This window comes from Promicromonospora sp. NPDC023987, from assembly GCF_040639055.1.
Lineage (GTDB): Bacteria > Actinomycetota > Actinomycetes > Actinomycetales > Cellulomonadaceae > Promicromonospora.
Genome location: NZ_JBEZZF010000003.1, coordinates 114464 through 172134, shown reverse-complemented (window position 1 = coordinate 172134; position 57671 = coordinate 114464). Strand labels below are relative to the sequence as shown.

The 57671-nt window shown below is 69.8% G+C and carries 49 protein-coding genes (2 of these 49 running past the window's edge); 26 read left to right on the top strand and 23 right to left on the bottom strand.

Features of this window, described 5'->3' with window-relative positions:
- A protein-coding gene (locus tag AB0F40_RS03150; protein ID WP_253872463.1) for an HAD-IIA family hydrolase crosses the window boundary here: on the top strand, positions 1–176 show its 3' portion. Its footprint begins 601 nt before the window's first position; 176 of the gene's 777 nt are visible here — the last part of the coding sequence; its start codon lies beyond the left edge, outside the window; the stop codon is at positions 174–176.
- Positions 177–219: 43 nt separating this feature from the next.
- Here the strand turns inward: AB0F40_RS03150 and AB0F40_RS03145 are convergent, their stop codons facing one another.
- The 6 genes from AB0F40_RS03145 to AB0F40_RS03120 form a co-directional block, all read right to left on the bottom strand.
- Positions 220–948, bottom strand: coding sequence for a hypothetical protein (locus tag AB0F40_RS03145; RefSeq protein ID WP_357464032.1), 729 nt, complete (start codon positions 946–948; stop codon positions 220–222).
- Positions 949–1043: 95 nt separating this feature from the next.
- Positions 1044–1619, bottom strand: a complete 576-nt coding sequence (gene pyrE / locus AB0F40_RS03140) for an orotate phosphoribosyltransferase (protein WP_357464029.1) — start codon at positions 1617–1619, stop codon at positions 1044–1046.
- Positions 1620–1684: 65 nt separating this feature from the next.
- Positions 1685–2461 (bottom strand): SDR family oxidoreductase, encoded by a 777-nt coding sequence (locus tag AB0F40_RS03135; RefSeq protein ID WP_357464026.1) that lies wholly within the window; start codon positions 2459–2461, stop codon positions 1685–1687.
- A gap of 10 nt (positions 2462–2471) precedes the next feature.
- The gene (locus AB0F40_RS03130) at positions 2472–3974 is read right to left on the bottom strand and encodes a tripartite tricarboxylate transporter permease (protein ID WP_357464023.1); all 1503 of its coding nucleotides are present in this window, start codon (positions 3972–3974) and stop codon (positions 2472–2474) included.
- The gene (locus AB0F40_RS03125) at positions 3967–4572 is read right to left on the bottom strand and encodes a tripartite tricarboxylate transporter TctB family protein (protein ID WP_357464020.1); all 606 of its coding nucleotides are present in this window, start codon (positions 4570–4572) and stop codon (positions 3967–3969) included. The genes AB0F40_RS03130 and AB0F40_RS03125 overlap by 8 nt, the downstream gene beginning before the upstream one ends.
- Positions 4569–5570, bottom strand: coding sequence for a tripartite tricarboxylate transporter substrate-binding protein (locus AB0F40_RS03120; RefSeq protein ID WP_357464017.1), 1002 nt, complete (start codon positions 5568–5570; stop codon positions 4569–4571). Before AB0F40_RS03120 ends, AB0F40_RS03125 begins: the two co-directional genes overlap by 4 nt.
- Positions 5571–5766: 196 nt before the next feature.
- On the opposite strand from AB0F40_RS03120, the gene AB0F40_RS03115 reads away from it, so the two are divergent.
- Both AB0F40_RS03115 and AB0F40_RS03110 read left to right on the top strand, forming a co-directional pair.
- Positions 5767–7101 (top strand): ATP-binding protein, encoded by a 1335-nt coding sequence (locus tag AB0F40_RS03115; RefSeq protein ID WP_357464014.1) that lies wholly within the window; start codon positions 5767–5769, stop codon positions 7099–7101.
- The gene (locus AB0F40_RS03110; protein ID WP_357464011.1) at positions 7098–7796 is read left to right on the top strand and encodes a response regulator; all 699 of its coding nucleotides are present in this window, start codon (positions 7098–7100) and stop codon (positions 7794–7796) included. Before AB0F40_RS03115 ends, AB0F40_RS03110 begins: the two co-directional genes overlap by 4 nt.
- Before the next feature lie 91 nt (positions 7797–7887).
- On the opposite strand, the gene AB0F40_RS03105 is transcribed toward AB0F40_RS03110, so the two are convergent.
- Genes AB0F40_RS03105 through AB0F40_RS03095 form a run of 3 tightly spaced genes read right to left on the bottom strand, consistent with a single transcriptional unit; the run spans position 7888 to position 11812 of the window.
- Positions 7888–9264 carry an NAD-dependent succinate-semialdehyde dehydrogenase gene (locus AB0F40_RS03105; RefSeq protein ID WP_357464008.1) on the bottom strand — a complete coding sequence of 459 codons (1377 nt, stop codon included), beginning with the start codon at positions 9262–9264 and terminating at the stop codon, positions 7888–7890.
- Positions 9261–10553 (bottom strand): ectoine hydrolase, encoded by a 1293-nt coding sequence (gene doeA / locus AB0F40_RS03100; RefSeq protein ID WP_357464005.1) that lies wholly within the window; start codon positions 10551–10553, stop codon positions 9261–9263. The genes AB0F40_RS03105 and doeA overlap by 4 nt, the downstream gene beginning before the upstream one ends.
- Complete coding sequence (locus tag AB0F40_RS03095; protein WP_357464002.1) at positions 10553–11812, bottom strand: aspartate aminotransferase family protein; 1260 nt, start codon at positions 11810–11812, stop codon at positions 10553–10555. The genes doeA and AB0F40_RS03095 overlap by 1 nt, the downstream gene beginning before the upstream one ends.
- 317 nt (positions 11813–12129) lie before the next feature.
- Here AB0F40_RS03095 and AB0F40_RS03090 point away from each other — a divergent pair, with 317 nt between their 5' ends.
- The 3 genes from AB0F40_RS03090 to AB0F40_RS03080 all read left to right on the top strand — a co-directional run bounded on the left by AB0F40_RS03090 (position 12130) and on the right by AB0F40_RS03080 (position 16997).
- Positions 12130–15111, top strand: a complete 2982-nt coding sequence (locus tag AB0F40_RS03090) for a glycoside hydrolase family 2 TIM barrel-domain containing protein (protein ID WP_357463999.1) — start codon at positions 12130–12132, stop codon at positions 15109–15111.
- Between the two features lie 4 nt (positions 15112–15115).
- Positions 15116–16327, top strand: coding sequence for a mannonate dehydratase (locus AB0F40_RS03085; RefSeq protein WP_357463997.1), 1212 nt, complete (start codon positions 15116–15118; stop codon positions 16325–16327).
- A 61-nt stretch (positions 16328–16388) separates the two neighbouring features.
- A complete protein-coding gene (locus tag AB0F40_RS03080; RefSeq protein ID WP_357463994.1) occupies positions 16389–16997 on the top strand; it encodes a DinB family protein in 609 nt (202 codons plus the stop codon).
- Between the two features lie 159 nt (positions 16998–17156).
- Here the strand turns inward: AB0F40_RS03080 and AB0F40_RS03075 are convergent, their stop codons facing one another.
- On the bottom strand, positions 17157–17636 hold the full coding sequence (locus AB0F40_RS03075; protein ID WP_357463991.1) for a nuclear transport factor 2 family protein: 480 nt from the start codon (positions 17634–17636) through the stop codon (positions 17157–17159).
- 43 nt (positions 17637–17679) lie between these two features.
- Entirely contained in the window at positions 17680–18228 is a 549-nt protein-coding gene (locus AB0F40_RS03070; RefSeq protein ID WP_357463988.1) for a carboxymuconolactone decarboxylase family protein, read from the bottom strand.
- 125 nt (positions 18229–18353) lie between these two features.
- Between AB0F40_RS03070 and AB0F40_RS03065 the strand changes: the two genes are divergently transcribed.
- Together AB0F40_RS03065 and AB0F40_RS03060 are read left to right on the top strand one after the other, a co-directional pair.
- Positions 18354–18998 (top strand): CGNR zinc finger domain-containing protein, encoded by a 645-nt coding sequence (locus AB0F40_RS03065; RefSeq protein WP_357463986.1) that lies wholly within the window; start codon positions 18354–18356, stop codon positions 18996–18998.
- 30 nt (positions 18999–19028) lie between these two features.
- Positions 19029–19883 carry an alpha/beta fold hydrolase gene (locus AB0F40_RS03060; RefSeq protein WP_357463983.1) on the top strand — a complete coding sequence of 285 codons (855 nt, stop codon included), beginning with the start codon at positions 19029–19031 and terminating at the stop codon, positions 19881–19883.
- Here AB0F40_RS03060 and dhaL (AB0F40_RS03055) read toward each other — a convergent pair.
- From dhaL (AB0F40_RS03055) to dhaL (AB0F40_RS03045), 3 genes are all read right to left on the bottom strand, one after another.
- Entirely contained in the window at positions 19873–20505 is a 633-nt protein-coding gene (gene dhaL / locus AB0F40_RS03055; RefSeq protein WP_357463980.1) for a dihydroxyacetone kinase subunit DhaL, read from the bottom strand. The genes AB0F40_RS03060 and dhaL (AB0F40_RS03055) overlap by 11 nt on opposite strands.
- Before the next feature lie 52 nt (positions 20506–20557).
- On the bottom strand, positions 20558–21562 hold the full coding sequence (locus AB0F40_RS03050; RefSeq protein WP_357463977.1) for a dihydroxyacetone kinase subunit DhaK: 1005 nt from the start codon (positions 21560–21562) through the stop codon (positions 20558–20560).
- Positions 21563–21716: 154 nt separating this feature from the next.
- Positions 21717–22367 (bottom strand): dihydroxyacetone kinase subunit DhaL, encoded by a 651-nt coding sequence (gene dhaL, locus AB0F40_RS03045; protein WP_357463974.1) that lies wholly within the window; start codon positions 22365–22367, stop codon positions 21717–21719.
- Positions 22368–22628: 261 nt separating this feature from the next.
- On the opposite strand from dhaL (AB0F40_RS03045), the gene AB0F40_RS03040 reads away from it, so the two are divergent.
- The 3 genes from AB0F40_RS03040 (at position 22629) to AB0F40_RS03030 (ending at position 25367) form a co-directional block, all read left to right on the top strand.
- Entirely contained in the window at positions 22629–23387 is a 759-nt protein-coding gene (locus AB0F40_RS03040) for an IclR family transcriptional regulator (protein ID WP_357463971.1), read from the top strand.
- Positions 23384–24433, top strand: a complete 1050-nt coding sequence (locus AB0F40_RS03035; RefSeq protein ID WP_357463968.1) for an RDD family protein — start codon at positions 23384–23386, stop codon at positions 24431–24433. The genes AB0F40_RS03040 and AB0F40_RS03035 overlap by 4 nt, the downstream gene beginning before the upstream one ends.
- Positions 24434–24551: 118 nt before the next feature.
- Positions 24552–25367, top strand: a complete 816-nt coding sequence (locus AB0F40_RS03030) for a DUF1206 domain-containing protein (RefSeq protein WP_357463965.1) — start codon at positions 24552–24554, stop codon at positions 25365–25367.
- Here AB0F40_RS03030 and AB0F40_RS03025 read toward each other — a convergent pair.
- From AB0F40_RS03025 to dnaB, 3 genes are all read right to left on the bottom strand, one after another.
- Complete coding sequence (locus AB0F40_RS03025) at positions 25331–26233, bottom strand: fructosamine kinase family protein (protein WP_357463963.1); 903 nt, start codon at positions 26231–26233, stop codon at positions 25331–25333. The two genes, AB0F40_RS03030 and AB0F40_RS03025, sit on opposite strands and share 37 nt — an antisense overlap.
- A 5-nt stretch (positions 26234–26238) precedes the next feature.
- On the bottom strand, positions 26239–27432 hold the full coding sequence (locus AB0F40_RS03020) for an AI-2E family transporter (RefSeq protein WP_357463961.1): 1194 nt from the start codon (positions 27430–27432) through the stop codon (positions 26239–26241).
- A gap of 98 nt (positions 27433–27530) precedes the next feature.
- Positions 27531–29321, bottom strand: a complete 1791-nt coding sequence (gene dnaB, locus AB0F40_RS03015; RefSeq protein ID WP_357463958.1) for a replicative DNA helicase — start codon at positions 29319–29321, stop codon at positions 27531–27533.
- Positions 29322–29691: 370 nt separating this feature from the next.
- Between dnaB and AB0F40_RS03010 the strand changes: the two genes are divergently transcribed.
- Positions 29692–31035 carry an MATE family efflux transporter gene (locus AB0F40_RS03010; protein ID WP_357463955.1) on the top strand — a complete coding sequence of 448 codons (1344 nt, stop codon included), beginning with the start codon at positions 29692–29694 and terminating at the stop codon, positions 31033–31035.
- A 31-nt stretch (positions 31036–31066) separates the two neighbouring features.
- On the opposite strand, the gene AB0F40_RS03005 is transcribed toward AB0F40_RS03010, so the two are convergent.
- Positions 31067–32020, bottom strand: coding sequence for a winged helix-turn-helix domain-containing protein (locus tag AB0F40_RS03005; protein WP_357463952.1), 954 nt, complete (start codon positions 32018–32020; stop codon positions 31067–31069).
- A 584-nt stretch (positions 32021–32604) separates the two neighbouring features.
- Between AB0F40_RS03005 and AB0F40_RS03000 the strand changes: the two genes are divergently transcribed.
- Positions 32605–36528, top strand: coding sequence for a carboxypeptidase regulatory-like domain-containing protein (locus tag AB0F40_RS03000; RefSeq protein WP_357463949.1), 3924 nt, complete (start codon positions 32605–32607; stop codon positions 36526–36528).
- A 120-nt stretch (positions 36529–36648) separates the two neighbouring features.
- Here AB0F40_RS03000 and AB0F40_RS02995 read toward each other — a convergent pair whose 3' ends face one another.
- Both AB0F40_RS02995 and AB0F40_RS02990 read right to left on the bottom strand, forming a co-directional pair.
- Positions 36649–37740 carry an inositol-3-phosphate synthase gene (locus AB0F40_RS02995; RefSeq protein WP_357463945.1) on the bottom strand — a complete coding sequence of 364 codons (1092 nt, stop codon included), beginning with the start codon at positions 37738–37740 and terminating at the stop codon, positions 36649–36651.
- Entirely contained in the window at positions 37737–38384 is a 648-nt protein-coding gene (locus AB0F40_RS02990; RefSeq protein WP_357463942.1) for a PadR family transcriptional regulator, read from the bottom strand. The genes AB0F40_RS02995 and AB0F40_RS02990 overlap by 4 nt, the downstream gene beginning before the upstream one ends.
- 329 nt (positions 38385–38713) lie before the next feature.
- Here AB0F40_RS02990 and AB0F40_RS02985 point away from each other — a divergent pair, with 329 nt between their 5' ends.
- The 10 genes from AB0F40_RS02985 (at position 38714) to AB0F40_RS02940 (ending at position 51427) form a co-directional block, all read left to right on the top strand.
- On the top strand, positions 38714–41236 hold the full coding sequence (locus AB0F40_RS02985) for a transglycosylase domain-containing protein (protein ID WP_357463939.1): 2523 nt from the start codon (positions 38714–38716) through the stop codon (positions 41234–41236).
- Between the two features lie 144 nt (positions 41237–41380).
- Positions 41381–43945 (top strand): transglycosylase domain-containing protein, encoded by a 2565-nt coding sequence (locus tag AB0F40_RS02980; protein WP_357463935.1) that lies wholly within the window; start codon positions 41381–41383, stop codon positions 43943–43945.
- Positions 43946–44073: 128 nt separating this feature from the next.
- A complete protein-coding gene (gene rpsF, locus AB0F40_RS02975; protein ID WP_357463932.1) occupies positions 44074–44364 on the top strand; it encodes a 30S ribosomal protein S6 in 291 nt (96 codons plus the stop codon).
- Positions 44365–44474: 110 nt separating this feature from the next.
- Positions 44475–45026, top strand: a complete 552-nt coding sequence (locus tag AB0F40_RS02970) for a single-stranded DNA-binding protein (protein WP_357463929.1) — start codon at positions 44475–44477, stop codon at positions 45024–45026.
- A 104-nt stretch (positions 45027–45130) separates the two neighbouring features.
- Complete coding sequence (rpsR, locus tag AB0F40_RS02965; RefSeq protein WP_116673133.1) at positions 45131–45367, top strand: 30S ribosomal protein S18; 237 nt, start codon at positions 45131–45133, stop codon at positions 45365–45367.
- 17 nt (positions 45368–45384) lie between these two features.
- Positions 45385–45834 carry a 50S ribosomal protein L9 gene (gene rplI / locus AB0F40_RS02960; RefSeq protein WP_357463926.1) on the top strand — a complete coding sequence of 150 codons (450 nt, stop codon included), beginning with the start codon at positions 45385–45387 and terminating at the stop codon, positions 45832–45834.
- A 163-nt stretch (positions 45835–45997) separates the two neighbouring features.
- A complete protein-coding gene (locus AB0F40_RS02955) occupies positions 45998–47401 on the top strand; it encodes an extracellular solute-binding protein (RefSeq protein ID WP_357463923.1) in 1404 nt (467 codons plus the stop codon).
- A 26-nt stretch (positions 47402–47427) separates the two neighbouring features.
- A complete protein-coding gene (locus tag AB0F40_RS02950) occupies positions 47428–48300 on the top strand; it encodes a sugar ABC transporter permease (protein WP_357463920.1) in 873 nt (290 codons plus the stop codon).
- Positions 48300–49166, top strand: a complete 867-nt coding sequence (locus AB0F40_RS02945; RefSeq protein WP_357463917.1) for a carbohydrate ABC transporter permease — start codon at positions 48300–48302, stop codon at positions 49164–49166. Before AB0F40_RS02950 ends, AB0F40_RS02945 begins: the two co-directional genes overlap by 1 nt.
- A 308-nt stretch (positions 49167–49474) precedes the next feature.
- Positions 49475–51427: a hypothetical protein gene (locus tag AB0F40_RS02940; RefSeq protein WP_357463914.1), complete on the top strand. Its 1953-nt coding sequence runs from the start codon at positions 49475–49477 to the stop codon at positions 51425–51427.
- A gap of 52 nt (positions 51428–51479) precedes the next feature.
- On the opposite strand, the gene AB0F40_RS02935 is transcribed toward AB0F40_RS02940, so the two are convergent.
- A complete protein-coding gene (locus AB0F40_RS02935; RefSeq protein WP_357463911.1) occupies positions 51480–52256 on the bottom strand; it encodes a DUF305 domain-containing protein in 777 nt (258 codons plus the stop codon).
- Between the two features lie 117 nt (positions 52257–52373).
- On the opposite strand from AB0F40_RS02935, the gene AB0F40_RS02930 reads away from it, so the two are divergent.
- The 3 genes from AB0F40_RS02930 to AB0F40_RS02920 all read left to right on the top strand — a co-directional run bounded on the left by AB0F40_RS02930 (position 52374) and on the right by AB0F40_RS02920 (position 56461).
- Positions 52374–53834 carry a hypothetical protein gene (locus AB0F40_RS02930; RefSeq protein WP_357463908.1) on the top strand — a complete coding sequence of 487 codons (1461 nt, stop codon included), beginning with the start codon at positions 52374–52376 and terminating at the stop codon, positions 53832–53834.
- 296 nt (positions 53835–54130) lie between these two features.
- Positions 54131–55459 carry a hypothetical protein gene (locus AB0F40_RS02925; protein WP_357463904.1) on the top strand — a complete coding sequence of 443 codons (1329 nt, stop codon included), beginning with the start codon at positions 54131–54133 and terminating at the stop codon, positions 55457–55459.
- 165 nt (positions 55460–55624) lie between these two features.
- Positions 55625–56461 carry a DUF305 domain-containing protein gene (locus tag AB0F40_RS02920; RefSeq protein ID WP_357463901.1) on the top strand — a complete coding sequence of 279 codons (837 nt, stop codon included), beginning with the start codon at positions 55625–55627 and terminating at the stop codon, positions 56459–56461.
- A 19-nt stretch (positions 56462–56480) separates the two neighbouring features.
- On the opposite strand, the gene AB0F40_RS02915 is transcribed toward AB0F40_RS02920, so the two are convergent.
- Both AB0F40_RS02915 and AB0F40_RS02910 read right to left on the bottom strand, forming a co-directional pair.
- Positions 56481–57299: a CPBP family intramembrane glutamic endopeptidase gene (locus AB0F40_RS02915; RefSeq protein WP_357463898.1), complete on the bottom strand. Its 819-nt coding sequence runs from the start codon at positions 57297–57299 to the stop codon at positions 56481–56483.
- 65 nt (positions 57300–57364) lie between these two features.
- Positions 57365–57671, bottom strand: the 3' portion of a protein-coding gene (locus AB0F40_RS02910) for a hydrolase (protein ID WP_357463895.1). It continues 509 nt past the right edge of the window; only the last 307 of its 816 coding nucleotides appear in the window; its start codon lies off the right edge, out of view — the gene reads right to left on this strand; it ends in the stop codon at positions 57365–57367.

Below are 57671 nucleotides of genomic sequence, written 5' to 3'. Positions count from 1 at the left end.
AGTCGACGGCCATGGTGGGCGACCGCATGGACACGGACATCCTGGGGGGCATGGAGGCGGGCCTGGAGACGTTCCTGGTGCTCACGGGTTCGACGTCAGCCGACGAGGTCGAGAAGTACCCGTTCCGCCCCAGCCACGTGGTGAACTCGATAGCGGACATCGCCGACCTCGTCTGATCCGCCGCCCGGGCCGAGCGGGCTCAGGCGGGCTCAGGCGGGCTCAGGTCAGCCCGGGGATCCCGAAGCCGTCGATCGTCCCGCCCGACTCGAAGCGCGGGCCGCCCTTCTCCATGGGCAGCACGATCCGCGCGACGTCCGCGACCCGCTGGGCCCGCTCGGTCAGGGTCGTGACGTCGGTGCGGCCGGGCCGCCACAGCAGGATCGACGGCCCCTCGATCCGGAGCCGGGAACCGTGGAAGTCGGGCAGCATCACGATGTTCGCCAGGCGTGCGTCGAGAGCCCTGCGCGCGAAGAACTCGTCGGAGGTCCGCACGAGCCACTGCCCGTCGAACGCGGGGTTGTCGATCTGGACGTCCTGGGCGCCGAAGAGCTTCTGCCACTTCTCCCGGATGCCCTCTGGCGACAGGTCGACCACCGGTTCGCCGGGCAGCGCGTCGAGCGCGACGACGTGCGCCGTGCGGCGGAAGCCCCGGCGGCGCGATTCCGCACCGGGCGTGCCCGCGCGCCAGGTATAGGTGAACGAGACGATGTCGTGGCCGTCCACGTTGCCGCGCAGGACGTCGCGGGCCACCCGGTCGAGGCCGATGCCGAAGGGCCGCCCGCTCCACCGCTGGGCGAGCGTCGGGTCCTTGCCCACGTACTCCCAGCCGTTCGCCTCTGCCCACTGGGCGACGTCTTGCGAACGGCCGCGCCTCATCACCCGTGCCGCGGCAACGGTGAAGGTCACTACGCCGGCAACGAGCAGGACTAAAGCGACAAATGGCCCCATGAATCTAAAGATACAGTAGGGTCAGGCAAAAGTCTTCACAGGAAGTGATATCGAGACGCCCGGATTACGGTATTGGAGAGGCCTCCAGGCTCAGTTCAGGAGAGTCCGAGGTCCTGCAGGTCGTAGAGGTAGTGGTACGGCACGCCGAGGGCCTCGATCTTCTCGCCCGCGCCGGTCGCCCGGTCCACGATCGTGGCCACGCCCAGCACCTCCGCGCCGGCGGCCCGGACTGCCTCGATCGCCGCGATCGGGGACCCGCCGGTGGTGGTGGTGTCCTCCACGACGACCACCTTGCGACCCGCGATGTCCGGGCCCTCGATCTGGCGCTGCATACCGTGCGTCTTCGCCGCCTTGCGCACCACGAACGCGTCCAGGTCCTGGCCCCGCGAGGCCGCGGCGTGCAGCAGCGCGTCCGCGATCGGGTCCGCGCCCAGCGTGAGGCCGCCGACGGCGTCGATCTCCGCGGTCCCGAGCCCTGCCTCCTCGAGGTGGTCCAGGAGCACGTGGCCCACGAGCGGGGCGGCCCGGTGGTGCAGCGTGATGCGGCGCAGGTCGACGTAGTAGTCGGCCTCCCGCCCGGAGGACAGGGTCACCCTGCCGTGCACCACGGCGAGCTCCTTGATGAGCTCGGCCAGCTGCTCGCGCGGGGTCGGGGAGAAGTCAGAGTTCACGGTGGCAAGAATACGTGGCGCCAGTGTGCGCGCGGACGCCGGCCCGAGGCGCGGACGCCGGCTCGTCAGCGGTACTTGCCGACGGCGCGGACAGCCCAGCGGGGCGCCGACCGCAGCACCGCGGCGGCCAGCTTGTAGCGCACCGACGGCGTGGACAGCACGACGCCGCCGCGCACGTCCGCCAGGGCCGTCCGGACCACGTACTCGGCGTCGAGCCAGCCCCAGCCCGGGATCGCCGACTCGGGGATGCCGGCCCGCTCGTGGAACTCGGTGTGCGTGAACCCGGGGGACAGCAGCGTGGCCGTCACACCCGTGCCCTTGAGCTCGACCGCCAGGGACTCGGTGAAGGTCCGCACGTACGCCTTGGCCGCGGCGTACGTGCCGCCCGCGGTGAGTGCGGCGACCGAACCGACGTTGAGGATCGCCCCCTGGTCGCGTTCGAGCATCTGCCCGACGGCGGCGTGCGTCAGCTCCACGACCGCCCGCACCATGACGTCGATCCCGCGGCGCTCCGTCGTGACCCGGCCCGTCGCGAAGCGCGCCCCGGTGGCGAAGCCCGCGTTGTTGACGAGCAGCCCGACGGGCCGCGCCCCGCCGTCCTCGGGCCGGCCGCCGACGAGGGCGAGCCGCTTGGCGACCCGCGCGACGTCGTCGGGCACCGAGAGGTCCGCCGGGAGCACCTCGACCGCCACACGGTGGGCGGAGCGGAGCTCCTCGGCGACCTCGTTCAGCCGGTCCTCGTTGCGCGCCACCAGCACGAGGTCGTGCTCGCGCGCCGCGAGCTGCCGCGCGAACTCGAGCCCCAGGCCGGCGGAGCCTCCGGTGATCAGTGCTGTACCCATGCGGGTGAGCCTAGGCCTCCGCGCGCTCCCGGCGCTTCAGCCAGATGCCCACGGCCAGCAGCACCACGATCGCCACGTACGCGCTCGCGGCGAAGGGGCTGCTCACGAGGTAGGTCAGGTCGCCCTGGCTGATCGCGAGCGAACGGCGCAGCCGGTCCTCCGCCATCGGGCCGAGGATCATGCCCACCACCAGGGGCGCCACCGGGTATCCGTACCGCCGCATGAAGAACCCCGCGAGGCCGATCAGCACCAGCAGCAGCACGTCGACGGGCGAGAAGTTCAGCGCGTACGAGCCGAGCGCGCCGAACAGGATGATGCCCGCGTAGAGGTAGTGCCGCGGGATGCGCAGCACGCGTACCCACATGCCCACGAGCGGCAGGTTCAGCACCACCAGCATGACGTTGCCGATGTACAGGCTCGCGATCAGCGCCCATACGAGCGTGGACTCGTTCTGCAGCAGGAGCGGGCCGGGCTGGATCCCGTAGGACTGGAACGCGACGATGATGATGGCCGCGGTCGCCGTCGTGGGCAGGCCGAGGGTGAGCAGGGGGACCAGCACACCCGCCGACGCGGCGTTGTTCGCGGCCTCCGGGCCGGCGACGCCCTCGATGGCACCCTTGCCGAACTGCTTGCGCCGTTCCTTGCCGGCGAGCTTGCGCTCGGAGGCATAGGAGAGGAACGTCGCGACGTCGGCACCGCCGGCCGGGATGGTGCCCACCGGGAAACCGATGGCGGCGCCGCGCAGCCACGGCTTCCAGGAGCGCCGCCAGTCGTCGCGCTTCATCCAGGAGCGCCAGCCCTTCTCGATCGGGATCACCTTGATCGGGCCGTGCCGCATCCGGGAACCCACGTACAGGGCCTCACCGACGGCGAACAGGCCGACGGCGACGATCACGACGTCGATCCCGTCCGCCAGGTTGGGCACGCCGAACGTGAAGCGCTGCTGGCCGGTCAAGGTGTCCGTGCCGACCAGCCCGAGGAAGAGGCCGAGGGACAGCGCGGCGAGGCCGCGCGGGACCGACGAGCCGAGCAGGGCGCCCACGGTGATGAACGCGACCACCATGAGGGCGAAGTAGTCCGGCTCGCCGAGCTGGACCGCCCAGCGGGCGATCACGGGCGCAAGGAAGGTGAGCGCCACCGTGGCGAGGGACCCCGCCACGAACGAGCCGATGGCTGCGGTGGCGAGCGCCGCCGCGCCCCTCCCGGCGCGCGCCATCTTGTTGCCCTCGATCGCCGTCACGATCGAGGCGGACTCGCCGGGTGTGTTGAGCAGGATCGACGTCGTCGACCCGCCGTACATGCCGCCGTAGTAGATGCCGGCGAAGACGATGATCGCCGCCGTCGGCTCGAGGGAGTAGGTCAGCGGCAGGAGCAGAGCGATCGTCATGGCCGGGCCGATGCCCGGCAGCACACCGACCGCCGTCCCGATGAACACGCCGAACAGCGCCCACAGCAGGTAGGTGGGGTGCAGGACGGTGGAGAACCCGTCGAGCAGGGCGGAGAAGTTATCCACGGAGGAACGGCACCCCTTCCAGGAGCGGGCCGGCCGGGAGCGAGAGCCCCAGCAGCCCGCCGAAGATCACTTGGATGACCAGGCCCAGCACGAGCCCGGCCACGGCGGCGCGCCACCAGGGACGCGCGCCGAGGACTACCGCGGCGCCCGCGAACAGGATCGCGGCGGCGAACGGCCACCCGATGACGTTGATGGCGAACACGTGGACGACCAGGATGGCCACGATCAGCACCACGGTCAGCCAGTCGGTCCGGACGTTCGGGTCGACATCCTCGCCGCCCTCCTCCTCGCCGGCCCGGCCGCTCAGGACCAGGAAGACCAGCACCACTCCCGCGACGACGAGCATGCCGCCCACCAGGTAGGGAAAGGCGCGCGGTCCCAGCGTGTTGGTCGAACCAGGGACGGTGATGCTCCCGGCGGCCACGAGGACGTACGTGCCGAGCGCCGTCGTGGCGAGGGCCAGCACGAGCTCGCCCCACCGGCGGCGCGGCTTCTGTGCCGCCCCCGGCTCCAGGGCGTCCGACGGCGGAGGTCCCGCCTCGTCCGTCGGTTCACCAGGTGCTATGGGCGCCTCGGGCGCCGCGCCGTCGGGCCTCACCGGATGAGACCGATGTCCTTGAGCACCGTCAAGGACTCCGCGATGTTGCCCTCGAGGTAGGTGTCGAACTCCTCACCGGCGAGGAACGCGTCGTCCCAGTCCTTCTCCTCGAGCGTGGCCTGCCACGCGTCGGACTCGGCGAGCTTCGTGACAGCGGTGGTCAGCGCCTCCCGATCCTCGTCCTCGATGTTTCCGGGCGCGACCACACCGCGCCAGTTCGTCAGGACGACGTCGTACCCGGCCTCGGTGAGGGTCGGCGTGTCCGGGAGAGCGTCGACGCGCTCCTCGCCGGACACCGCGAGCGCCCGCAGCTCGCCGGCCTCGACCTGCTCCGCGTACTCGCTGATGCCCGAGATGCCCGCGTTGACGTTGTTGCCGAGCAGCGCTGCCAGGGACTCGCCGCCACCGGAGTAGGCGATGTAGTTGAGCTTGCTCCCGATGTTCGACGGCGGCATCCCCGCGGCCTTGAGCAGCATCCCGGCGAGGATGTGGTCGGTACCGCCCGCGGACCCGCCGGTGATGGACACGTCCTTGCCGTTCTTCTCGATGTCGGCCACGAGGTCGTCGATGGTCTCGTACGGCGACTCCGCCGGAACCACGATGACCTCCTGCTCCTCGGTGAGGCGCGCGATCGGGGTGGTGTGCTCGATCCGTGCCTGCGACTGGTTGGTCTCCACGGCCCCCACCATGACCAGGCCCATCACGAGGAGGGTGTTCGGGTCGGAGGCGTTGGCGATGTTCGCCAGGCCGACCGTGCCGCCCGCGCCGTCGACGTTGGTCACCGTCGCGGTACCGACCAGGCCCTCGTCCTGCATGTTGGCCTGCATGGCGCGGCCGGTCTGGTCCCAGCCGCCGCCCGGGCCCGCCGGGACCACGATGCTGAGCTCGTCGATGGCGGCGTCGCTGCCGCCACCGCCGGCTTCCAGGGCGGAGCAGCCGGCCAGGGCCAGTGCGAGGACGATTCCGACCGGGGCAGCCCCGGTTCGCATGATGCGCATGTCTTCTCCTTTGAGTGGATGCGGCGGATGCGGGTACCCGGAGCCGGCTGCGTCGACGGCCCTGGGTCCCACCTCGGCGTGAGCGTAGGGAGCGCCCGCCTCGGGGGCCTGGTTGTGGTCGCAACGAAGGTTGTGGTCGTTTCGGTCGCGGCGCTCGGCTACCGCACTTGCCGCCAACCGGTGCACACTGGCGTCCGTGAGAAGAGCGATGACGCTCCGGGCGCAACTGCTGGTGCTGCAGGTCGTGATCGTGCTCGTGCTCGTGTGCACCACCGGGTTCGTGGCCTCGGCCCTGCAGGAGCGCCAGCTCCGCGACGCCTACGTCGACCGGATGGCAGGGGTGGCACAGTCGGTGGCGCGGCTGCCCGCCATCCAGGACGCGTTCGACGACGCCGACCCCTCCGCCACGATCCAGCCGATCGCCGAGGTCATCCGTGAGGCGTCCGAGGTGACCTACGTGGTCGTCACCGACGACGACGGCATCCGATACTCCCATCCCGTACCCGAGCAGATCGGGCGGCGGGTCTCGACCGACCCCTCCGTACCCCTGTCGGGGCGGGTGTGGACGGGCACGCAGACCGGCACGCTCGGCACGTCGTGGCGCGTCAAGGTGCCCGTCTACGGGGACGCGGCCGACGACGCCTCGACCGCGCCCGTCATCGGCACCGCCAGCGTCGGGATCCTCGAGTCCGAGCTGCGCGCCGACCTGACCGACGACCGGGGCTGGCTGCTCGGCTCGCTCGCGGCCGCCGCGGTGGTCGGCGTGCTCTGCGCGGCGTGGGTGACCCGCCTGGTGCGCCGTCGCATCTACCTGCTCGAGCCCGAGGACATCGCCGGTCTGCTGGAGACCCGCGGCCTCACCGACGCCCTGCGCTCCCAGTCGCACGAGTTCGCCAACACGGTGCACGTGATCTCGGGGCTGCTGGAGCTGGGCCGCACCGAGGAGGCCGTCGCGTTCATCGAGCGGTCGGGCTATGGGGGGCTGCTCACCTCGGCGGCGGTCGCGCCGGGCGTGCGGTCCCCAGAGCTCGCGGCGCTGCTCCTGGTCAAGGCAGTCACGGCGCGCGAGCGTGGCGTGCTCCTCGATGTCGACGACGCGTCCGCCCTCGACGCCCCGGCCACGCCGGACGCCTCGTCGCTGCACACGGACGCGCTCATCGTGCTCGGGAACCTGATCGACAACGCGGTCGACGCGACGGCGCCCGACGGGCGGGTCCGGGTGCTGCTGGCCTCCGATGGCACGCACCTGCGCCTGCAGGTCGACGACGACGGCCCCGGTGTGCCCAGCCACCTGCACCACCAGGTCTTCAAGGCCGGGTTCTCCACGAAGGTGCCCGGCGACCGGGAGCACAGCCGCGGCATCGGCCTTGCCCTGGTCAGACGGGTGGTGGACCGGCGCGACGGCGAGGTGGCCATCGGGACCGGTGACCTCGGCGGGGCGCGGATGACCGTCGAGCTGCCGGTCCCGGTGCCGGCGTCGGGCGGGCGCTTCCGGGCGGCCGGGGTCGGAGCCGGGGAGGTGGCACCATGACGGAGCGCGCGCGGACGCTCCTCGTCGAGGACGACCCTGCCGTCGCCGTCGTCCACCGGGGCTTCGTGGAGAGCCATCCCCGGTTCGTCGTGGTGGGCGAGGCCCGGAACGGCGCGGACGCGCTGCGGCTGGCAGCCGCGTTGCGGCCCGACCTGGTGCTGCTCGACCTGCACCTGCCGGACATCGGTGGGCTCGACGTGCTCCGCCGGCTGCGGCTGCTGCCCGGCCCGCCCGTCGACGTCGTCGCCACCACCGCTGCCCGCGAGCTCGACAGCGTGCGCCAGGCCATGGCGGGCGGCGTCGTCGCCTACCTGGTCAAGCCCTTCACAGCCGCCGCCCTGCGCGAACGGCTGGACGAGGTGTGGGAGCGGCGCGAGGACGTGCGGCGGGCCCAGGACACGCTCGGCCAGGACGAGGTGGACCAGCTCCTCGCCGGTCCGCGGTCGGCCACGACCCTGCCCCCGAAGGGACTCTCCGAGCGGAGCCGCACCCTGGTCCACGAGGCACTGGGCCGGCTGTGCGCAGACGCGGGCAGCGTCAGGGACGCGTCGGCGGCCGAGGTCGCCGAGGCGGTCGGGATGTCACGCGTGAGTGCTCGCCGCTACCTGGAGCACCTGGTCGCCGAGGGACACGCTCAGGTCAGCCCGCGCTACGGGGCGACGGGCCGCCCGGAGAACCGCTACCGGCCGACGTGAGAGCGGAGCCAGGAAGGTCCGCCTCGAGAATGCGATCTGGCATGGATCCGGCCTGTGAACCATGCCAGATCGCATTCTCGAAGCGGACTGATCAGCCCGTCTTGGGCCCCACCCACACCTGCTGCGCGTTCACGAACTCGCGGATGCCGTGCGGCCCCAGCTCCCGGCCGTAACCCGAGCGCTTGATGCCTCCGCTGGGCAGCCTGGGGTCCGACTTCACGATCCCGTTCACCGTCACCTGACCGGCGAAGATGTGCCGGGCCATCGCCTCACCCCGCTCGGCGCTGGTCCAGACGCTGGCCGCCAGCCCGTACGGCGTGTCGTTGGCCAGGGCGAGCGCCGACTCGGCGTCGTCGGCCGCCATGACGACGGCGACCGGTCCGAACGTCTCCTCGCGACAGGCTGGCATGTCGGGAGCGACGCCGGTCAGCAGCGTGACCGGGTAGAACCAGCCGTCGCCGTCGGGCAGCTCGCCGCCGAGCACGCACTTGGCGCCCGCCGCGACGCTCTCGGTGACCTGGCGGTGGAGGTTGTCGCGGAGGTCGGACCTGGCGATCGGCCCGACCTGGGTGGCGTCGTCGCGCGGATCGCCGACGACCAGGGCGCCCAGTCGTGCGGCGAGCAGCTCGACGAGCTCGTCGTGCACCGGACGTTCGACGATGATGCGCTTGGCGGCGATGCAGGACTGTCCCGCGTTGATGATGCGGGACAGCGCGATGACGTCGGCGGCCTGGACCAGGTCGGCGTCGGCCAGGACTATGCAGGGGTCCGACCCACCGAGCTCCAGCACGGTGGGCTTGATCTCGCTCGCCGCGATCGAGGCGACTACCGACCCGCCGCGTTCGGAGCCGGTGAACGACACCGCCTGGATCCGGGGGTCGCGGATCGCCTGCTCCACGTCGGGCGTCTCGGCCAGCACCGCCTGGAAGATGCCGGGTGGCGCACCGACAGCGTCGAAGACGCCGGCGATCGCCTCGGCGCAGCCGGGCACGTGCGGGTCGTGCTTCATGACGCAGGTGTTGCCCGCCATCAGCGCCGGCGCGCAGAAGCGGAAGGCCAGCCAGAACGGGGCGTTCCACGGCAGCACACCGAGGATCGGTCCGAGCGGCAGGTACTGGACGTAGCTGGAGGTCGCGTCCGACTCGAGGACCTCGGGCGCCAGGTGCGCCTCCGCGTGCTCGGCGTAGTACTCGGCGGCCCACGCCGCCTTGTTGACCTCGCCCCGCGACTCGGACATGGGCTTGCCCATCTCCTCTGTCATCACCATGCCGAGCTTGTCCACGTTCTCGTGCATGTACGCGGCCACCGCACGCAGGACGTCGGCGCGCTCCTCGAACGACGTCGTACGCCAGCTCTCGAAGGCGTCCTGGGCACGGTCGATGGTGGCCGTGATCTGTTCCGGTGTCGCGGCGGGAACACGGCGGACGACGGCACCGGAGGTGGGGTCGGTAGCGGTGAGGAAGCTCATCGTTCTCCTGTTCCTACGGCTGTTCCTGCGGCGGCTTCGACGGCGGTGGCGGTCACGGCCGCGGCGGGCGCTCCGACGACGGTGTCGGGTTCGAGGTCGGCCACCGACGTCAGTGTCGCCGCGTCGGTGGCGTGCACGACGAAGTCCTCGTCCAGGCTGAAGAACGACTCGCACCCGTCGTCGGTGATGCGGATGGTGTCGGAGATCCCGACGGTCTTGGTGCCGTCGACCCCCCACATCCACGGGATCACGTGGAAGGTCATGCCCGGTTCGAGCACCGAGAAGTCGCCGGGGTTCAGCGACAGGATGTACCCCTCGTCCCAGGACGGCGGGAAGGCGATCCCTATCGAGTACCCGGACCGGGTCACCAGCCGGGCGCCGACGTCGTTGTCCGAGATGATGCGCCGCACTATCGAGTCGGCGTCCGACACGGTCATGCCGGGGCCCATCAGGCTCTTCAGCTCCGCCAGCGCCGCCTTCATCCGTTCCTGCGACCGGTACATCGAGTCCGACAGCTCACCGGTGACGGCGGTGCGCATCATCGCCGTGTGGTACCTGCGGTAGCAGCCGCCGATCTCGAGGAGCACGTGGTCGTTCGGCTGGATGACGCGCCCCTCCCACGTCGCGTGCCCGATCATCGACCGGGGCCCGGACGCCACGTACGGCATCACCGACGGGAACTCGCCGCCCGCGCGGAACATGGCGGACGAGATGGCGGCCGCCACGTCGTTCTCGGTGGCGCCGGGGAGAGCGGCGGCGAGGCCCGCTGCCATGCCCGCCTCGGTGGCGCGCGCGGCCTTGCGCATCACGTCGATCTCGACGTCGGACTTGCGGAGCCGCCCTGCCTCGACGATGCCGAAGCAGTCCAGGAGCACGCCGTGCTGGAACGAGGTGTGGATCCGGTCCTGCTGGTAGGCGGGGAAGAAGTAGCTGTTCCGTTCGTAGCCGACCCGCTTGTGCCCGAGCCCGGACTGGTTCAGCGCCAGCACGAGCTCCTGGATGGCGTCACCCGTGTCGGGGTACGGCCGGGTGTGCTCGACCCAGGTGCGCTCGATGACGTTGGACTCCTCCATGGCCCGGGTGATCATGAGGGGCTCGCCGTCGAGCGGAACCACCAGCGCCTGGAAGAACGAGTACCCGGTCGTCTGGTAGTCGGTCAGGTACATCAGGTTCTCCGGGTCGGTGATGACCACGGCGTCGAGCCGGCGCTTGGCCATCCGTTCCCGCAGGTCGTGCAGCCGGCGCTCGTACTCCTCCGGTGGGAAGGTCATGTCGTCACGCGCGCGCATCACGCCACCCCCGCCGACGTCGTGATCGCCTTGTCGAGGATGTCCAGGCCCTCTGCGAGGTCCTCGTCGGGGATGGTCAGGGGCGGGATCAGCTTGATCACCTGACCGCCCGTCCCACACGGGCCGATGAGCAGGCCCGTCTCGAAGGCCGCCTGCTGGACCCGCTTGGCGAAGGCGCCGTCGCCGGTGTCCAGGGCCTGCATCATGCCGCGACCGCGCACCTCCCAGTCCTGCTCCGGGTGGGCTGCGGCGATGGCCTCGAGGCGGTCCCGCATGACGGCGCCCTTGGCCTCCACCTCGTTCATCAGCGTGTCGTCGGTGAAGTAGTCCAGCGCCACCGTGCCCGCGACGAACGAGAGACCCTGGCCGCGGAACGTGCCGGTGTGCGCGCCGGGCGACCAGTTGTCGTCGACCGACGGCTTGTTCAGGTTCATCGCGATCGGGGTGCCGAAGCCGCCGAGGCCCTTGGCCAGGGTGATGATGTCGGGGTCGAGCCCCATGCCGTCGAACGAGAAGTAGCTGCCGGTCCGGCCGCAGCCGGCCTGGATGTCATCGATGATGAACAGCGCACCGACCTCGCGGGCCAGGTCCTGGACCTGGTGCAGCCACTCGGCGGTGGCGAGGTTGACGCCGCCCTCCGCCTGTACCACCTCGACCAGGAACGCGGCAGGCGGCGTCAGACCGCTGGACGCGTTGCGCAGTGCGGCCCCGTAGTCGGCGACAGCAGTGTCACCGCCGGGCGACGTCTCGAACGGCAGGCGCACGACGTCGTTCAGCGGCACGCCCGCCCACTTGCGGAACGCGTCGTTGGCCGTGGCGGCCAGCGCCCCCAGGGTCATGCCGTGGAACCCGTTGCTGAAGGCGACGACCTCGCGTCGTCCCGTGGTCAGCCGGGCCAGCTTGAGGGCGGCTTCCACGGCGTTGGTGCCGGTCGGCCCCGTGAACTGCATGCGGTGGTCCATGCCCCGCGGCCGCAGGACCACGTCCCGGAACTTCTCGATGAAGTCGCGCTTCGTGGTCGTGTAGGTGTCGAGGCTGTGGGCCACGCCGTCGTTCTCGAGGAAGGCGATCATCGCCGCCTTCATCCGCGGATCGTTGTGCCCGAAGTTCAGCACCCCTGCCCCGGCGAAGAAGTCGATGTAGGACGTGCCGTCCTCGGCCGTCTGCCGTGCGTTGGACGCCGAGGCGAACACGGTCGGATAAGCGCGGCTGTAGCCGCGGACGCTGGATTCGGACTGCTCGAACGGGGTCATGTCCATGCCGCACCTCTTCGGGTCGTACAAAGGGTCTGTGGTGGGTCTCCTCGTTGCCGGCGGTCGCCGGGATGGCAAAATGCGAAACTTCCCGCGACGGAGGTGCTATCACCCCGGTGCAGGAAGCCAACACCTACAGCGTGAACCCCAACCTGTTCAGGGGCAACCCCTGTCCTGGCACCACTTCCTGGCGGGGATCCGTCCGCGATGCACACCGCTGGGCAGGGCGTTTGATGCCGTCCTGCGGAACGATTCGATGTAGCGTCTCGACCGGCACTTTTGCCGGTCCATTGCCTAACCCGCTCCCGCCGCCTGGAGGAGTCATGACCAACACCCACGAATCCGTCGTCACGCCGGACGGCGTCGTCGCGCCGCGGTTCCGTGCGCCGACCGGTGCCTCGAGCGCCTCCGTCATGTCGCTCGACGGCGAGTGGCGGTTCCGGCTGTTCCCGCACCCCGACACGGGAGTGGACCGCGCCGAGCGGGGTGACGACTGGGACCGGCTGACGGTTCCCGGACACTGGCAGCTCGCCGAGGCCCCGTACGCCTGGCCCTACGGCGTGCCCGGGTACAACAACGTGCTCTACCCGTTCCCTGTCGACCCGCCGCACGTGCCCGACGACAACCCGACGGGCGAGTACCGCACGACGTTCCGGCTGCCGGCCGACTGGCCGGAGAACGGCCGTACCCTGCTGCGCTTCGAGGGCGTGGACTCCTGGTTCCAGGTGGCGCTCGACGGCGAGCTGCTCGCCACGTCGCACGGCTCCCGCCTGCCCACCGAGGTGGACCTGACCGACCGGCTGCGCGCGGGGGGCGAGCACCTCCTCGCCGTCCGCGTCACCAAGTGGTCGGCCATGTCGTACGTCGAGGACCAGGACCAGTGGTGGCTCTCCGGCATCTTCCGCAGCGTCACGCTGGAGCACCGGCCGGACGGCGCGCTCGACGACGTCCGCGTGCACGCCGGCTACGACCACACGACCGGCGTCGGCACGCTGCGGGTGGACGCTGCGACAGTCGTGGGCACGCCAGGCCCGGTCGCGGCAAGGGTGACGGTGCCGGATCTCGGCATCGAGACAGCGGCAGGCGAGCCGGTGCGGGTTCCCGTCGAGCCCTGGAGCGCCGAGCGTCCGCGGCTCTACGACGTCGTCGTCGCTACCGACACCGAGACGGTGACGCTCGCCGTCGGGTTCCGGACCGTCTCGATCGAGGACGGCGTGTTCCTCGTCAACGGCCGGCCGATCAAGCTCCGCGGCGTCAACCGGCACGAGTTCGACCCGCTGCGCGGGCGTGCCGTGACGCCGGAGCTGATGCTCGAGGACGTGCTGCTCATGAAGCGGCACCACATCAACGCCGTCCGCACGAGCCACTACCCGCCGCACCCGCACTTCCTCGACCTGTGCGACCGGTACGGCCTCTACGTGGTCGACGAGAACGACCTGGAGACGCACGGCTTCCTCGACGAGGGCTGGGCTGGCAACCCGGTCGACGACCCGGGCTGGACCGATGTGCTGGTCGACCGCGTCACCCGGACGGTACGTCGCGACGCGCACCACGCGAGCATCGTCATGTGGTCGCTGGGCAACGAGGCGGGCGGCGGGTGCAACATCCCGGCGATGGTCGACGCCGTCCGGGCGCTCGACCCGAGCCGGCCCGTCCACTACGAGGGCGACTTCTCGAGCGACCACGTGGACGTGTACTCGCGGATGTACGCCGACAGCGAGGAGGTCGAGCTGATCGGGCAGGGCACCGAGCCGCCGCTCGAGCGCGCCGAGGCCGATGCCCGCCGTCGGGCCATGCCGTTCGTCCTGTGCGAGTACGCGCACGCGATGGGCAACGGCCCGGGCGGGCTGGCCGACTACGACGCGGCCTTCGACCGCCACGCGCGCCTGCTCGGCGGCTTCATCTGGGAGTGGATCGACCACGGGCTGAGCCGTACCGACGCCGACGGGAACCTGTTCTCGGCGTACGGCGGCGACTTCGGCGAGAAGTTCCACGACGGGACGTTCATCGCGGACGGCCTGCTCCTGCCCGACCGCACGCTGTCACCCGGGCTGCTCGAGACGGCGGCGGTGTTCGCGCCGATCCGCATCGACGCCCGGCCCGACGGTTCGCTGCTGGTCCGCAACCGCTACTCGTTCCGGGACACGAGCCACGCCGAGCTCCGCTGGACGCTGCACCGTGGTGAGGAGGAGCTGGCCACGGGCACCCTCGACCTGGTCCTCGACGCGGGCGCCGAGTCGGTGGTGCGGCCGCCGTCCGGCCTGCCGTCGCTGGAGCCAGGGGAAGCGCCGGTCTGGTGGACGGTGCGCGCCGTCCAGCAGAAGGCCGAGGCGCTCGAGGAGGCGTGGCTCGAGCCGGGGTTCGAGCTTGGTGCGGGCCAGCTGCTCCTGGTCGGGCCGGCGGAGCTCCCGGCTCCGACCGGCCGGGTCACCACGGAGGCCGACGGCGGGTTCCGTGCCGGTCCGGCGGTGTTCGACGGCCGGGGTGGCCTGCGCTCGCTCGGCGGCCGCGCGGTGCACGCCCTCCGGGTCGATGCCTGGCGGGCGCCGACCGACAACGACCGCCGTCCGGCGAAGTGGCGCGGGCCGGCCGACGCGGAGAAGTGGCGCGGCGTCGGCCTGCACCTGCTCGCCGAGCGCAAGGGCGGCGTGGCCGTCACGGCCGACGGCGCGCTCGCGATCGAGGCCCGGACCGCCGGACCGGCGACCCGGGCGGGATTCGCCACGACGTACCGCTGGCAGCCGGTCACCGACGCACCGGACGCCGTGGACCTCCTCGTCGACATCCGGCCGGAAGCCCGCTGGCCCGAGAGCGTCGCGCGCCTCGGGCTGCTGCTCGCGCTCGACGAGACACGGGCGGGGGAGACCGGCGTCCGCTGGACGGGCCTCGGGCCGGACGAGTCGTACGCGGACTCGAGGCGCGCGGCCCTCGGGGGCGCGTGGCGGCACACCGTCGCCGACTGGCAGACCCGGTACACCCACCCGCAGGAGAACGGCGCACGACGCGGGGTCACGAGCGCCGCGCTGTCCTTCGCCGACGGCTCCGGCCTGCGGATCGACGCCGACGAGGTGGCGGTCGGCGCCCGGTCGCAGCTCGGGATCGAGCTGTCGCTGCGCCCGTGGCCCGACGAGGCGCTGGACCGCGCGGCCCACCCGCACGAGCTCGAACCGGACGGCAGGCTGTGGCTGCACCTCGACGCCGCCCAGCACGGTGTCGGAAGCGCTGCGTGCGGACCCGGTGTCCTGCCGAACGCCCAGCTGCACGCCGCACCCGTCCGGATGCGCCTCCGGTTCACCACCCTGTGAACACGTGCCCGCCCCGGTCGCCGGGGCGGGCATGATGTATACAAGGACGGTCATACAAGATTGGCCATACGAGGACGACGACGAGGAGTACACCGTGAAGATGGGCTTCCGCTGGTACGGCGACGGCAACGACACCGTGACCCTGGACCAGGTGCGCCAGATCCCTGGCGTGGAGACCATCGTGTGGGGCCTGCACCACAAGCAGGCCGGTGAGGTCTGGGAGCAGGCGGAGATCGACGCGGAGGTCGCGCGGATCACCGGCCTGTCCTCCGATGCACACGCCAAGGGCGTGACACGGACCTTCGACGCGGAGGTCGTCGAGTCGGTCAACGTGCACGAGTCGATCAAGCTCGGCCGGACCGTCCTCGGGATGAGCCGGGACGAGGCGATCGCGAACTACATCACGACGATCGAGCGGCTCGGCCGGGCCGGCGTGAAGGTCGTCTGCTACAACTTCATGCCCGTCTTCGACTGGCTGCGCACGGACCTGTGGCACCCGCTGCCCGACGGCTCGACCGCGCTGTACTACGAGAAGGCAGTCGTCGACAAGATGTCGCCCGAGAGCCTGATCGCCGACATGGAGGCGAACACGCACGGGCTCACCCTGCCCGGCTGGGAGCCGGAGCGGCTCGCCAGCTTCCATGAGCTCAACGAGGCCTACGTGGGCGTCACCCACGACGACATGTACGCGAACTACAAGTACTTCCTCGACGCCGTGATCCCGACGTGCGAGGAGTACGACGTCAAGCTGGGCGTGCACCCCGACGACCCGCCGTTCGACGTCTTCGGCTGGCCGCGCGTCGTCTCGGGCAAGGAGGGCCTGGCGCGCGTGCTCGACCTGCACCCGAGCCCGCACCACGGCCTCACGCTGTGCCTCGGCAGCTTCTCCGCCAACCCCGAGCACGACGCCGTCGACGCCGTGCGCACCTTCATGGACCGCATCCACTTCTCGCACGTGCGCAACATCAAGCACTTCGACAACGGCGACTTCACCGAGGTGGCGCACCGCGCGTCCGAGGGCAGCGTCGACACCACCGGGATCATGAAGGCCTATGCCGAGGCCGGCTACCAGGGCTACATCCGGCCCGACCACGGCAGGCACCTCTGGGACGAGAACACCACCAACAAACCCCGCCCCGGTTACGGCCTCTACGACCGCGCGCTCGGCATCCAGTACCTGCTCGGCGCCTGGGACGCGTTCCACTACCAGGGCTGAGCGGCAGCGCGGGGCCGATTTTCCGTGGCGGTCGGCTCCGGCACGGGGTCACGATGTTCGTATGGACCCACAGGAGCAGGCCGAAGAAACCCTGACGACGCGCTGGACACAGTCCACAGTCTTTCCCGACATGTGGACCGACCCCGACGACGACCCACGCGAGACCGAGGTCCCGCCCGACGACGAGCGCGGCCTGCTGCTCGACTACCTCCGGTACTACCGGCTCACCCTGGAGCTGAAGTGCGGAGGGCTCGACGCCGAGCAGCTCGCCCGCCGGTCGGCACCGCCGTCCACCATGTCCCTGCTCGGCCTGGTGCGGCACCTCGCCGACGGCGAACGGCACCTGCGCCGCGTCATGGCGGGCGAGGACGCCCCGGACCTGTACCGCCCCGAGGAGGACCGCGACGCGCAGTGGAACGGCGCCGTCGCCGACCCGGCGGTCGTCGAGGACGCCTGGCGGCAGTGGCACGCCGAGATGGAGGCCACTGACCGGTACCTCCACGGCGAGCCCGACCTCGGAAAGTGGAACACCGGCACGTCCGACTTCGGGCCGGAGGGCGGGGACCTGCAGCTTCGCGACGCCCTCGTCGGGCAGATCGTCGAGTACGCGCGCCACTGCGGGCACGCGGACATCCTGCGCGAACGGATCGACGGCCGCGTGGGCCAGTGATGACGTGACTGCCGCTGGCACGCGCTCTGGGGAACGTCTACCTCGCGGGGGGTGTTGCTGTGCGTAGACAATGTCCACGCACAGCAACACACCCCCGCGAGTCTGCTTTCGGGCGCACGCCTCGCCCCGCATCCTGGCCGCCGTGATGACTGGACGTGACTACTGGAGAGGGATGTCCTCGTCCGACCAGAAGTTCACGCCTCGCTCGTGCTCGGGGCGTGGTCCGAACCAGCGGCGGTCCGTCTCCGTGATGGTGGTGTCGTTGATGCTTGCCTCGCGGCGGCGCATCAGCCCGGACGCGGCGAACTCCCACAGCTCGTTGCCGTAGCTGCGGAACCACTGCCCGGCCTGGTCGTGCCACTCGTACTGGAAGCGGACGGCGATGCGGTTCTCACCGAAGGCCCACAGGCTCTTGCGCAGTGCGTAGTCCTGTTCGCGCTCCCACTTCGCGGTGAGCAGCTCCACGATGGCCTCGCGGCCGGTGACAAAGGTGTCGCGGTTGCGCCACACCGAGTCGGATGTGTAGGAGAGGCTCACGCGGTGCGGGTCGCGGGTGTTCCACGCGTCCTCCGCGGCCTGCACCTTGGCGAGCGCGCTGTCGAGGTCGAAGGGCGGGAACGGTGGCCTGGACTCGGTCATCGGTCAGTCTCCTCGATGGGCTGGATCGGTTGGTGGAACAGGGTCAGACAGTCACGCGCGGAGTGACGACCGGCCAGTCGTTGTCGACCTGGCTGAGGATGTTGAAGTAGTTGGTCAGCACGTTGAGCGCGATGTGACCGACCACCTCGCCGATCTCGGCATCGGTGACACCGGCCTGGCGGGCGGCCTCGAGGTCTGCGTCGTCGACGGCACCCTTGGTGGCAAGGACAGCGTTGGACAGGGCCAGGAGAGCCGCGGCGTGCGGGTCGTTCGACTCCGCCGACCGGGCCAGCTCCAGCTCGTCGGCGTCGACGTGAGCGATGTTGGCGCCGATGTAGGTGTGGGCCGACAGGCAGTACTCGCAGCCGTTGGCCTCGGCGGTCGCCACGGCGAGGCGCTCGCGCACCGCCGCGGGGAGCACACCGCCACCCAGGGCCCCCGACAGGGCGAGGTAGCCCTTGAGCAGCGCGGGGCTGTTCGCCATCACCTTGGTCATGTTCGGCGTCACGCCGAGCGACTTCTGCACCTGTGCCAGGAGTTCGGCGGCGGCGCCGGTCGCGGTGGCGGGATCGATCTGGGGCAGCTTCGACATCGAGGTGTCCTCTCAAGTTATAACGGTTAGCAGGTTTGCTAACCGTGAGAGAATCATGCACGGCCGTAGCGTGCCTGTCAACGGTTGGGATCGGCCCTATCCGTTAGGTGCGGTAGGCTGGGGGCATGACGACCACCGCAGAGCCGACTCGAGCGCCACTGCTCGGTGAGCCGCTGTCCGTGGAACTGATGAACACGATCTGGGCCGACGGCGACGGCGTCCACGACGCACTCGGCACGGACAGCGAGGCACAGGCCTGGCTGCACGCGATCGGCCCGCGCCTCACGGAAGCGGCACCGAGCGCCGCCGCCTGGCTCGCCGCCGACCGGCCGGCCGACCTCGGGACGACAGCCGTCGACCTGCGCCGCCTGCGCGACGCGCTACGCCGACTGGCGGCAGACGCCACCCAGGACCCTCGGCCCGTCGCCGCGTCCGCCATCCCCGACAGAGACACGGCTCGCGCGACCCTTAACGACATCGCCGCAGCCGCACCGCCGTGGCCGGCCCTCGAGTGGTCGGCCGACGGTGCACCCGAGCGCACCCTGCACGTCGCACGGCCCGCAGGCGCCGGGATCGCCGCACTGCTCGCGGCCGAGTTCATCACCCTGCTCACCGGCGACGAGCGCGCCCAGCTCCGCGCCTGCCTCGCGCCCCGGTGCGTCCTCTACTTCGCCAAGGACCACAACCGCCGCGAATGGTGCTCTCCCGGCTGCGGCAACCGTGCCCGCGCCGCCCGGCACTACCAGCGACGCAAGGCCATGGGGGCCTGACCCGCACGCGATGCACTAGCGTCTGACGCCATGTCACCCACGTTCGTACTGGTCCACGGCGCCTTCGCCAACTCGTTCTCGTTCGCGCCGCTCCAGGCCGAGCTGGCGCTGCTGGGCCACCGCTCCGCCGCCGTCGACCTGCCCGGGCACGGGTTCGAGGCGACCTACCCCGCCGCGTACCAGGCCCCGCAGGACCTGGGCGGCCTCGCGACGACGCCCGGCAGCATCAAGGGCGTCACCCTGGCGGACAACGCGGCCCGCGTCATCGAGGCACTCGAGCGCGCCAAGCAGCACGGGCCCGTGATCCTCGTCGCCCATAGCCGAGGTGGTGCCACCATCACCGCCGTCGGCAACGCCCGCCCCGACCTGGTCGACCGGATCGTCTACGTCTCCGCCTGGGCACCCGTCGACCTCGACGTGGGCGACTACTACGCAGAACCCGAGATGGCCTCCGTCGACCCCATGGCGCTCGCGGGCGCGATGGTCGCCGACCCGGCCGCCGTCGGCCTGCTGCGGTCCAACTTCCGTACGGCGGACCCGGCCGTGCTCGCGGACTTCAAGGAGGCGTTCCTCGCCGACGGGACCGACGACGAGTTCCTCACGTTCCTCAACACGTTCCAGCCCGACGAGAGCCTGGACGTGGGTACGTCGGCCGACCGGGCGCAGGCTGCGACGTGGGGCACGATCCCCAAGGCCTACGTACGGCTCAGCGCGGACACGAGCATCCCGCCGGCCATGCAGGACCGGATGATCCGCGAGGGCGATGCGCTCACTCCCGGCAACCCCTACGACGTGCACACCCTGACGTCCAGCCACCTGCTGTGGCTGGTGCGGCCGCGCCCGGCCGCCGAGCTGCTGGCCGGCCTGGCCGGGCTCAGCCGCTGACGACCGCCGCGCCCGCCTCGAAGAACATGGCCACGGTGACCGCACCGGGGTCCTCGACGCCGCGCGCCAGCTCGCCGACGTAGCTGGCGCGGCCGCGCGCCGCCAGGAGCTCGGCCGTCGAGGCGGCGCCCGCGCGTGCCGCCTCCGCGGCCGACGTGAGCGCCTTGTCGACCGTCAGGCCGTTGGTGGACGCGTCGAGCAACGACTGCGAGGCCGGGGCGAGCGCGTCGATCATCGTGTTGTCCCCCACCGAGGCGCCACCGAGCTGCTGGACCTTGGCCAGCCCGGCCGCCACGCCCTGGGCGAGCAGGTCGGTGCCCGTGCCCTCGGGGGCGGTCGACCGCGAGATCGCGCGGAACCACATGCCGAACAGGGGACCGCTCGTGCCGCCGGTGGCGAGGAACCCGTTGGCGGTAGCGGTGAACACCGACGCGAAGGTCGCGTCCTCGGCGGTGGGCAGCTCGGCGACGACCTTGCGCAGCGCCGAGGCGAGGTTCGTCCCGAAGTCGCCGTCACCGGCCTGGCGGTCGAGGTCCGTGAGCGCCTGCTGGGCGTCGTGGAAGTCCTCGGTGAACCTGTTCATCCAGCTCAGGGCGAGGGCGCCGTCGATGTGGTCGGTCATGTCTGTCTCCTGTGCTCGGTGTCGGTGCTCGGTGTGGGGTGCTGCGTGCGGGTCACCAGGTGAGGGACGGCGTCCGGACCGGCGCGTCCCAGGCGCGGACGAGATCGTCGTCGGCGACCGTGAGGGTGACCGAGGCGCCGTGCATGTCCAGTGACGTCACGTACGAGCCGGTCAGCGTGCGGGCCACCGTGATGCCACGGGCGGCCAGGAGCCGGTGGACCTGCCGGGTGATGATCGCCAGCTCGAGCGGGTAGGTGCTGCCCAGCCCGTTGATCACGGCGATCACGCCGTCCCCGCTGCCCAGCGACAGGTCCTGGACGAGGGGGTCGACGAGCTGTTCGACCAGCTCGTCGGCCGACGCGAACGGGATGCGGCCAGTGCCGCGCTCGCCGTGGATGCCGACCCCGAACTCGACCAGGTCGTCGGGCAGCTCGAAGGCGGGCTGGGACTGGCCAGGGTGGGCGCAGGCGTCCAGCGCGATGGCGAGGCTGCGGGAACGGGCCACCACGTCTCGGCCGCGCGCGGCGACCGTCGACAGGTCGGCACCGGCCTCCGCGAGGGCGCCACAGACCTTCTCGACCACCACGGTCGCCGCGGTCCCGCGCCGACCGGGTCCACCGTTCGTGCTGGTCGTGGCGAGGTCGTCGTCGACGAGCACCGACTCGACGACGACGTCGTCCTCGGCGAGCTCGGCTGCGATCTGGAAGTTGAGCACGTCACCGGTGTAGTTCTTCACGATGTGCAGCACACCGGCACCGCTGTCGGCCAGGAGTGTCCCGGCGCGGACCTGGCTGGCGGTCGGGCTGGCGAACACCGCGCCGGCCACGGCGACGTCGAGCATCCCGGTCCCGACGAGTCCGGCGTGCAGCGGCTCATGTCCGGAGCCGCCCCCGGACAGCAGCCCCACCTTCTTCGACGCGGGTTCGGCCCGCGAGACGAGACGCTCGGCGGGGTCGAGCCTCAGCAGGTGCGGATTGGCCAGCACGAGGCCCTCGAGGGCCTCGTCGATGACGTCGTCCGGCGCGTTGATGAACTGGCGGCGTGCAGGCGTTGACATGCTGCTCTCCCTTGAACCGTGGTGCGGCTGTCTTCGGTTTTACCGAAGTGCATTCGACATTATCGAATGCTGTCCCGACAGAGAGATGTTGTCAAGATGCGTCGCGCCTGCGTTGGCGACCGTGGTCGAGCCTCGACCTGGCCGAGGCGGCGGCCTATCCCTGTGCGGCGGCCTCGGCGAGGGCGACGACCAGCATCGTCGCCGATGCGGCCCCGGGATCCACGTGGCCGACCGACCGCTCACCCAGGTAGCTGGCCCGGCCCTTGCGGGCGAGCATCGGTGCGGTCGCCTCGCGTCCCGCGACGGCCGCCGCCGCGGCAGCCGCCGTCGCCGGGCCGAGCCCCGCGCCGTCGTCGGCCGCCTGCTGCAGGGCCTGGACCGCGGGGTCGAGCGCGTCGAACATCGTCTTGTCGCCGCTCTCGGCGCTGCCCCGCCGCACCAGCTCGGCCAGCCCCGCTCGCAGGCTGCCGGCCAGGTCGCCGGCATCGAGCTGGGTGCGCTCGCCGGCGGCGGCCCCCGCTCCCAGGAACAAGGCGCTGTACAGGGGCCCGGCGGCCCCACCGAGCGAGGTGAGCAGGCCGTTGCCGATGTGCTGCAGGAGCGCGCCGGTCGAGACGCCGGACCCGTCGGCCGGCTCGTCCAGCATCGCCACCACCTGTGCCAGGCCACGGTCCATGTTCACGCCGTGGTCCGCGTCCCCGATCGCCGAGTCGAGCTCGGTCAGGTAGGCGCGCTGCTTGGCGACGATGTCGTGAAACCGGGCCAACCAGTCGATGATCACCTCGTTGGTCACTGCGGTGGCCATGCTCTGTCCTCCCGTGAAGCTCCGGATGGGTGGCACCGGATCGGTGACACCGTGCGCGCCAGTCCCTGTACGGAGCGTGCCATACGGTGATTGCCCCGGCCCGTGGGTGCGACCGGCTGCGTCGGCACAGGCTCCGCCGTCGGAACCTCATTCGGTGATGCCGAAGCCTCTCCGCTGTCGCGGGAGGGTGTCAAGGGTCCTGTGTACGGTTGGCCCACAGGGCTCCTCACGCAGAGGTGGAATCCGAGGAGGGACAGACCCGTGATTCAGGCCATCGACCGCGCCGCCAAGGTCCTGTCGTCGTTGCAGGGGGCGCGCCGACTGGGGATCTCCGAGCTGTCGACCGCGCTCTCCCTGCCGCCGTCGACGGTGCACGGCATCGTCAAGTCGCTCCAGCAGCACGGTCTGGTCGCCAAGGAGCCCGGAGGCAACAGGTACATGCTCGGGCCCGCGTTGCTGAAGCTGAGCAACGTCTACCTGGACACCCTGGACGTGCGCGCCCGCGGGATGCGGTGGACCCATGAGCTCGCGCGGCGCACCGGCCTGGCGGTGCGCCTGGGGGTACGGCTGCTGGACGAGGTCGTCATCATTCACCATGACAGCCGGCCCGACGGGAGCGAGCAGATGCCCGAGACCGGCCTGGCGATCCCCGCGCACGCCTCGGCCATGGGGAAGGTCCTGCTCGCCTACCAGCCGCACGAGCAGGCAGCGTCGCTCAGCCTGCGCAGCCTGACCGGCGACACCATCACCGATCCAGGAGTGTTTCGTGCCGACCTCGAGAAGGTCGTCGACGAGGCCCTTGCGACGGAGAAGAACGAGGCGATCCTGGGGGAGTCCTCCGCCGCGGCGCCGGTGGTCGACCATTCCGGTGCGGTCGTCGCGGCCGTAGCCGTGGTCATGCCGACCACCGAGTTTCCCCCGGCCCCGACGATGCTCAACGATCTTCGCGAGACCGCCCGCAACATCTCCCGCGAGCTGGGCGCCGCTCAGTGGCCGCCCACGTCGGGACCGGCCCGGTGACCACACCCGCGTACGCGACGTGGGGAGAACGCGTCATCGCGGCGATGCTCGACAACGCGATCCTGGCCGGGGTCACGTGGCTGGCCCTGGGGGCGGGGATCGCTCAGCCCACGCTCACGCCAGGGCTATGGCTCGACGCGCACAGTGAGCAGGGATCGCTCACCGACTGGAAGATCTTGGTGCCGATCGGCGCGCTGGTGATCCTGCTGGTGCTGCAGGCCACGACCGGGTGGACCCCCGGCAAGCTGGTGGTGGGTATCCGCGTGGTCCGGGACGACCCGGCCGGGCGAACAGAGTCGGCCGGGCTGTGGAGAACGGGGGCTCGGTGGGTCCTGCACGTCCTCGACGCGATCCTGCTGATCGGATACCTGCGTCCGCTCTGGCACCAGCAACGGCAGACCTTTGCCGACGGGATCGCGCACACCATCGTGGTGCGAGCGCTCCCTGAGCTCTCCCGGCGCCCCCGGATCATGGCGTACTCGACGGCGCTGGCCCTCTGCGTCCTCGGGCTCGGGTACGGGTGTGTGCCGATCGGCAGCGCCGGCTCCTTGCCGGTGGACGACGTGATCTCGTGCCGGCAGGAGCGCCACGGGCCTCTCCTGACGACCGGGGACGTCTCGCTCGGTGGGTCCGTGGAGTTCACGCGGGACCGCCGGCTGTGGACGGTCCGGGAGACCCGGACGGCGCTCCCTGGCGCGACGCTCTCCTGGACGAGCGATCCGTCGGTGCGCAACGTCGACTACCGGGTCGAGCTCGACGCCTGGTCGCGCTCGGAGAGCGGCGGTCCTGTGGTCTCCCGGTCCTGGAACATCGGCACGGGCGGGGTCGCCGACCCGGTGGATGACGACAACGCCACGCACACGCGAAGCATCTCGCCCGACGGGGACAGTCACGGCGCGGAGGTCGAGATGACTGAATCCGACGAGGTCGCGGAGCGTCTCGGGACGGACCTGATGCTCGACGTACGGTTGATCGCAGACGGCGAGACCGTGGCGGCGTGCGGGGGCACGATGAGCTACGCGGGCGGGAACCAGCCCACGGGCTGACGACGCCGCGTCGCGCACCGCCCCGTCGGCGGCCGGCCCGACCCAGGGGTGCGGAATGCGCTGAAATACGCGAATGTGTACTCCGTCGCGATCCACGCGGCCTGACGGAGGTGCCAACGTGTCCGAGAAATCCTTTCCGGATGCCCCCGATGCCGTCCGGCGGGCCCAGAACAGTGATGCGGTGCGCAGCCTGGCTCGCGGGGGCTACGTCGCCTCGGGAGTGCTGCACCTCCTGGTCGGCTGGCTGGCGGTCCAGCTCGCCTTGGGCCGGCCCGCCGGCCAGGCCGACGGGTCCGGTGCCTTCCGCATGCTCGCCCAGATGCCGGGCGGCGACATCGTCCTCTGGGCGGTCGCCGTCGGGTTCGCCGCGCTCGCGGTGTGGCAGCTCGCAACTGCCTTCGTCGGAGTGCCGAACACGAAGCACCAGGCGGCGGCCCGGGCCAAGAGCATCGCCAAGAGCGTGCTCTACGGAGTGCTGGCGGCGACCGGCGTCCGGAACGCGCAGGGTACCGGTGGGTCAGGCAGCAGCGAGGAGAGCATGACCGCCGGTGTGCTGAGGATGCCGGGTGGTATCTGGCTGGTGGGCGTCGCGGGCCTGATCATCGTTGCTGTCGGCGCCTACCACGTCGTCAAGGGGGCGCGGAAGAAGTTCCTGCATGACCTGACAGGGACGGGCGGCAGCTCCGTCCGCCCGGTGGTGGTGCGGCTCGGGCAGGCGGGTTACGTCGCCAAGGGGATCGCGCTCGGCGTCGTCGGCGGGCTGGTCGTGGCTGCCGCGGTGACGACAGACCCGGCGCAGGCCGGCGGGCTCGACGAGGCGCTGCGCACCATGCGTGACCAGCCGTTCGGCATGGCGCTGCTCCTCGTGATCGGGCTGGGGATCGCCGCCTTCGGCGGCTACTCCTTCGCGCGCGCTCGGTTCGCGCGGCTCTGAGTCGGCCGCCGCCGGAACGGAGCGAGGGTGGCACGGACCTGATCCGCTGCGCCCCAGTCGTCCTCGAACTGCGCGATGACGGCCAGGTGCTGGCGCAGCTGGAGGATCGGCATGCGCTCCCGCCAGTCGGGACCGAGGGAGGTCAGCTCGGCGTAGAGGTGGAAGAAGCCCTCCGCCTCGCGCGGCGGCGAGGTAGTCCACAGGTGTGCCAGATCGACCTCGGCCCACATGTACGAGATCGCCGGGTCGATGAGTGCGGGCTGCCCGTCGGGTGCGGCCAGGACGTTCTGTGTCCACAGGTCACCGTGCGTCAGGCAGGCGGGCCGCTCGGGGAGCACCTCCGGAAGAACAGCGCACAGCCGCTCGAGTGCTGAACGGTCCGCTGCGTCGAGCGTCGCCTGGACGCGGGGCTCGTCGAGCCACCGCAGCAGCCGGTGCCTGGCGAAGAACTCGAACCCGTCGTCCTCCCAGGTGTTGACCTGCCGACGGCGGCCCAGCCAGTTGTCACGGTGCCAGCCGAACCGGGAGTGGGTGGTGCTCGTGTGCAGGCGGGCGAGCGCGTGTGCGAGCTGCTCCCAGAAGGCCTCGGAGGTGGACCGGGGGCGGAGGACCGTGAGCACGAGCAGGTCGCGGGTCGCGGCGAGTACCTCGGGGGTCACGACGCCGCCGAGCGTGCGCAACGTGGCGAGCCCTTCCGCCTCCGCCACGAAGGCATCGTCCGACGGCGGCTCGGCGAACGCCTTGACGAAGACCGACGTACCGTCAGCGCGGCGCGCGAACCCCGCCGTCGCGGCGAGGCCGCCCGTCGCAGGCTCGACCGAGACCACGTCGGTGAACCCTGCGGCGTGCAGCCGCTTGAGCAGCATCGACGTCAGACCGTCTCGGCGCGCTTCTTGCGGGCGAACCGCGCCGGCAGGTCGGGTCCGTCCCACACCTGGATCGCGCGCCAGATCGAAGCCGCGACGGGCACGGCGAGCACGGCGCCGGTGATGCCGACGAGCACCGTTCCCGCGGTCAGGGCGAACAGGATGACGAGCGGGTGCAGGCGTAGCGTCCGGCCCATGACGATCGGCTGGAGGAAGTCGCCCTCGAGCTGGTTCACGACGACGACGATCCCGACGACGATGAGCGCCTCGACCGGGCCGACGGCGACGAGCGTGACCAGGGCAGCGAGGATGCCGGCCAGGGTGGCGCCGACCAGCGGGATGAAGGCGAGCAGGAAGACGAGCACGGACAGCGGGATGACGAGCGGCACCCCCACGATCGCGAGACCGATCCCGATGCCGACCGCGTCGACGATCGCCACGATCGCGGTTCCCCGCACGTAGCCGCCGAGCGTACGGATGGTCGCGGCGCCGACGCGCTGCCCCCGCTCGTACCGGTGCCCCTCGAAGGGACGCAGCAGGAACTCCCACATCGCCGGGCCGTCCTTCAGGAAGAAGAACAGGACGACGATCATGATGAAGAAGCCGGCGATGAAGTCAGCGGTCTGGGAGACGCCCGCGATGGCTCCGGAGCCCACGGCGTCGGACTGCAGCAGGCCCATGGCGGACTCGCGCACCGACGCGATCTGCTCCTCCGTGTCGAAGGGCAGGTGCTGGATATAGGTCTGAAGTGAGTCGAAGCCATCGAGCGCCTGGGTCCGCAGCTCGTCCCACTGATCCACGACGGCCAGCACGACGAGCCACACGATCGCTGACAGCAGTGCGATCAGCGCCAGGAGCGCGATCCACGTCGCGAGCAGCGACGGCAGACCACGGTCCCGCAGGAACGAGACCAGCGGGGAGATCGCCGCCGCCAGCACGAGCGCGATGAGGACCGGGACCACGACGAGGGTCAGGCGGGTACCCACGAACCCGAAGACGGCGACGACCGCGATGACCGCGAGGATCTGTAGCGACCGGGTACCGACGCGGCCGAAGCCGTCGGACCACAGCCGGGACGCTCCGTGATCGGCGGGCGGCTCGTGCCCGGCGGATGTCCCGTGCTCGGTCTGCGGCCGCACCTCGAGGGCCTCGCCGATCTGGCGGGCGGGGGGCTGTCTGCGGCGGCCGAAGAGTCCCATCGACTGTCCTCCTTGAGCTGGGCCCGGCGGGCGCCGGACATTCCGACGCTATTGCGGTCGGGCCCGGGTCGCGCGGTGATCTCAACGGAAGGCGGCCGTCACACCTGCATGTCGACGAACCGCTGGTAGTGGCCCTGGAAGGCCACGGTGATCACGTCGGTGGGGCCGTTACGGTGCTTGGCCACGATGAAGTCCGCCTCACCGGCGCGCGGCGACTCCTTCTCGTAGGCGTCCTCGCGGTGCAGCAGGATCACAACGTCGGCATCTTGCTCAATTGACCCACTTTCACGCAAATCCGACATCTGAGGTTTCTTATCGCTGCGCTGCTCAGCGCCACGGTTCAGCTGCGAGATCGCGATCACGGGCACCTCGAGCTCCTTCGCGAGGAGCTTGAGCGAACGCGAGAACTCGGAGACCTCCTGCTGACGCGACTCGACGCGCTTGCCGGACGACATCAGCTGGAGGTAGTCGATGACAACCAGCTTGAGGTCGTGCTTCTGCTTCAGCCGCCGGCACTTGGCACGGATCTCCATCAGCGACATGTTCGGCGAGTCGTCGACGAACAGTGGCGCGTCGGAGACCTTGCCCATGGTCGCGGCGAGCTTCTGCCAGTCGCCGTCGTCCATGTTGCCGCTGCGCATCTTGGTGAGCGGCACGCGGGCCTCGGCGGCAAGCATTCGCATGACGATCTCGTTGCGGCTCATCTCCAGGGAGAAGATGACGGCCGCCTGGTTGTGATGAATCGCTGCATGGGCAGCGACGTTGATACCCAGCACCGAGTTGTGGGTCGGAACCATCGACCGGCTCGCCAGGTATAGGTGCGACGGGTGCTCGACCTCGACGCAACGCACGGGCACCGACTCGATCGCTCGAACGGAGGCGAACCCGAAGACCTGGCGCGCGCCAGCGTGCCCTGGCCCGATCGACAGGTCGGCGCCGCCGCTGAGCTTTCCGGCGATCTCCTCGGTTGTCAGGATCTGAGCGTCGACCGCCGCGCCGACGGCCCACTGGTGCTGGGCATCAGCCACGATCACGGTTCCGTCGTCGAACTCCACCTCGTAGGTGGGGCGCCCCTGCATGACCTCGGTGGCCGCGACGACGCGCGTGGGGGTGCCGTCCGCAGCCATGATCAGGTCGCCGACCGCGACCTCGCCCATGGTGGTCCACCCGGCGGGCGTCGGAAGCGGAGTGTCGAGCGCCAACGCCTTGCCCACAGCAGGTCGGGCCGCCACGACGATCATCTGGCCGCCGTGCAGGCCGTTCGTCAGGCGGTCGAAGTCCGAGTACCCGGTCGGTACCCCGGTGAGCCCCTCACCACGGCCCTGCGCGGCGTCGATCTCGTCGAACGTCGGCCCGATGATGTCGGCCAGCGGCAGGTAGTCCTCCGACGCCCGGCGTTCGGTCACCGCGTAGACCTCGGCCTGCGCGTTGTTGACGACGTCGTCGACCTCGCCGCCGTCGGTGGCGTAGCCCATCTGGACGATGCGGGTGCCCGCCTCCACGAGGCGGCGCATGATGGCGCGCTCGCGCACGATCCGGGCGTAGTAGCCGGCGTTCGCGGCGGTGGGCACTCCCGCCATGAGGTCGTGCAGGTACGGGGCGCCGCCGACGCGGGCGTGCTCGCCGCGGCGCTGCAGCTCGGCGAGCACGGTGATGGCGTCGGCGGGCTCGCCCCGGCCGTAGAGGTCGATGATCGCGTCGTAGATGGCCTCGTGCGCCGGCCGGTAGAAGTCGTTGCCGCGGATCTGCTCGATCACGTCGGCGATCGCGTCCTTGGACAGCAGCATGCCGCCCAGCACGCTCATCTCGGCGGCGACGTCCTGTGGCGGCGTGCGGTCGAGGCCGGGGCTCCGGCCGGAATAGCTCGACTCGAGCTCTTCGATCGACATCGCACCCCTACCTTCCTCATCTCATGACGCCTCGGCGCACGCTGCGCGTGCGCTCGATCGACGTCCTACATCTGTTCTACTCCTCGCCGCTGACACTCTCGGGACTTCGGCCACGACACGCCTTTGTGCCGTGTGCGACAGGTCCCGCGAGCTGGATCGCCGAGGAGGCTCCGCTGACGCTAGGCCCCTGCGGAGCCGAGCGCAACGAGGCCTGTGGACGGGCCTGTGCACATCCATGTGGAAAGGTGGCCCAGGCCTGTGCACAGTGGGTGGACAACCCTGTCCCCAGCTGTGGATAACCCCTGTGTAAAACATCACCATCCCCGCTGACCTGCAACGACGTCACCCCCAGCCTGTGGAGGAAAGAAAGTTGGGCGAGCCTCGCCACACGCCGGCGTTTCGGCGGTCGATCGACCGGGAGATCCTCGCGCTCGCGGTCCCCGCGCTCGGGGCGCTCATCGCCGAACCGGTCTTCGTGCTCGTGGACAGTGCGGTGGTGGGCCACCTCGGCACCGCCCAGCTCGCCGGCCTGTCGCTCGCGAGCAACGTGCTGCTCACGCTCGTCGGGCTGTGCATCTTCCTGGCGTACACGACCACGGCGTCGGTGGCCCGGCTCACGGGCGCCGGCAAGGAGCGGGAGGCGCTGCAGTCGGGCATCGACGGGATCTGGCTCGCGCTCGGGATCGGGGCTGCCCTGGTCGTCACCCTGCTGCTCGCCGCCCCGCTGACCGTTGCCGCACTGGGTGCCGACGGCGAGGTCGCGCAGCACGCGGTGACGTACCTGCGGTGGTCAGCACCCGGGCTCGCCGGGATGCTCGTCGTCCAGGCCGCGACCGGTGTGCTCCGCGGGCTGCGCGACACGCGCACGCCGCTGGTCGTCGCGGCCTCCGGTGCGCTGCTGAACATCGGGCTGAACTTCGCGCTCGTGTACGGGGCGGGGATGGGCATCGCGGGTTCCGGCCTGGGGACCGCCGTCACCCAGCTCCTCATGGCGGTCGTGCTCGGCGTGATCGTGGTGCGCGGAGCCCGCGCCCGCGGCGCGAGCTTGCGTCCACATCGGGCGGGCATCCTGTCGGGTGCTCGCGCGGGTGTGCCGCTGGTGATCCGGACCCTGAGCCTGCGCGGAGCGATCCTGCTCACCGTGGTCGTCGCGACGGACCTCGGTACCGTCGCTCTCGCCGGCCACCAGGTGGTGAGCTCGCTGTGGGGTCTCGCGGCGTTCGCGCTCGACGCCCTCGCCATCGCGGCGCAGGCACTGGTGGGACACGGGCTCGGCGCCGGCGACGTCGGCCACGTCCGCCTGGTGCTGCGCCGCTGCCTGCGGTGGGGGATCGGGGCGGGCGCCGTGATCGGCGCGGTGCTGGCGGCGACCGGCTGGTGGATCGCACCGGTCTTCTCGTCCGACCCCGACGTGCGTGTCGCCATTGCCCTCGGTATAGCGGTGTGCGGCGTGCTGATGCCGATGGCGGGCTGGGTCTTCGTGCTGGACGGCGTCCTGATCGGTGCGGGCGACGGCCGCTACCTCGCCTGGGCCGGCATGGCGACGCTGGTGGTCTACCTTCCGTTCGCCTTCGCCGTCTCCCGCTGGTCGCCCGACGGCGCGTGGGGGCTGGCCTGGCTCTGGCTCGCCTTCGCGGGCGTGTTCATGGCCGCCCGCGCCGTGACGACAGGTTGGCGCGCGCGGGGTGACCACTGGCTCGTCACGGGAGCGTGACGTACCGTCCCGGGGCCGGCCCGCACAAGGCCTAGATCCGTACCTTGAGCCGGTAGCCCACGCCGCGCACGGAAGCGACCTCCACCTCGCGGACAGGCGCCAGCCGTTTGCGCAGGCGCTTGATCGCCGACGTCACCGGGTCGGAGTCGCCGAGGTAGGGCAGCTGCCACACCCGTGCCGTGAGCTCGGCGAACGACCACACCCGCCCCGCCTCCAGGGCGAGCGTCGCGAGCAGGTCGAACTCCCGCGCCGACAGATAGACGCGCCGGCCCAGGGCCGTGACCTCCCGGCCGGCCAGGTCCACGAGCAGCGGCCCGGCCACGAGCGGTTCCTGTGTGGGTGGGGCGATCATCGGGACCGGCCCCGTGACAGCAGGTACCGCGCCCGTGACAGCAGGTACCGCGCCGGTGTCGGCACGGACGGCGCGGAGACCGCTCCTCAGGCCGGCGCCGCGGCCCGGAGCCGCGGCACCGGCCGCCCCGGGCGCCGGCCGTGGCGGCGTGGAGACGGTCGAGCGCACCACGGGCTGCGCCAGCACGCTGCCCGACGGCGGCCGGAACCGTCCGCTGCGACCGCCCGCTCCGGCGTCGGGGAGGCCGGACGATCGAGGGCGTGCGATCGACGACAGTGCCGTCGACCGAGGCCCTGCGGAGGCCGCTGCCGCGGGGGCCTCGGTGAGGTTGTCGGGCTCAGGAGAGCGGTCGACGGGGCGCTCGGGCAGGTGCCGGCCGTAGGCATGGTCGTCGCCCGGGCCGGGGTTGTCGTACCGCTCGGCCGGAGCGCCGAGGCCGCGCCAGACGGCGGTGCCGCCCGGTCGGGGCGCGGCCTGGTTGTCGAGGACGGCACGCGCGCCCTCCGCGTCGGGGGTGGCGAGCACCGTTGCCCGGCCACGGAGGAGGTGAGCGATCTCGATGATCTGGTCCGAAGGGAGGCCTACGCAGACGACGAGGCCGGGGGCGGAACCTGGTGCGGGGTCGATCGTCACGTGCGTCACCCTCCATGGGTCGGCCGTTCAGGTGCGTGCCGGGTCAGACCCGGGCAACGCGTGCCAGCCTGCCCCCGGGTCGTACCGTCGAGGTCAATTTTTGGTTACCTTCTCGTTGTGTGCCGGAAATGACACATTCCCGCCCAGTTGGCATCTTTACGCCACCTCTGCGCTGTAGAGGGTGAATTCTCCTTGCCGTGCGGGTGAAAAAGAAGGCGAACTATTGACATCTGCATTTGCCGGTTGTCCGGCCGCGTGTTGACCGAGAAGTGACCCTTGCCTGACCGCAAATCGACCTTGTCGGGTGGAAGTACGCAAACGACGGTTAGGGCTGGTCCACAACCGTGGTCCGTCCAAGCGCATCCGGTGTCGCGGGTGCGCCGGGTAATGGAGGGTTCATGCACCGTCGAACTGCTCTCGCACAACGCTCGGCAACCGCTACAGCGGTTCTCGCGCTTGTTGCGACATCAGCGCTGAGCGTCGCCCCGGCGGCGTTCGCAGGAACGTCCCCGACAACGGCAGCGACAACAACGAAGGCCGTCGCGGCCGACCCCGAAGACAAGTTCACCGACTTCGCCAGAGAGATGCTGACCGAGCGCAAGACCTCCGACTTCTGGGTCGAGCTGGCCGACGAGGCCGACCTGACGGACGCCCGCGGCATCAGCAGCTGGGACGAGCGCGGTCAGTACGTCTACGACGCGCTGACCAGCACCGCCAAGGCGTCCCAGGCGAGCCTCATCAAGGAGCTCAAGGCAGTCGACGCCGACTACGAGAGCTACTGGATCAGCAACCGGATCCTCGTCGAGGACGGCACGCTCGCCCTCGCGGACAAGCTCGCCAAGAGCAGCGAGGTCCAGCGGATCAGCGAGACGGTCAAGCTGAACCTGGTCGAGCCGGTCAAGCGCACCCCGGTCAGTGACAAGGGGACGCAGGCCGTCGAATGGGGGCTGGACGCGATCAACGCCCCCGAGGTCTGGGACATGGGCTACACGGGTGAGGGCATCACGGTGTCGAACATCGACACCGGCGTGCAGTATGACCACCCGGCGCTGGCCGACCACTACCGCGGCATGCAGGCCGACGGCACGGTGGTCAACGACTACAACTGGCAGGACACCTCCGGCTCGGCCGAGCTGCCGTTCGACAACAACGGGCACGGCACGCACACCATCGGCACGATGGTCGGCGACGACGGTGCGGGCAACCAGATCGGTGTCGCCCCCGGCGCGGAGTGGATAGCCACGAACGGCTGTGACACCTGCTCCGACGTGGACCTGCTCGAGTCCGGCCAGTGGATCCTCGCCCCGACGCGCACCGACGGCACGGAAGCTGACCCTTCGATGCGCCCGCACGTCGTGAACAACTCGTGGGGCGCCAGGGCGGCGGGCTCCATCGACGACTGGTACACCGAGACCACGGCGGCCTGGGAGGCCTCGGGCATCTTCGGTACGTGGTCGGCGGGCAACGCGGGACCGTCGTGCCAGACGACGTCGTCCCCCGGCGCCAACACCGGCTCCTACTCGGTGGGCGCGTTCGGCGTGTCCGGCGCCATCGCCGACTTCTCGTCGCGTGGCCCGGGCCAGGACGGCATGGTCAAGCCCAACATCGCGGCGCCCGGCGTGAACGTGCGCTCGTCCGTCCCCGGTGACGGCTACTCGGCCTTGGACGGTACGTCCATGGCGGCCCCGCACCTCGCGGGCGCCATCGCGCTGCTCTGGGGCGCCGCACCGGCGCTCGTCGGTGACATCGAGGGCACGCAGGCGCTGCTCGACGAGACCGCCGTCGACGCGGACGACACCTCCTGCGGTGGCACCGCCGAGAACAACAACGTCTGGGGCGAGGGCAAGCTCGACGCCGCAGCCCTCATCGACGCCGCCCCGATCGGCGCCACCGGCTACGTCGCGGGCACCGTGACCGACGCCGACGGCACCCCGATCGCCGGGGCGGACGTCACCGTCGACGGCGAGCGGGACCGCACCGTCAGCACCGCCGAGGACGGCACCTTCTCCGCGCGCGTCGCCACCGGTGACTACGCGGTCTCCGCGTCCGCCTTCGGCTACCTGGCCTCAGAGCCGGCCGCCGCCACCGTCACGGAGGACGGCACCGTCGACGTACCGATCACGCTCGAGGCCGCCCCGTCGCACGCCGTGACGGGCACCGTGACCTACGCGGGGTCGGGCGACCCGGTCGCAGGAGCCCCGGTCAGCCTCGGCAGCCACTTCGAGGACGTCACCACCGGCGCGGACGGCACCTTCGCCTTCGCCGACGTCCCCGAGGGCACCTACCCGCTCAGCGTGACCATGGGCGGCTGCGCGTCGTCGTACGAGAGCGACGTCGTGGTCGACGGCGCGGAGGACGTGCCGGTCGAGATCACCGCGGTCACCGACGACTTCGGCTACTCCTGCGCCACGTCGACCGGTGACTACCTCCAGGGCGACACCCTGGTCGACCTCACGGGCGACGACGTGCAGACGTCGCTCGACCTCCCGTTCGCCTTCCCCTTCTACGGCGTCGGCTACGACTCAGCGTTCGTCACGTCCAACGGCCACCTGAACTTCCTGGCCGGCAGCACGGCCTACTCGAACGGGACGATCCCGAGCAGCGCGGTGCCCAACGCCGCCCTGTACCCCTTCTGGGACGACCTGCGTCTCGACGCCGAGTCGGGCCTGTACACCGGGACCACCACGGTCGACGGTGAGGACGCGTTCGTCGTCGAGTGGCGCAACGTGCGCAAGTACTCGCCGTCGACCGACCGCCTGAACTTCTCGGTCACGCTCGTCGCGGACGGCACCGTGCTGTTCGGCTACGGCGCGGTCACCGCCACCGAGACGGCCAAGGGCAGCTCCGCGACGATCGGCATCGAGAACGAGTCCGGCACCGTCGGCCTCCAGTACTCGACCAACACCCCTGTGGTCACCGAGGGGCTCACGGTCACCTACACGGCGCCCGTGCTCTCGTACCTCGACGGCACGGTCACCGACCGCAACACCGGTGAGCCCGTCGAGGGTGCGACGGTGACCGCGGTGGCCGACGGCGTCACCCGCACCGCCACATCGAAGGAGGACGGCACCTACACGGCCATCGCCCTGCCCGGCGAGTACACGGTCGACGTCACGGCCCCCGACTACGAGACCGAGTCCGGAGAGGTGACCCTCGCTCCCGAGGACACCAGCACGTTCGACGCTGCGCTCGCTGCGGGCATGCTCGCGGTCAGCACCGAGTCGATCGACACCACCCTGCCGCTGGGCAGCTCCACGTCCAAGCGGTTCACCGTGACGAACGAGGGCACCGCGCCGGCCGACGTCGAGATGACGGGGACCGGCGGTGGGTTCGAGATGCTGGGCATGGAAGACGCCGCCGTCATCCAGCACCCCGAGGGCAAGGCCACGGTGGCCGAGTCCACGAAGCCGTCGGCCAAGCTCGGGGGTTCGTTCGGCAGCTCGGACTCGCGCCTCCAGGCCGCAGGCGAGGGCACCACGGGCAAGACCGTGACGCCGGAGTCCATCCCGGTCCGGCCGGACGCCACGAACATCACCCACTCGGCCTCGCAGGAGATCGCGGAGCTCAACTCGGCGTCGTGCGGCAGCCTGGCGGGAACCACGGAGAACCACTTCTTCCGGACGTTCACGCTGAGCGACTTCGGCATCGACGGCGACTTCGACGTCTCGGAGGTGTCCTTCGGCGTCGAGAAGGCCACCGCGCAGACCCTGACCGTCAACCTCCACACGCTGGACGGCGAGCTGACCTTCGCCAACCTGACGCAGATCGGGACGGCCGAGGTCAGCATCCCGGCGTCGACCCTGACGATGATCTCGGTCCCCGTGACGGGTGAGGTGCCCGCTGGCGCCACGCTCGTGGTCGAGGTCGTCTCGCCCAACCAGCAGTCGAGCGGTGGAGTCTTCTACATCGGGTCCAACGCCGCGGGTCAGACCGCGCCGTCGTACCTCTCCGCCACGGACTGCGCGATCCCGGAGCCCGCGACGACGGACTCGATCGGCTGGCCCGACATGCACATCGTCATGAACGTCTCCGGTGACACCGCCGGCGGCAGCATGGAGTGGCTGACCATGGACCCGACAGAGTTCACGCTCGAGCCAGGCCAGTCGAAGACGATCACGGCGGCCATGAGCGGTGTGGTGGCCCAGCCGGGCACCTTCACCGGTTCGCTGGTGGCCGGCGCGGACACGCCGTACGACGCCCCCGCCGTCGATGTCAGCCTGACCGTCAACCCGCCGCGCAGCTGGGGCAAGCTCGCCGGCACCGTGTCGGGCTTCACCCCGGACGGGGTCGTATCCCTCGGTGACGCGGTGGTCCAGGTGAACGCGAAGTACTCGGCGGTCACCCTGGTCACTGCGGCGGACGGCACCTACGAGTACTGGTTCGACCGGTCGGAGCGCACGGCTCAGATCATCGCCACGGCGAACGGGTACGTCCCGGAGGTCGGTTCAGCGAAGGTGGCGCCGCGTACCACCGTCGTGACCGACTTCGAGCTGGACCCGATCAAGTAGTCCCTCGGGCCCTTCACCGTTCGCTGGTTCGAACGGCGTGAGTTCGGCAAAAGGTCAGGTGATCGGTAGCTCGAGCTGCCGATCACCTGACCTTCTACCGACTATCTGCGCTTGAGCTCTTCAGCGCTCGATGTCGCCCCGGATGAACGACTCCAGCTGGGCGCGGCCCGCGGTGTCCTCCATCTGCACGGGCGGGGACTTCATGAAGTAGGTGGCCGCGGAGAGGAGCGGGCCACCGACGCCGCGGTCCTTGGCGATCTTCGCCGCCCGGACCGCGTCGATGATGATGCCGGCGGAGTTGGGGGAGTCCCACACCTCGAGCTTGTACTCCAGGCTGAGCGGGACCTCGCCGAACGCCCGGCCCTCGAGGCGCACGTACGCCCACTTGCGGTCATCGAGCCACGCCACGTAGTCCGACGGGCCGATGTGGACGTTCCGGTCGTCCTTCTTGCCCGCCAGGGCGCCCGTCAGGTTGGACGTCACCGCTTGGGTCTTCGACACCTTCTTGGATTCGAGGCGGTCGCGCTGCAGCATGTTCTTGAAGTCCATGTTGCCGCCGACGTTGAGCTGGTACGTGCGGTCGAGGACCACGCCGCGGTCCTCGAACAGCTTGGCCAGCACGCGGTGCGTGATGGTGGCGCCGACCTGCGACTTGATGTCGTCGCCCACGATCGGGACGCCCGCGTCCTCGAACTTCTTGGCCCACTCGGGGTCGGACGCGATGAACACCGGTAGCGCGTTGACGAAGGCGACGCCCGCGTCGATGGCGCACTGCGCGTAGAACTTGGCGGCCTCCTCCGAGCCCACCGGCAGGTAGCACACGAGCACGTCGACCTCGGCCTGGCGCAGCGTCGCCACGACATCGACGGCGTCCTTCGTGGACTCGTCGATCGTCTCGCGATAGAAGTCGCCCAGGCCGTCGAGGGTCGGCCCGCGCTGGACGGTCACGCCCGTCGGCGGCACGTCAGCGATCTTGATCGTGTTGTTCTCGGACGCGGTGATGGCCTCGGCCAGGTCGAAGCCGACCTTCTTCGCGTCGACGTCGAACGCCGCGACGAACTCGAGGTCCGACACGTGGTAGTCGCCGAACTGCACGTGCATGAGGCCCGGGACGGTGCTCGCCGGGTCGGCGTCACGGTAGTAGTGCACGCCCTGGACCAGGGACGAGGCGCAGTTTCCTACGCCGACGATGCCCACGCGGATGGAGGTCATCCTCGCTCCTTCTTCGTTTGTTCCTGCTGCGATGGACGGTTCTGCGCCGCAGCGCGTCCCCGCTCGGTGGAGATGAGACTGTCGAGCCAGTGCACTTCGCGCTCGACTCTCTCGAGCCCGAACCGCTGGAGCTCGAGTGCGTATTCGTCGAGCCGCGAGCGCGGGTGCGTCGCGGCCTGACGGAACGCCTCCAGGCGCTCGGTCAGCCGGGTGCGCCGGCCTTCGAGGACCCGGAGGCGGGTCTCGGCGTCGGTCTGCGCGAAGAGCGCGAACCGTACGTCGAAGTTGTCGTCCTCCCAGGCCGCGGGGCCCGCGGTGGCCAGAACGGTCTGGAGGTGCTCCTTGCCCTCGGCGGTCAGCTCGTAGACCACGCGACGTCGTCCGAGGGGCTTGGGCTTGGTCGTGCGGCCCGGGATCCCTGCCTTTCCCTTGCGGGGCGGGGGTGGTGGCGGGTCGTTCTCGGTCGTCGCGATCAGTCCGCGCAGGACCAGCGCCTTCAGGGCGGGGTAGAGAGTGCCGTAGGAGAAGGCGCGGAAGGATCCGAGCACCAGGTTGAGGCGCTTGCGCAGCTCGTACCCGTGCAGCGGGGACTCGTTGAGCAGGCCGAGGACGGCGGTCTCCAGCACGTCGGACCGGCTGCGCACGGCGGACTCCTTCCGAGCCCGGCGGTGATTGCTCGGGCGTATCAGTTCTGCGCGATGTATCGACTCGATACATCGAGAGGATAAGCATCTGGATCCGGCTGTGCAATACGCCGCGTCCCCAGTGGTCGCCGTCGGGCGTACGTGGATGAAATGTGAAGCGGGAGCAGACGGACTGGGCTGACCCTGGGGTAAATGTCCAAGGGCGGGGTGGTGGAGCAGTTCAGGGCTGTTAGGGCCCGTAGGCGATCCCCTATGGTTTCGGGTTGTCTGCCGTGACAAGTGCGTCGTGCGCACCGGCAGGCGCAAGTCGAACCGAGGAAGAGGCTGACGTGTCGAACTGGAGTCCCCCTCCGATCTGGCCGAGAACTCCCCGACGGCGGCAGGGAATCTGGAACTACCCCCGTCCCCACCGCACCGGGATCCGTGCGTGGATCCCGTCGTGGCGGTTCGTGGTCGGCACGCTGCTGACCGGGACGTCGCTGGTGGGCGGCGTGGTCGCGGCCGCCTGGATGAACATCAGCGTGCCCCCGGAGCTGGACAGCGTCGACTTCGAGACCACCACGGTGTACTACGCGGACGGCAAGAAGCTGGGCCAGTTCGCGGCGCAGGACCGGACCCTGGTGTCCCTGAAGGACCTTCCGTCCCACGTGCCCGACGCGATCATCGCGTCCGAGGACCAGAGCTTCCGGTCGCACCCGGGCATCAACCCGCGGGCGATCGCGCGAGCGGTCCTCAACAACGTGACGGGCGGCGCCCAGCAGGGTGCGTCCACCCTGACCCAGCAGTACGTCGAGAACTACTACGTCGGTGTCGGCGACACGACCTACGCGGACGAGTTCCGCGAGGCGATCCTCGCGCTCAAGGTGACGCAGGAGCAGTCGAAGGACCAGGTGCTCGAGGGCTACCTCAACTCCATCTACCTCGGGCGTGGCGCATACGGCGTGGACGCGGCGTCGAAGGCGTACTTCGGTCACCCGGCCACGGAGATGACCATCTCCCAGTCCGCCTTCCTCGCGGGGATCATCCCGAACCCCACGTACTGGGACCCGCGGCAGGGCGAGGCCGCCCAGGCACAGGCCGAGTCGCGCTGGAACCGCACCCTCGACTTCATGGTGGAGACCGGCGCCATCACCCAGGAAGACCGCGCGGCGGCGAAGTACCCCGAGCTCGTCAAGTACCAGCAGGGGTCGGGTGACAACCGGACGGCCTACCTGATGGAGCAGGTGGCCAACGAGCTCGACGAGTTCGGCATCTCGGCCGACCAGCTCACGGAGAACGGCTACGAGATCCACACCTCCATCGACCGCAAGATGCAGGCCGCCGCGTACGAGACGATGAAGCTGCCGGATGACGTGGGCGACGACACTGACACTCGCGCGTCGCTGACCTCGATCGACCCGAAGACGGGTGAGATCAAGGCGATGTACGGCGGGCCGGACTACTCGATCCACCAGACCAACGCGGCGACTTTTGCGGCGCAGGGCGCGTCGACGTTCAAGCCGTTCACCCTGATCGGGGCGCTGGAGAAGGACATCCCGCTCACCAAGCGGTACGGCGCCGTCGACGGCACAGTGATCGAGGGCTGGAACCAGGAGGAGGGCGGGCCCGACGTTCCGCTGTACAACTTCGACCACGACTCGTGGAGCAGCCTCGACCTGACGACGGCCACCGCGAACTCGGTGAACGTCGTGTACGGCCAGCTCAACAAGGAGATCGGGCCGAAGACGACGGCGGAGGTGGGCTACCGGCTCGGCATCCCGCAGGGCGACCCCGAGGCGAACGAGTGCTGCGTCATCGGCACCAACCTCGCCAACGTGCTGGGCACCGCCTACGTGACCAACGTGAACCTGGCGCACGCCTACTCCACCATCGCGGCGCAGGGCTACCGCACCTCGCCGCACATGGTGGTCAAGGTGATGGACGGCGAGCGGCTCGTCCACGAGGGGTCGACGGCGGGCGAGCAGGTGGTCGACGAAGAGGTCACGGCGGCTGCGACCTACGCGATGAGCAAGGTGGTCGAGGAGGGATCGGGGAAGCCGGCACTGGCGCTCGAGCGTCCCGCAGCCGGCAAGACGGGGTCCTCGAACGACAACATGTCGGCGTGGTTCGCCGGCTTCGTGCCGCAGCTCACGACCGTGGTCGGCCTCTACGACTACAACATCAAGGAGAACCGGTACGAGGAGATCGAGCCGTTCGGCGGCTACGAGCAGATCACCGGTGGTTCCTGGCCGGTCGAGGCATGGACCGACTACATGTTGAAGGCCACCGAGGGCATGGAGGTCATGGAGCTCCCCGAGTACACACCGCCCGAGCCGCCCGAGCCGTCGCAGTCGCCGTCGCCCACGCAGAGCCCGTCGCAGGAACCGGACGAGGAGAAGGTCACCGTGCCCACGGGCCTGACGGGCGAGCAGTACACCACTGCCGCATCGGCGCTCGCCGGGGTCGGGCTCATCCCCCAGCAGGTGGACGTGGACAGCGACCAGCCGGCCGGCACGGTGCTCTCCGTCGACGGTGAGGGCCAGGAGGTCGACAGCGGCTCGACCATCCGGGTCGAGGTCTCGAACGGCTCCCAGGTGGAGCAAGAGACCACGACCGTGCCCTGGGGCCTGACCAACCAGGACCAGGGCCACGCCGAGGAGCAGGTCAGTGCCGCCGGGCTGGAGCCGGTGGTCCAGGAGGCGCCGTCCGACTCAGTGCCCGAGGGAAGGGTGATCTCGGTCGACCCGAGCGAGGGGTCTGAGGTGGACAAGGGCAGCCAGGTGACGCTCGTCGTCTCCAGCGGGCCCGGCGAGGGCGGGGGCGATCCGACCGGCGACCCGACCGGTGACGGGGAGGGCGGCATCTTCGGGTAGCCGGGTGAAAGGTCGGTAGGACCGCCGCTCGAACACGGGGCGTACACACAGAAACCGCGTTTGTGCTACTTGCCGTGAACATCGATCCTCTATCGTTTCTGGGTCCGGTGCTGTCACTGGATCGATACGAGGAACGAGGAAGACGTGGCGAACAGGAGTCCTTCTCCGATCTGGCCGCAGACGCCCCGGCGCCGGCGGGGAATCTGGAACTACCCGCGGCCGCACCGCACGGGACTCCGTGCCTGGGTCCCGTCGTGGCGCGTTGTGGTCGGTACCGTCCTGACCGGGATGTCGCTGGTCGTGGGCGTTTTCACGGCAGGGTGGATCGGCTGGTCCGTACCCGAGGAGCGTCAGCAGGTCGGTTCGGAGACCACCACCGTCTACTACGCGAACGACAAGGTGATGGGTAAGTTCGCGGCGGTGGACCGCACGATCCTGAGCCTCGACGAGATGCCCCCGTACGTGGGCCAGGCCGTCCTCGCGTCCGAGGACCAGAACTTCGAGAACCACATCGGTGTCGACCCTCTGGGCATGGCCCGCGCACTTGTCAGCAACGTGACCGGCGGCGCACGGCAGGGCGGCTCCACGCTGACGCAGCAGTACGTCGAGAACACCTACTTCGAGCCCGGGCAGACGTCCTACGTGGACAAGTTCCGCGAGGTCATCCTGGCCGTCAAGGTGGACCAGGCGAAGTCGAAGGACGAGATCCTCGAGGGCTACCTCAACAGCATCTACCTCGGACGTGGTGCCTACGGCTTCGAAGCCGCCGCGAAGGCGTACTTCGACAAGCCGGCGGCCGAGCTGACCGTCTCCGAGACCGCGATGCTGGTGGGGATCATCCCGTCGCCGTCGTACTGGGACCCGCGGTTCGGTGAGGGGTCGCGGGCCGTCGCCGAGGAGAAGTGGGCGCGCGTCCTGCGGAACATGGCCGAGCAGGGGGTCATCACCCAGGAGGAGCGCGCTTCCGCCACCTTCCCTGAGCCCGTCAAGTACCAGCCGGTGTCGCGTGCCGGCCAGGTGGGCTTCCTGCTCGAAGAGGTCCGTAAGGAGCTGGCGGACGAGGCAGGCCTCGACGAGGAAGATCTCATGAACAACGGGTATGAGATCCACACCACCATCAACCCGAAGTGGCAGAAGGCCGCCGTCGCCGCGGCGAACACGATCCCCTACAAGGGAGAGGGTGCCGCCTCGAAGAAGCTCGGTGTCTCCATCGTGTCCGTCGACCCCAAGAACGGCGCCATCCGAGCCCTGTACGGGGGCAAGGACTTCGAGAAGAACCAGTACAACGCCGCGACCGACGGCAAGGCGCAGGGCGGCTCCACGTTCAAGCCGTTCACCCTCATCGGCGCGCTCGAGGAGGATCACGAGCTCGAGGAGTACTACACGGGCAACAGCCCGATGCAGATTCCCGGCTGGACCGAGACGGCGGGCGGTCCCGAGGTGGAGCTGACCAACTTCGGCGCCCCGGGGTCGGGCGGTGAGTCGTTCGGTGACATCAACCTGATCGACGCGACGGCGAACTCGGTGAACACCGTCTACGCGCAGCTCAACGTCGAGATCGGGCCGCAGAAGTCGCAGGACGTCGCGATCCGCGCCGGTATCCCGAAGGAGTCGACGAACGACCAGCTCTCCAACGTGCTCGGTACCTCGACGGTGCGCGCCGTCGACCTCGCGGGCGCGTACGCCACCTTCGCCGCGCAGGGCACGCGCAGCGAGCCGCACATCGTGACCTCCGTGAAGGACGGCGAGAACCTCCGATACGAGTGGGACCGCGTGCCCCAGCAGGGCGCCATCGATCCCGACGTGATGACCAAGGCCACGTACGCGATGCAGCAGGTGGTCAAGAAGGGGTCCGGCACCCCGGCGCTCGAGCTCCTCGGCCCGGACGGCAACCCGCGTCCGGTCGCCGGCAAGACCGGATCCACCAATGACAACAAGTCGGCCTGGTTCGCCGGCTATACGCCCCAGATCGCGACGGTCGTCGGTCTCTACCAGCAGGCGGAGGACGGCGGCCAGGCTTCGATCACGCCCTTCGGCGAGTGGGCGGGCGGCAGCCTGACCGGTGGTACGTGGCCCGTCTGGGCGTGGACCGAGTACATGAAGACGGTGACCGAGGGCATGGAGGCCAAGGAGTTCCCGGAGTACGAGCCGTCGGTCCAGCCGACGCCTACCCCGACGCCGGAGACCTCGGACGACGCGGAGGACAAGATACTGGTCCCGGTCGGTCTTGTCGGCCAGCAGATCGCGCCCGTCGCGGCGGCGCTGTCCGGTGCCGGAGTGAATCCCGTGCCGGTCGAGGTCGCGAGCGACCAACCCACCGGCATCGTGCTGTCCGTGCAGCACGAGGGCCAGGAGGTGAACCGGGGCACGGACATCCGGGTCGAGGTCTCGACGGGTCCGGCGGAGCCGGAGACGGTGCAGGTGCCGGGCGGTCTGATCGGCGGCGACGAGAACAACGCCCGGGGGAAGATCCAGGGCGCAGGGCTCGAGCCGGTGGTCGAGCGCCAGCCGTCAGAGGACTTCGACGAGGGCGTGGTCATGAACGTCAGCCCGGGCGAGGGCTCTGAGGTGCAGCCCGGTAGCCAGGTGCGGGTGCTCGTGTCCTCCGGGTCGCCGGGGGGCATCTTCCCGACGGATGAGCCGACGGGTGGCACAGGGAACGGGAACGGCAACGGGAACGGCGGTGGGGGCGGGAACGACGCCCCGTAGCGTGTGAGAGGGGTCTCGCCCGCTCGATTCCGCCGTCGCGCACATGGCAGGTAGGCTTGGCCCTTGCTGTGAACCCTCCTGTCACGGAACGACCGTGACCGTTGAGACCAGAGGAGGTGGGTATACACATGCGTCAGTACGAAATGATGGTGATCCTGGACCCGGAGGTCGAGGAGCGCACCGTTGCCCCGTCGCTCGACAAGTACCTGTCGGTCATCACGACCGAGGGTGGCTCCGTCGACAAGGTGGACATCTGGGGGCGCCGCCGTCTGGCCTTCGAGATCCTGAAGAAGACCGAGGGCATCTACGCCGTCGTCGACTTCACCGCGACGTCTGCCACCGCCAAGGAGCTGGACCGTCAGCTCGGCCTCAACGAGGTCGTGCTGCGTACCAAGACCCTGCGCACCGGCGACAAGTGAGTCGTCGGAGCTGAACCTTCCTGCGCCCGCGCGAGTGTCAGTGGTTCGTGGTTGCATTCACCGCGAACTAGATACCGCGTACGGAACGTCGACTGAATCGAGGAATTGGCATGGCTGGTGAAACTGTCATCACAGTGATCGGGAACCTCACCGGGGACCCGGAACTGCGCTTCACCCCTTCAGGTGCTGCGGTCGCCAACTTCACGGTGGCGTCGACCCCGCGCACCTTCGATCGCCAGAGCAACGAGTGGAAGGACGGGGAAACCCTGTTCATGCGCTGCTCGATCTGGCGCGAGGCCGCGGAGAACGTCGCGGAGTCGCTGACCAAGGGCACGCGCGTCATCGCGCAAGGTCGCCTGGTCCAGCGCTCCTACGAGACCCGTGAGGGCGAGAAGCGCACCGTTGTCGAGCTGCAGGTGGACGAGATCGGTCCGTCCCTGCGCTACGCCACGGCCAAGGTCACCCGGGCCCAGCGGTCCGGCGGTGGCGGCGGCTTCGGTGGCGGCGGCGGTGGCTACAACGGCGGGGGCGGTGCCCAGCAGGGCGGCGGCTCCGGCGGAGGATTCAGCTCGTCCGGTGGCGGTCAGAGCAATGACGACCCGTGGGCCACGGCAGGCCCGGCGTCGTCCGGTGGTTCGTTCTCGGACGACCCGCCGTTCTGATGCGACAGAGCATCAGCAAGATCTGATCGGTACCCCCTGTTCACCTTTTTTCGCTCGCCGGCCCGCCAGGCCGAGTGAGCAGCACCTGACAAAGGAGCAACGCCATGGCGAAGCCTGTGGTGCGTAAGCCCAAGAAGAAGATCAACCCGCTCAAGTCGGCGAAGATCCACAACATCGACTACAAGGACACGGCGCTCCTGCGCAAGTTCATCTCCGACCGCGGGAAGATCCGCGCTCGTCGTGTCACCGGCGTCTCCGTGCAGGAGCAGCGTCAGATCGCGAAGGCCGTGAAGAACGCCCGCGAGATGGCCCTGCTGCCGTACACGTCGACGGCTCGCTGAGGAAGGGATCGAGAACAATGGCAAAGCTGATCCTGACCCACGAGGTGACCGGCCTGGGTGAGCCCGGCGACGTGGTTGAGGTCAAGGACGGGTACGCCCGTAACTTCCTCATCCCGCGTTCGCTCGCGACGCCCTGGACCAAGGGCGCCGAGTCCGACATCAACGCGATCCGCAAGGCTCGCAAGAGCCGCGAGATCGCCTCGCTGGACGAGGCGAAGTCCCTTGCGGCCTCGCTGTCCGCGAAGCCCGTCGTCGTCGCGGCGAACGCCGGCCCTGGTGGCCGTCTGTTCGGTGCGGTGACCACGGCGGACATCGCCGGTGCGGTCTCCGCCGCCGGCGGCCCGTCCGTCGATAAGCGCAAGATCGAGATCGGTCAGTCCATCAAGACGACCGGTGACTTCACCGTGTCGATCCGTCTGCACCCCGAGGTGTCGGCCAAGATCGGTGTGAAGGTCGTCGCCGACTGAGCTGACGCTCGGTTGATCGCCTGATCGCGAGAAGGCCCTGGCTTCCCCCTGTGGGGGAGACCAGGGCCTTCTGCGTGCTCGGTGCTCTACAAATCCTTGTGCCGCTCTCGGCAGTAGGTTAGATATAAGTGCCAGACCACTCACTCGATGGCGAGGAGATGTCATGTTCCGGCACAACGGGGCGGCCGCGGTCCGCCTGACGATCGCAGCGACGACGGTCGCCACCACGGCACTCACGCTCAGCGCCTGTGGCAGCGGCGCCCCGGAGTCCGACGGGACGGTCACCGTCTGGACCGTCGAGACCCAGCCCGAACGCCTCGCGATCCAGGAGGAGGCCATGACCGCCTGGGCCGAGGAGTCCGGCGTCGAGACCGACCTGGTGCCGGTCGAGGAGGACCAGGTGTCCCAGCTCCTGTCCGCGGCGGCGCTCTCCGGCGACGACATGCCGGACGTCGTCAATGCGATCAGCCCAGGCCTGGTCCGGTCCTTCGACCGGGACGGCTATCTCGATCGCGAAGCGGCGGCCCAGGTCGTCGAGGCGCTCGGCGAGGACACGTTCGCGCCGCTGGCCCTGGAGCTGACCAGCGACGGCGACGAGCTGCTCGCCGTGCCGTCGGACGCCTGGCCGATGATGGTCTACTACCGCACCGACCTCTTCGAGGAGGCCGGCCTGAAGCCACCCGCCACCTACGACGACCTGCGCATGGCCGCGGAGCAGCTCACGACCACGGGCCGGCACGGGATCACGCTCGCCACGGACGCTGCCGACCCGTTCACCCAGCAGGTCCTTGAGTTCCTGGCGCAGGGCAACGGCTGCGAGCTGGTGGACGACGCCGGCGAGGCGACCCTCGACAGCCCCGAGTGCACCGAGATGATCGAGCTCTACGCCGACCTGGCCGGCGAGCTCTCACCCGACGGGACGCAAGGCGTCGAGTCCACGCGGTCGTCGTACTTCGCCGGACAGGCGGCGATGACCATCTGGTCCTCGTTCCTGCTGGATGAGATGGCCGGCCTGCGAGAAGAGTTCACGCCGTCGTGCGACGAGTGCGCCGACGACCCGGGCTGGCTCGCCGAGAACACCGGGGTGGTTCCGGTGGTCGAGGGCCCGTCCGCGAGCGGGGAGGCTGCTGGGTACGTCGAGTTCGTGTCGTGGGGCATCACCGACGGCGCCGACCCGGAGACCGCGGACTTCGTGGAGTACATGATGTCCGACGCGTACGTGGACTGGCTGGCCATGGCCCCGGAGGGCAAGGTGCCCGTACGTGCCGGCACCGCCGACAACCCCACCGAGTACACGGATGCGTGGTCGGAGCTGCAGATCGGCGTCGACTCCAAGAAGTCCTTCTCCGACGTCTGGCCGGCCGAGGTGACCGACACCCTGGCCGCGGCACCCGAGTCGGCGGACCGCTGGGCGCTGCCGCAGGGCCAGGGTGCGATCCTCGGCCCGATCACGAGCGAGCTGCCGCTCGCCAAGGCCGCTGCGGACCTCGGGTCGGGCAGCGTCGACGCCGCCGAGGCGCAGACGGCCATGCAGGACGCTGTCACCGAGATAGCCACCCGCGACTGACCCCCATGGCGTCGACGCTACGGCGAGTGGAGAACCGGGACGGGATCACCCTGGTCACGCCCGTGGTGCTGGTGGTGGCAGCGATCATCGTGGTCCCGATCATGTGGACCGTGGTGCTGTCCTTCCAGGACGCGCGGTACGTGGACGTGGCGCGCAACGGGTTGTTCAACGAGCTCACGCTCGACAACTACGCGGACGTGCTCACCGCGCCCCCGTTCTGGCAGGCGCTGCTCACCACCGTCGAGTACTCGGTCGCCACCACCGTCGGCTCGATCACGGTAGGCCTGGTTGCGGCGCTCGCGTTCCGTGACCGGTTCCGGTTCCGCGCGCCGCTCCGGGCGGTGATGCTGCTCCCGTACGTGGCGCCGGTCGTGGCCACGACGTTCGTGTGGCAGGTGGCGCTGAACCCCCAGTACGGCGTCGTGAACGCGTTCGGCACCCAGGTGCTCGGGTGGGAGCACCCGGTCAACTTCCTCAGCTCCGCGCCGACGGCGCTCCTCACCGTCATCGTCTTCGACATCTGGCGCTACTTCCCGTTCGCGTTCATGTTCCTCGGCGCGGCCCTGACCGGCCTCAGCCGCGAGATCGAGGAGGCAGCGGTGGTCGACGGCGCCACGCCGCTGCAGAAGTTCTGGTTCGTGGTGCTGCCCCAGCTGCTGCCCACGGTGGCGTTGCTCGTGCTGTTCCGCATGGTGATGGCCTTCAACGAGTTCGAGGACGTCTACCTGCTCACCGGTGGCGCCGCCGGTACGCAGGTGGCCTCGGTGCGGGTGTTCGAGCAGCTCACCGGGTCGAGCGACATCGGAGGCGCGAGTGCGACCGCCGCTGTGATGGCCGTGTTCCTCGGCGTCGCGCTCGCGATCTATCTGCGTCTCACGGCCAAGCAGAGGGAGGCGTGATGAGTGCCGTCTCCGCCCAGACCAACGTGCTTCGGGTGCTGCGCGTCGGCGTGATCGTGGCGCTCGTGGTGGCGACGGTGGTGCCGTTCCTCTACATGCTGTCGCTGAGCTTCGTGCGCATCGACGACCTGCTGCGCGAGCCGTTGCGCGTGCTGCCCGCCCTCGAACGGATCACCACCGATACCTACGTCGAGGTGCTCCGGTCGGAGGACGACGGCGGCTACGGGTTCGCGCGGTTCATGCGTAACTCCGCGATCGTCGCGGTGTCGGCGTCGGCCCTGACCGTAGCGCTCGTGGTCCCGGCGTCGTACGCGTTGACAAGGCTGCGGTTCGCCGGCCGCACGCAGGTCTCGTGGCTGTTCCTGGCCGTGTACCTGTTCCCGACCATCATCATCGCGGTTCCGGTGTTCGTCGGCTTCCAGGTTCTGGGACTTGGCTCGTCCCTGGTGGGCCTCGTGATCGCCTACATCGCCCTGACGGTGCCCGTCTCGGTGCACATGCTGCGCAACTACCTCGCGGGCATCCCGGAGTCGATCGACGAGGCAGCGGTGATCGACGGTGCCTCCCGCTTCCAGATCCTGACTCGCATCACGGTGCCGCTCGCGCTCCCGACCATCATGTCGACCGCCCTGTACTCGTTCATGATCGCCTGGAACGAGTTCCTGTTCGCGCTCCTGTTCCTGTCCGCCAAGCAGGACCTGTGGACGGTGTCGCTCGGGCTCACCCGGCTCGCGGACGGCCAGGAGGTGTCGAAGACGGTCCTCATGGCGGGCAGCGTCCTCCTCACGGTGCCGATCGTGATCCTGTACGGGGTGGCCGAGCGGGCCCTTACCGAGGGACTGACCGCCGGGGCCGACAAGGGCTAGCGAGCGCAGGCGGGCGACGCCCGGTTGGCTAACGATTTCCACCGATCCACAACCGCGGGTGATCTTCTCCGCTTTACTGAGTTGTGATCAGTAGAAGCGTTCCGCAGGGCCTCGACCGCCGGTACCTTCAGCGCAGACGCCCGCGCTGACGGGCTTCGTGCTCGCCAACGGCGGCGAGCCCGGCGGGTAATGGCGCCGGTCGGACAACTTTTCCGCGGGGCAAGGAAGCCCGCGGAGCGAGAGGCGAACCGATGACGCAGTTGCATGCATCCCGAGCAGCACAGCCAGGTCCAGCACCAACGATCCTGATGGCAGTGGGCGTCGCCCTCCTGCTCATCGGCGCGATCGTGGCCACAGCCTTCATGCTCCTGTTCCAGGGCGAGGTCGCGTCCGGCGCCGACCGGCTGGCCGACGGCGCAGGCGAGCTGAACGACGGCGTCCAGGCCGACCTGGTCTCGGGCGTCAGCGACCTCAGTGCCGGCGCCACGGAGCTGAACAGCGGCGTCCACGACAGCGTGGTGCCGGGTGTCGAGAAGCTCGCGGACGGTGCCGGGCAGCTCGACTCCGGAGCCGGCGAGCTCCGTGCGGGCGTGATCAAACTGCACGACGGATCCAAGAAGATTGCGGACGGCACCGCGGAGACCGCCAAGGATGTCTCCGACCTCGCGGATGCGTCGCTGCGGCTGACGGCTGGATCGACGAAGCTCGACGGCGGTCTGAGCCAGTTGAACACCAAGGCGCCGGAGCTGGCAGATGGTGCTGAGCAGCTCGCGGGCGGGTCTGCGCTGGTGCAGGCGGGAGTGGTGCGGTTGAACGGCAAGGCGCCGGAGCTTGTGGAAGGTGCGCGGCAGCTGGCGGACGGGACCGCTCAGATCTTCGCAGGCAACCAGCGGCTGAACGGAGGGCTGTCGCAGCTCAACGCGAAGAACGACGCGCTGCTGGGCGGGACCAGTTCCGTTCAGTCCGGAGTCGGAGAGCTGGCCGTGGGTGCGGCTGCCCTGGACACCGGCGTGAACCAGCTCGCCAGCGGTGTCCAGGAGCTCAACGCCAAGACGCCCGGCCTCGTCCAGGGTGCAGTCCGAACCGCGGAGGGAGCCAAGGGCGTCGCCGCAGGAGCCACTCCGGTCGCCGATGGTGTTGTCGCCGCACAAGCCGGTGCAACCACGCTGTCCACGAGCCTTGGTGGCCTCACCGCGGGCGCACAGCAGGTTCACAGCGGTACCGGCGATCTGGCGCTAAAGCTGGCTGCGCTGGCCAAAGCTACTGAGGACCCGGCTCTTCAGCGGAAGCTTGAAGCGCTGGCTGATTCGACGGGCGAGCTCCAGGTCGTTGCCGGCCAGGTCGCAGGTGGAACCGGCGAGGCTAAGTCTGGTGCCGACACGCTCGTTACCAAGCTGGGCAAGCTGTCTGACGGGGCGTCAGCCGTCGCGACCAGCTCTGCCGCCGTGGCGCAGGGCTCCGGCGAGGTGGCCGGCGGTGCACAGCTCGTGGCCGGTGGTGTCGAGACCCTCGCGGAGAAAGTGCCGGCTTTGGTTGCCGGTGCGGGACGGGTGAACGCCGGCAGCGCAGACTTGAGAACCGGGGTCGGCAGCCTTGCTCCCGGGATCCAGAAGTACGTGGCCGGCGTTGGCGATGCCTACGAGGGCAGCTCGACCCTCGTCGCGCGTGCCGAGGGGGCCGTGCCCGGCAGTGCCAAGCTCGCGGCCGGAGCCAGTGAACTTCAGGCCAAGCTGCCCGAGCTTCTCTCCGGCGCCACCCGGGTGGCCGACGGCAGCGCCGAGCTAGCAGGAAAGGCCCCGGAGCTCGTCTCCGGCGTCGAGCGCCTGCACACCGGCTCCGGGAAGCTCGTCGACGGCATCATCGAGGTCCGCGACCGCGTGGTCCCGAAGGTCGAGAAGTCCCAGCGCCTGGCCGACGGGTCGGTCACCCTCCGCGACGGTCTCAAGGACGCCCGGCAGGGCACCCGGGATCTCGCCAAAGGCACGGGTGCCCTCGACGACGGCACCCAGACGCTCGCGGCGGGCGCCACGGATCTGGCCGACGGCACGCAGCAGCTCGCCGACGGATCCGCCAAGCTGGCGTCCGGCACCACGGCCGTGGCCTCCGGTACCGAACGGCTGTCCGACGGTACCGGCAAGCTCCGCACCGACGTGGACGCCTCAGCGGCCGGACCCCTCGGCGTCGTCGTCATCATCGGCGCGGCGCTCGGCCTGCTCGCTGCGCTCGCGGGTCTGATCCTGCTGAACCGGCGTCGCGCCTGAGCTGAACCGACCGATCGCCGGGGCGGAGCACTCCGCCCCGGCGATCGTCATGTCACAGGTCGGCGAGCATGTTGGCCATCCGGTCGATCTCGGCCATCTGATCAGCGGCGATGTTGGTCGCCAGCTCGATGACCCGCTCCTCGCTGCCCGAGCCCGCGACCTCTTCGCACATGGTCAGTGCACCCTCGTGGTGCTTGATCATGCCCTCGAGGAACAGCCGGTCAAACTCGGTCCCGGACGCCTTCTTGAGCGCTGCCATCTCGGCGTCGGTCAGCATCCCCGGCATCTCGTCGGCATCGTGGCCGTGCTCCGGCGCCCGAGGGCCGGAGCCGTCCCCGCCCTCGACGTCGAGGGGCACGGGGTAGTCGTTCTCCTCGAGCCAGCCGGACATCAGGTCGATCTCGCTGTCCTGCACGACGTCGATGCGGTCGGCGAACTTCTTCACCTGCTCGGAGGCGCTGCGCTCCGGGACCAGGCCGGCCATGTCGGTCGCCTGCCCGTGGTGCAGGATCATGTCGCTCAGGAACGCGGCATCATCCTTGGAGAACGGCGCCTGGGCGGGGCGTCCTTCGTAGTCCTCGGGGGCGATCGTCTCGGCCTGCTCGCCGGGCTTTCCCGGTTGCAGGACGACGGAGCTGGGCGTCGAGACGGCCTCCGGCTCGTCGTCGGACCCTGTGCAGGCGGCCAGGCCGAGGGTGAGCGGCACCAGGATGACCAGGCCGAGCACCGTTGCTCGCGGCGGCACGAGCCGATGCCGTACCGCACGACGTCCGCGTGCCGGGCCGCGTCGTCGGGCCTTCGGGGAACCGGCCTCGATCTCTGTCTCCACGCGAAGATCCTCCCAGGCGGCTTGTCACTGCTGTGTAAATTCTTGACTCGGATCTGGCGTCGAATTGGTGTGATGCACGACACTCGCGATGGACCCTACCAAGGAGGTGTGACGCCATTGCGTCGTCCAACCTTTACCCGATCGCATGCCCGGGGCGCCGCTGCTGCCGTCCTCGCGGCGGCTCTTACGGCGGGAACGTTCGCCTTCGCGGCACCGAGTCTGGCCTCGCCGGACGACAGTGAGGCCGCACCGACCACCACCACATCGACATCGTCGTCCGCGGCCGAGCCCGACGTACCCCCGGGCGAGACCGAGTCCTCGAAGATCACGCACCTGAGCAACCAGCCCAAGAACGGCGCACTGATGAGTACCGGCTCGGACATCGCGTTCCAGGGCAAGTACGCGTTCGCCGGCAACTACGACGGCTTCACCGTCTACGACCTCTCCGACCCGGAGAACCCGGAGCAGGTCGTCCAGGTCTCCTGCCCGGGTGGCCAGAACGACATCTCCGTCTACAAGGACGTCCTGGTGCTGTCGACGGACTCGTCGCGCAGCGACGACTCGTGCGAGTCGACGTCCATGCCGGCCACCGAGAAGGCGGCGTGGGAGGGCATCAAGGTCTGGGACATCTCCAACCCGCTGGAGCCGGAGTACGTCCAGTCCGTCGAGACGAGCTGTGGGTCGCACACGCACTCACTCGTGCCGTCCAAGAACAAGCGGGACCTGTACGTGTACGTCTCCTCGTACTTCCCGTCGGAGACGTACCCGGACTGCCAGCCGCCCCACGACACCATCTCGATCGTGAAGGTCCCGTTGCGGACGCCGGAGTCGGCACGCGTCGTCTCGACGCCGAACCTGTTCCCGGACGGCGGCTACAAGGGCGACGACCGTGGTTCGTACACGGAGACCACCGGTTGCCACGACATCACCACCTACGCCAAGTACGACCTGGCCGCCGGTGCGTGCATGGGTGACGGCATCCTGATGGACATCCGGGACCGGGAGCGCCCACGGGTGATCAGCAGGGCTCGGGACACGGAGAACTTCGCGTTCTGGCATTCCGCGACCTTCAACAACGACGCCACCAAGGTGGTCTTCACCGATGAGCTGGGCGGCGGTGGTCTGGCGACGTGCAACGACGAGTTCGGCCCGACGCTCGGCGCCAACGGCATCTACGACATCAAGCGCAAGTGGTTCGGCAAGAAGGAGCTCGCCTTCAGGTCGTACTACAAGATTCCGCGCACCAACTCGGAGAACGAGAACTGTGTGGCGCACAACGGTTCGCTGATCCCGGTTCGGGGCAAGGACCTGATGGTGCAGTCGTGGTACCAGGGTGGCGTCTCGGTGTTCGACTTCACGGATTCCCGCAACCCGCGTGAGGTCGCCTGGTTCGACCGCGGCGAGGGCGTGAGTGGTGGTGGCACCTGGTCCACGTACTACTACAACGGGTATGCGTACTCGAACGATCTGGCCATCGGCTTCGACACCTTCGAGATCGACGACTCGATCGACCGCCGCGCCGAGCGCGTGCGGATGAGCTCGCTCAACCCGCAGATGCAGGAGCCGTTCGGCCGCTGACGCGTCCACGAGCAGGGAACGCGCCCGTCTCGGGCGTACCAGGCTGCCCGACGGCGGTGGGGTGCTTTCCGTACGGAAGGTGCCCCGTCCGCCGTCGGGCAGTGTTGTGTCGCTTGGGGCAATTGTCACCACTGTGTAAAAGATCACCATGAGTCTGGTGCTGAGAGGTTTCTGTGAGTGACACTGCCTCAACCGACCTAGGAGGTGTGACGCCCGTGCGTCGTCCAACCTTTACTCGATCTCGCGCTCGGGGCGCCACTGGCGTCGCCCTGACAGCGTTCTTCGCTGCGGCGGCAGTGGCACTCGCAGGACCCGTTGCGGCATCGGTCGCCGAGCCGGACGTACCGCCGGGCGAGACCGCGTCCTCGAACATGACCCACCTGAGCAACCAGCCGAAGAACGGCGCGCTGCAAGGCACCGGCTCGGACATCGCGTTCCAGGGCAAGTACGCGTTCGCCGGCAACTACGACGGGTTCACCGTCTACGACCTGTCGGACAAGAAGAACCCGGAGCAGGTACTGCAGGTCTCCTGCCCGGGCTCGCAGAACGACATCTCCGTCTACAAGAACGTCCTCGTGCTGTCGACGGACTCGTCGCGCAGCGACGACTCGTGCGAGTCGACATCGCTTGAAGCAACCAACAAGGAAGCCTGGGAGGGCATCAAGGTCTGGGACATCTCCAACCCGCTGGAGCCGGAGTACGTCCAGTCCGTCGAGACCAGCTGCGGTTCGCACACGCACTCCCTGGCCCCGTCGAAGAACGGCCGGACTGTCTACGCGTACGTGTCGTCGTACTCGCCGAGCGCCACCTATCCGGACTGCCAGCCCCCGCACGACAGCATCTCGATCGTGAAGATCCCGGTGAAGAACCCGGCCTCGGCCGAGCTGGTCGCCACGCCGAACCTCTTCCCGGACGGTGGCTACGAGGGTGACCGGGAGCGTCGCGCCTCCACCACGAGCGGCTGCCACGACATCACCACCTACGCCAAGTACGACCTGGCCGCCGGTGCGTGCATGGGCGACGGCATCCTGATGGACATCAAGGACCGCGAGCGTCCCCGCGTGATCAGCCAGGTGCGGGACACGGAGAACTTCGCGTTCTGGCACTCGGCGACCTTCAACAACGACGCCACCAAGGTGGTCTTCACCGACGAGCTCGGTGGCGGCGGCCTCGCGACGTGCACCGGCGAGTTCGCGCCGGAGCTGGGCGCCAACGGCATCTACGACATCGAGCGCGAGCGCCACGGCAAGACGGAGCTCGAGTTCGCGTCGTACTACAAGATCCCCCGGATCAACACCGCCGAGGAGAACTGTGTGGCGCACAACGGTTCGCTGATCCCGGTCAAGGGCAAGGACCTGATGGTGCAGTCCTGGTACCAGGGCGGCGTCTCGGTGTTCGACTTCACCGACTCGGAGAACCCGCGTGAGGTCGCCTGGTTCGACCGCGGCGAGGGTGTGAGTGGTGGCGGCACCTGGTCCACGTACTACTACAACGGGTACGCCTACTCGAACGACCTCTCGATCGGCTTCGACACTTTTGACATCGACGACTCGATCGATGGCCGTGCCGAGCGGGTCAAGCAGCGCAGCCTGAACCCGCAGATGCAGACGCCGTTCGGACGCTGATGCTGATCTCTCCTTCGAGGCCTAAGTTCCTCCGCTTTGAGCCGTACGAGAGCGAACTAACTTAGGCCTCGAAGGAGAGCGCGGGCCTGGACAGCGCGAACCAGGCGCCGGATGAGGGGTTTCCGTGATGGCGCCGGCGGGGGTGCGTATGGCAATGTCCCGGACATGACGCCCCAGGACTCGACGACCGAGGAGACCACTCCGTCCTCACCCCGCAAGGTCCCTGCTTCGTCGCGGAACCCTGCGGGGGCCCCGGACTCGTCGTCGGATGGCGCGCCGGAAGGTGAGGCCGCGGCGACGCCGTCGGCCTATGGGCTGGGGCGGCGCCTCCGGATCATGGGGGCCGTCCTCGCCGGCGGGCTCGCCGTGGTGCTGGCGCTGCTGCTCTGGCTCGGCGTGCTGGTCCCGGCCAAGCAGGAGGCGGCCGGATACTCCGCCGCGGACTCGGCCTACGCCGCGACGGCGATCGAGCACAACGCGCAGGCCGTGCAGCTCGCCGCGCTCGCGCCCGGGCGGTCCACCGACGACGCCGTGCTCGCCCTGGCCGTCGACGTGGGCGAGGCCTCGGTCGGGCGGGTCAGCGAGCTCGCCGGCTGGCTCGAGGAACGGGAGATCGCGGTGCCCGCAGCGGGCCGGGAGGCGATCGCCCTCGCCGCGGACGGGCTCGACACCGAGCTGCCCGACGACGGCAGCGGGCCACGGTCGGGGGCCGGCGCGCACTCGCACGAGGGCGGCAACCACGGCATGCTCACCGACGAGCAGGTCGACGCGATCGCCGCGCTCGACGGGTCGGAGTTCGACATCGCGCTGTTGTCAGCGCTCGTCGAGCACCACTACGGCGGGCTGCAGCCGGCCGACGAGGAGATCGCCGCGGGCAAGGACACCGAGGCAAAGGCGCTGGCACAGGCCGAGGCCGACGCGATCCGCATCGAGGTGGTGGAGGTCCGCGACGTGCTCGCGGCCATCGGCGGGCCGGGGTCCAACGACGGGTCCGGCTCGTAGCGGAGCGGTCGGCGCGCCGTCAGGGCGCCGTCAGGAAGATGTCGAACAGCTCCGGGTGGTGTCCGTGCACCAGGACGGCGAACACCACGGCGTCGAACAGCAGGTGCACCGCCACGACGTAGCTGAGCGACTTGAACTTCGCGAAGATCCAGCCCTGGACGAGCGCGAACGGCACCGTCAGCAGCGGACCCCACTCGCGGTAGCCGAGCTCCCACAGGAACGACACGAAGATCATCGACTGCAGCAGGTTGGCCTGCCACATCGGGAAGTGCCGGCAGAGCAGGGCGAACACCACGCAGATGAAGAACAGCTCGTCCCAGATGCCGACGGCGTTCACCCCGACGAACAGCCGCCAGATGTCCTGGGTCCCCTCTAGGTCCGGCCAGTTCAGGTACGCGCCCGAGCCCAGGAAGTAGAACGGCAGCAGCACGTACCCGAGCGCCACCACGGCGGCGAGGTAGACCCACTGCCCGCGGGTCCAGCGACGTCCGGTCAGCACCGGGAACTGGATGGTGTCCTGCTTCAGCACGAACCGGGAGAGTGCCCACGGCACCAGCACGGACCCGCCGAGCGCCAGCGTGAAGCGCAGCATCCCGGCGTCGGACAGGTCCGCCTGCAGCGAGATCATCGAGATGATCCCCATGCCGACGCCGATCAGGGCCAGGTCCCGGCCCAGGGCGCGGTCGGCCCACAGCCCCAGCGCGATGCCCACCACCAGCGGCACGTACGCGACGGGCCGGATGTGGATGGCGAAGAGCAGGATCGCCGACGCCGAGACCAGGAAGGCGGCGGTGAGGCGCGCGGGGCCGACGAGCCGGCCGGGCAGGGTGAGGTTCACGGGGTCGAGGCTCCCACATCTGGACGCGGCGGTGTGGAGCCGTGCGTGGTCGGTAGTACGTCGGGTCAGGTCAGGTCGTCGTGATCCCCCCGCGTCCAGGCGGCGTGGCGGTCCGCGGAGCGGAGCACTACCTGGCGGGCGTCGGTGGGGATGACGCCGTCGAAGTTGTTGTAGAGCCGGTCGAACTGGAACCGGCTCACGTGGTGGGCGACCCGCTGGACCACGGGTCCGGACAGGGGGATGCGGTTGGGGTAGCTGCGCATGAAGGACACGGAGGTGCGGTCGGGGTTGGCGAAGATCGTGTCGCCGCTGAGCAGGACGCCCTTGCCGGCGGCTCCGGGGGCCCAGTGCGCTACGGCGGAGCCGGGGAAG

Bases quoted from the DNA above. Each gene is read 5' to 3' on its own strand.
- AB0F40_RS03145 (WP_357464032.1), bottom strand. From the start codon at position 948: ATGGGGCCATTTGTCGCTTTAGTCCTGCTCGTTGCCGGCGTAGTGACC.
- AB0F40_RS03135 (WP_357464026.1), bottom strand. From the start codon at position 2,461: ATGGGTACAGCACTGATCACCGGAGGCTCCGCCGGCCTGGGGCTCGAG.
- AB0F40_RS03120 (WP_357464017.1), bottom strand. From the start codon at position 5,570: ATGCGCATCATGCGAACCGGGGCTGCCCCGGTCGGAATCGTCCTCGCA.
- AB0F40_RS03110 (WP_357464011.1), top strand. From the start codon at position 7,098: ATGACGGAGCGCGCGCGGACGCTCCTCGTCGAGGACGACCCTGCCGTC.
- AB0F40_RS03105 (WP_357464008.1), bottom strand. From the start codon at position 9,264: ATGAGCTTCCTCACCGCTACCGACCCCACCTCCGGTGCCGTCGTCCGC.
- doeA (WP_357464005.1), bottom strand. From the start codon at position 10,553: ATGCGCGCGCGTGACGACATGACCTTCCCACCGGAGGAGTACGAGCGC.
- AB0F40_RS03095 (WP_357464002.1), bottom strand. From the start codon at position 11,812: ATGGACATGACCCCGTTCGAGCAGTCCGAATCCAGCGTCCGCGGCTAC.
- AB0F40_RS03090 (WP_357463999.1), top strand. From the start codon at position 12,130: ATGACCAACACCCACGAATCCGTCGTCACGCCGGACGGCGTCGTCGCG.
- AB0F40_RS03080 (WP_357463994.1), top strand. From the start codon at position 16,389: ATGGACCCACAGGAGCAGGCCGAAGAAACCCTGACGACGCGCTGGACA.
- AB0F40_RS03075 (WP_357463991.1), bottom strand. From the start codon at position 17,636: ATGACCGAGTCCAGGCCACCGTTCCCGCCCTTCGACCTCGACAGCGCG.
- AB0F40_RS03070 (WP_357463988.1), bottom strand. From the start codon at position 18,228: ATGTCGAAGCTGCCCCAGATCGATCCCGCCACCGCGACCGGCGCCGCC.
- AB0F40_RS03065 (WP_357463986.1), top strand. From the start codon at position 18,354: ATGACGACCACCGCAGAGCCGACTCGAGCGCCACTGCTCGGTGAGCCG.
- AB0F40_RS03060 (WP_357463983.1), top strand. From the start codon at position 19,029: ATGTCACCCACGTTCGTACTGGTCCACGGCGCCTTCGCCAACTCGTTC.
- dhaL (WP_357463980.1), bottom strand. From the start codon at position 20,505: ATGACCGACCACATCGACGGCGCCCTCGCCCTGAGCTGGATGAACAGG.
- AB0F40_RS03050 (WP_357463977.1), bottom strand. From the start codon at position 21,562: ATGTCAACGCCTGCACGCCGCCAGTTCATCAACGCGCCGGACGACGTC.
- dhaL (WP_357463974.1), bottom strand. From the start codon at position 22,367: ATGGCCACCGCAGTGACCAACGAGGTGATCATCGACTGGTTGGCCCGG.
- AB0F40_RS03025 (WP_357463963.1), bottom strand. From the start codon at position 26,233: ATGCTGCTCAAGCGGCTGCACGCCGCAGGGTTCACCGACGTGGTCTCG.
- AB0F40_RS03020 (WP_357463961.1), bottom strand. From the start codon at position 27,432: ATGGGACTCTTCGGCCGCCGCAGACAGCCCCCCGCCCGCCAGATCGGC.
- dnaB (WP_357463958.1), bottom strand. From the start codon at position 29,321: ATGTCGATCGAAGAGCTCGAGTCGAGCTATTCCGGCCGGAGCCCCGGC.
- AB0F40_RS03000 (WP_357463949.1), top strand. From the start codon at position 32,605: ATGCTGACCGAGCGCAAGACCTCCGACTTCTGGGTCGAGCTGGCCGAC.
- AB0F40_RS02995 (WP_357463945.1), bottom strand. From the start codon at position 37,740: ATGACCTCCATCCGCGTGGGCATCGTCGGCGTAGGAAACTGCGCCTCG.
- rpsF (WP_357463932.1), top strand. From the start codon at position 44,074: ATGCGTCAGTACGAAATGATGGTGATCCTGGACCCGGAGGTCGAGGAG.
- AB0F40_RS02970 (WP_357463929.1), top strand. From the start codon at position 44,475: ATGGCTGGTGAAACTGTCATCACAGTGATCGGGAACCTCACCGGGGAC.
- rpsR (WP_116673133.1), top strand. From the start codon at position 45,131: ATGGCGAAGCCTGTGGTGCGTAAGCCCAAGAAGAAGATCAACCCGCTC.
- rplI (WP_357463926.1), top strand. From the start codon at position 45,385: ATGGCAAAGCTGATCCTGACCCACGAGGTGACCGGCCTGGGTGAGCCC.
- AB0F40_RS02955 (WP_357463923.1), top strand. From the start codon at position 45,998: ATGTTCCGGCACAACGGGGCGGCCGCGGTCCGCCTGACGATCGCAGCG.
- AB0F40_RS02945 (WP_357463917.1), top strand. From the start codon at position 48,300: ATGAGTGCCGTCTCCGCCCAGACCAACGTGCTTCGGGTGCTGCGCGTC.
- AB0F40_RS02940 (WP_357463914.1), top strand. From the start codon at position 49,475: ATGGCAGTGGGCGTCGCCCTCCTGCTCATCGGCGCGATCGTGGCCACA.
- AB0F40_RS02920 (WP_357463901.1), top strand. From the start codon at position 55,625: ATGACGCCCCAGGACTCGACGACCGAGGAGACCACTCCGTCCTCACCC.